Source organism: Polyangiaceae bacterium (assembly GCA_020633235.1).
Classification (GTDB): Bacteria; Myxococcota_A; Polyangia; order Polyangiales; family Polyangiaceae; genus JACKEA01.
The window spans coordinates 1-57,671 of sequence record JACKEA010000004.1; the positions used below are offsets into that span (position 1 = coordinate 1).

Genomic DNA, 57,671 nt, shown 5'->3' on the forward strand with positions numbered 1-57,671 from the left:
CAACGGGCTGCCTTGGCGACTTTTCTCTCTCTCGGATCTTGGCGCTTGGACGTAAGCTCGCGCCATGGTCCGGGTGCTCGTGGTGTTGCTGGTCCTCGCGGTCGCTCGGCTCGCGGTGGCTGCGCCGGTGATCGAGTCCGGACGCGAGAAGGAGGTCCTCGCGCTGTTCGCTCCCTACGAGCTGGGCGGCGAGGTGGTGTCGGGCTGGAAGCTGATGAACGTGCGCGTCGCACCCGACGCCATCGGTGTGGAGCTCGAAGGGCCGAACGGCAAGACCGCGTCGTTTCGGCTGGTGCACCCCGACACCGCGGTGCCCGCGGCGCCGCGCACCAGGAGCTTTGCGGTGATCCGCGAGTCTGCGGCGGATCAGGCGATCGCGCCGCTGGTGGTGGCGGTGCGCAGGAACGACGCGGGGGGTTTTTGGAAGGACGCCCCGGCCGCTGCGCCGCGGCCGTCCGTGCCGGAGCCCGACGACGCCGGCGGCGGGCTGTGGTTCACGCTGCTCATCACCGCCCTGGGACTTTCGGCCGTGTGGTTCATTGCGCGACGGAACCGCGGCGGACCGACAAAATCAAAGACCTGAAGGAACGGGCACGGACGACTCCTTGCGTCGAATACGTTCGACCAGGCCCTTCAACACGGCAGCTTGATCTTCGTCGTTAATGGCGTCCGGCGAGGGGCGTGGCTGCACCATGAACAGCGCGTACTGGCTCGTCTTGGCCGGCGGTACGCGACCGCCCGGTTTGCGTCGCTCGACCCAGACGCGGAAGCCAGCGTCGTTCTTCTCCACGTCGACCACGATGCGCGCGTCGTGCACGGGACTGATGGCGCGCACGCGGTAGCCGCCGACGGTGTCGCCCAGACGCAGGTCGTCGAAGAGGGCCGCTACGTCGGCGGGCGGAGGATCGGGCCACGGATTGGGAAAGCGTACGCTGGCGCGGGGCGGTGGAACGGCGTTCTTGCCAGCGTCGGAGGGCGAGCGCTTGGAGAAGACGACGACGCCGAGGGCGGCGGCGATCAACACCGCGCAGCCCACGCTCCAACCCTTGCGGCCGTCCACGTGGCAAACGTAGCGGACATCCGTCATTTTCGAAGCTCCGAGCTTTGGGAGCGAAGCTCCAGCGCGCGTGCTCTCGAGCGCCTGGTTTTGCGCAGGGGCTGCGCAATGCTCCTCGGGGCATCCCTGCAGCCCGCAAGGCGTGCGCAATTAACTAGTTATTACGTATAGTTACGCGCAGGCGTCGGGTGACAACCTCGCCTTTTCGGAGCTAAACGCGCGCTGTCCCGACCCTTCTCGGGCGCTCAGAAAAGGAGAGCCTCATGCAGCGCAGCGTTCGGTCGATCATCGCACTTCAAACGGCGATCGCCGCTTCGGCGATCGCGAGTCATGCATTGGCCACCAACGGAATGGACCCTGTCGCCTTCGGTGCGGCGCCTGCAGGTCGCGGAGGGGCGGACCTTGCGGTGGCGACCGATACCTCGGCGATGAACACGAACCCTGCCGGCATCACGCAGAACAAGATGCGCGCGGACGCGTCCATCAGCTTGCTGATGCCGAGCCTGACACTGAACGATCGCGCGGCGACGCCGCAGGGCACGATGGAGCTGAACACGGACAAGGCGGGGGAGTCGAAGTTGTTCCCGCTCATCAACGTGGGCTTCTCCACGCATGTCTTCGACGGCCTGTACGCCGGTCTCGCCTTCGTGACTCAGGGCGGCATGGGCGCGGAGTTCAAGGGACTGAACACCTTCTCCGACGCCGACCCCACGACCATGAGCCAACCCGTGCCCGGACAGTACGACACCTACAGCCAGATCATGTATCTGAAGCTGGTGCCCACGTTGGCGTGGCGTTTCGAGAACGTCGCCCAGGACGTCGACGTGTCCGTTGGCGCGGGATTCAACGTCGGCATGTCCAAGATGGAGTTCCGGCACGGGGGCTTCGCCTTCCCGGAGCAAGATGGCGACGGCATCTACGCGCCGCACTCGGTGGAGTTTTCCTCGGACTACGCCATGGGCTACGCCGTCCGGCTGGGCGTGCTCTTGCAGGTGGCGGACGCCGTGGGCTTTGGCGTCAGCTACCAGACCAAGGCCAAGCTGCCCTACGAGGGCACGGCCACGGTGGACAAGCAGCTGGACTACGACTCCAAGATGGATTTCGCGTGGCCGCAGGAAGTGGGCCTCGGCGTCTCGGCGCGGCCGATGAAGCCGCTGCTGTTGGCGGCGGACCTGCGCTGGATCGAGTGGAGCGACACCATGGACACCGTGACGTTGAAGGGCAACGCCACGGGACAGGCCCCGCCAGGGTACGAGAGCCTCACGCTGCCGTTCCAGATGCGCTGGCGCGATCAGGTCGTGGTGGCGGTGGGCGCGGAGTACAGCGTGATCGACGACGTTGCCGTGCGCCTCGGCTACAACTACGGCAAGAGCCCGGTGGAGCCCGACGGCATCAATCCGCTGTTCCCCGCGGTGAGCGAGCATCACTTCACCCTCGGCGCGGGCGCCCGCGTCGTGGCCGGCCTGGGCTTCGACGCGGCCGTGGAGTACTCGCCGAGGAACACGGTCTCGAGCAACGCGCAGAACCAGATGGCGCTGCAGCCCGGGACCACCACGCCGAGCGGCTACTCCTTCGACGTCGCCATGTCGCAGCTCACGCTGCACCTCGGCGCCCGCTACTTGTTCGACTGACGAGAAGGGACGCAGGGGCTCTCTCGCCGGGAGCCCCTGCGGGGTGGGTCAGCGCGGGGTGGGGATCGGCTTGGTGCCGACGGCCACGGTGCCGCCGTTGGCAATCCAGTGGAAGTTGTCGATCAGCGCGGTGGAATCCCACGCCTGGTCGCCAGTGTCCCAGATCGTGAAGCGGATGGTCACTTCCTGGCCCCCCGTGACCGGGGCCTGGCTCTCCAACCATACGGTGGCGCCGGCATCGTCCCAAGTGTCGAAGCCGGTGCCTTGGAGCTCCGCCGTGCCCGCGGGGCAGCCCTGACACACGTCGAAGAAGCCCACGTTCACGCTGACGGGGTTGTTCTGGCTATCGAAGCAGATGTTGCCGTTGATGGATCCCTGCGGAGCCGGATTCACCAGGGCGATGAACTGGTCGTTGAACGACGTGCACACCCACTCCGGATACTCGAAGGAGTAGAAGCGGAAGTTGAATGCGTAGCCGGTGGCGTTGGTGGGGGCTCGCAGCTTCACCTCCAAGCCGACGTCATCGTTGATGTCCGTATCACCCGTACAACTGGGTACGTCCTGCGGGAAGCCAGGCGGCGCGGTTCCTGCACCGTTGTTGTAGCAGGTGAGCGTTCCGCACGAGTCCGCCTGACCTGGCAGTCGCGCGTGACCGCTGGATAGCACCAACATGCGCTTGCCGGCCTGGGTGTTCACGTTTGGCCCCCAGGCATCCTCGATGCCCATGGCTGGGGTGGGCGTGCCATACGGCGTGCCATCCGCCCGCACCCAATTCGCGGAGATCACGCCCCAGCTCTTGTCTGCCTGCGTGGTCTGCTTGCACAGCTCGATGGACTTGGCGGCGTTCACCGGATCGGGATCGTTCAGCGCAATGCCGTCGTCACAGTCGACGGCTGCGGAATCTCCCGGCGTGCCGCTGCAGTCCTCGTCTCCCCACTTGGGCGCGCCGCCGTCGCCGCCATCGTCGTAGACGTCGATGGCGCCGGGGTTCACGTTGGCGTCGCAGTCGTTGCAATCCCCTTGATTGACGCTGAAGCCGTCCTGGTCCTTGTCCTCATCCGGACCGGAGTCACAGGTAGTGCCTCCACCCCCGCCGCCTTCTTTCCCCGGCCCGGCGTCGATGATCCCCGGCGTGCCGCCGGTGGCCGCTCCACCACCAGCATTGCCGGTGTTGCCGAAGCCGCCGAAATTGCCTGTTCCGCCGCTCGCCCCCGCTCCAGAGCCGCCGCTTCCGAGTCCGGCATTGCCACCGTCCGTGGAGCTGCAGGCCACCAACACCACGGCCCCCGCCACCAGAACCGAGCCCATTCCGAACAAGAAAGTCTTGCGCATCCCGCTATTGTAGCACGGCAGTCATCGAGGCTCGCAGCGCCACAAGCTGCTACCCGCTTCTTCCAGGAGCAGTCGGCACTCGGGCGGGAGCTTCTGCTGCGCGCCGCGTTGCCAGACGAACATGGGCGACGTCACCTCCGGAACGCGGCGAGCACCGACCAGCAAGCGCCGGGGGCCGTGGACGCAGAGCACACCGGGACAGTCGACCCTTGCAGTGGGCCCTGGAAAATTCCTTTCGAGGCGCCAGCTGGGCTCGGCAAGGGCCCAGTAGGGTGTGACGAAAACGGGCACCCGTGGTTCGTGTTGTAGGGCGGCGACGATGCGCGGCGTGGGGATGCCCGTCGAGATCTCGACCTCGCCGGGTGCCCCTGCAAAGTACGCCGGAAGCAGACCGAAGTGCGCCAGCAACAGGCCGCTTCCCGCGACGACGGAAAGCGGTGGGGGTGCACGGGTGAGCGCGACGGCAAAGCTGACCGCGACGAGGGGGATCACGTCGAGCACGTAGCGGGCGCGCACGGCGGTGAAGGTGGCGCCCAGCATGCAGAGCGCCAGCGCGCCGACGATCGCGGCGCTCCGCCGCGCGCCGTCGCGATCGCGCGATAGCCCCAACGCAAAGAGCAGCGCGAACGCGCCGATCAGGCGCGGGCCCGCGCCGGACAGCAGCGCCGCCGCGTCGCCCAGGGCCAGGAGTGCGCCGGACCCCGGGTGGTCGCCGCCGCCCACGCCGCGAAAGCGCCGCACGAAGGGCACCAGCGGGGAACAGAGCAGCGCGCCGCCCAGCGTGGACGTGAGGATGCCGACGGCGCGACGGGCATCGCGCCGGACCAACATGAAGACGACCAGGGAGTCGAGGGCAACGGGAACGGCCGCGATGTACTCGCTCCACACCGCGGCGGCGGCGCACGCGGTGGTCGCGAGCCACCAGCGCTCGGCGTCCGTGGCGAGGGCGCGGGTGAGCGCGGCGTGGAAGGCGAGAACGAACAGCGCCGCGAGGGCGTAGCCGCGAGCGAGCTGCGACATGTGCAGCGCGGCGGGCATCGCGGCGAGCAACCCCGCGGCGAAGACGGCGGGAAAGCGACCGTGCCGGCGGGCGACGCCAAAGGCCAGCGCGACGGTCGCCACGCCCGCGAGCGCGGAGACCCCGCGCGCGGCGACGAGATCCGTCGTGCCGTGGGACGCGAGCGCCATCAGCAGCGCGGGCAGCGGCGGGTGCAGCCGCGCGTCCGTCTCCCGCGCCCAGGTGGAAAGTCCCCGCAGCCCAAGGCTCACGGGCTCGTCGTTGTCGACCACCCGCGCTTCGAGAAAGAGCAGGCGAAGCACCAGCGCGACGCCGATGCTGACGAGCAAGAGCAGAGCGTCTTTGGGCTGCCAGCGCTCCGAGGGCTCGCTGCGGCGCGGACCGACAATCCAGCTGCGGGAGACGGCGAGCACCGCGGCGCCGGCCAGGCCGGCTCCCAGCGTCCAGTACGGAAACCCGCCCGGCGCCGGCACCCTCGCCTCAGCTCACGGCCTTGCGCAGCTTCTCCGCGTTGGTGATGAGCTCGCGCAGCGCTGCGTCCTGGCGGCGTGCGGCCTCTTCGATGCGGGCGGCGGCAGCCAGTGCCTGCTCGATGCCGCGGGACTGCTGGCGGTGGGCGGCGTTCAGCTGGTTGACCATGTGGCTGATGCTCTCGATCGCCTGCGTGATCTGCCGGCCGCCGCGTGCTTGCTCCTGACTGGAGCGTTCCACCTGCTGGCTGATGGCGCGCATCTTCTCGCTGCTCTTCATGATCAGCTCGGAGCCGCGGGCTTGCTGTGCGGTAGCGGCGGCGATCTGCTGCACCGTTTCGGCGATGCGGCCGATGGCGTCCGTGACCTGCTTGCTGCCCTTGGCCTGCTCCACCGTGGCGCGAGCGATGGCGCGCACCATGTTGGTGCTCTTCTGCGAGCTCTCCAGAATCTTCTTCAGGGCGCGCTCGGCCTCGTTGGAGACCTCCACGCCGCGATCCACGTTCTGAGCGCCGCGCTCCACGGCCTGGATCGCGTTGCGGCTCTCGGCCTGGATGGTCTTGATGAGATCGGCGATTTCCTTGGTGCTCGCGCCGGCGCGCTCGGCAAGATCCTTGATCTCGTCGGCGACGACGGCGAAGCCCTTGCCGTGCTCGCCGGCCTGGGCGGCGATGATGGCGGCGTTCAGCGCCAGCAGATTGGTCTGCTCGGCGACCTCGTCGATCACGTTCAAGATCTGGCCGATGGCATCGATACGTGAACCGAGGTTCGAGATGACCGCCACGGCCTCCTGGCTGCTCTCCTTGATGCGGTAGATCTCGCCGATGGTCTTGAGGATGGCTTCCGCGCCGCGTTCGGCGTCTTGGGCCACCTCCTCCGACAGGCGCGCGGTCTCGTTCGCGTTCGACTGCACCTGGTCGATGGACACGTCCATCTCGTTCATGCTCGAGCTGGTTTCCTCGGCAGTGAGCGAGAGGGCGTCGACGTTCTTGGCGACCTCCTTGATGGAGAAGGCCATTTCCTCGATGCTGGCGACGCTTTCGCGCACGCTCGAGGCCAGCTCCACGATGTTTTCCGCCACCTCGTCGTTGGTGGCGGTCATCTCCAGAATGGACGAGCTCGACTCTTCTGCGCTGGCGGCCAGCACTTCCACGTGCTGTGCGATCTCGCGCAAGGAGGAGGTCATCTCCTTGACCGTGCGCGCGGCTTCCTCGCTGGCGTCCAGCTGGGCGGCCACGCCGTCCGTCAGTCCGCGAAGGGACTCGTTCAAGGAACGCGCCGAGTCGTCCACGGCGGATCCCCGAATCTCGTCGCGCTCGCTGAGCTCCACCAGATTGGCTTGCAGCTCCGACATGTCGTCGAACACGCGAGCGAGCTCGGGTGTCGCCCCCGCCGGGGGCTCGGGGCGTTTGCCCTCCAGCACGCGTTTCAGGCCCGTGGAGACCTGCTCCAACCCGCCCGCGCTTTCGCCTCCGGCGGCACCGAAGAGCACGGCACCGATTCCAGCGATCGCCGTCACGATGATCGCGACGGCTTCGCCCTTCCCCAACAAGAACGCGAGCGCCGCGCCGCCGACCACGATGACGAGGGCGACGATCTGGCGTTGAGAGAGACTGGTCATGACTCGAGCTGTCGGCCCGCCCCGAGATGGAGGCTCGGCTTTCAGCTTCGAGAGCCTACTGGCCCTTTTGGGCCCCTCACAAGCCGGATCCGGGGCGCAGCGCGGGGCCGCGGGTCATTTCTTGTTCGGCGGCTTGATCTTCAGGCTTCCGGACGGCGTCTTGTTGCTGCCTTCAGCCGGCTTTTGTTCCGGGTTCTTGGGCTCGTCGTCCGGGTTGGGCACAGTCTTGTAGGGCGATACCAGCTCGGGCTTCGGCTTCGGCTTGCGAGTCTCCGTGCCCCGGTTTTCGGGCGTGGCCAGCTTCGGATCCGTCACCTTGGAGCCGGCGGGCGGCGGGGCGGGATCGGTCGTGGCGGTGCCCACCGGGACCGTGGTGGCGCTCGGGCCCGAAGGCCTGGTGTCCGTGGGCCGCGTCGTGGTCGTCGTGGCCGGCCGCGCTTCCGACGGGGTGCGAGGCGGCGTGGTGGCGGTCGTCGGGTCCGTCGTAGTGGGGGTCGTCGTTGCGGTGCTTCCCGGACCTGCCGCGGGCGGAGGGGGCGGCGGTGGCGTGGAGGGACCCTCGCCGTTGCGGGTAGTGACGACACAAGCCGACGCGCTGAGCGCGACGAACGACATGATGGTGAGCAGAGTACGCATGGCTACCTCATTAGACGGAGCACGAGCTCGAATCCTTCCTAAGAGGATTCGTCCAGCCGGCCGAATCCGACCCTAACACGATTCCGGATCGACTGTGCTTTCGAGCACTTAGCGCGAGCTCGGAACGGGGGCTTCGCTGAGCAACGTGGGACCCGAGACGGGCAACGCCACGCTGAATCGCGCGCCGCCGCCGGGCGCATCGGAGTAGCTGATCTCGCCGCCGTGCTCGATCACGATGCGTTGCACGATGGCGAGACCCAGGCCCGTGCCGTGGGGCTTCGTGGTGGCGTAGGGCTCGAACAGGCGGTCCCGCATTTCCGGCGCCACACCAGGTCCGTTGTCCGTCACCTGGATCTCGACGCGGTCGGCCCCCGTCGGCGTGAGGGTGACCCACACCTTCGGTTCGGTCCGCGAGCTGGCCGCATCAATCGCGTTCTGCACGAGATTGGTCAGCACCTGCACCATTTGGTCCTTGTCCGCGTTCACCGCGGGACACGGGCTCACGGACAGCTCCAGGCTTGCGCCGCTCGAGCCGTGCAGTCCCACCACCTTGCGCAGCGTTTCTTCCATGTCCATCGGCGCGGGGTCCGGTGGGGGAAGGCGGGCGAAGCGGGTGAACTCGCTCACGATGTTGCTGATGCGCGCGACCTCTTCCAGCACGGTGCGGGTGGCCTCGTCGAAATACTCGTCGAAGGCGGGGTCGTCGCGCGCCCGCAAGCGACGCAGCGTTTCCACGGCGGTGCGGATGGGGGCGAGCGGATTCTTGATCTCGTGCGCCACGCGGCGGGCGATTTCGCGCCGGGCGGCGATGCGTTCCGTTGCTGCCAGACGTTTGCGAAGCGCGACCAGGTCGGCGATCGACTTGTTGAAGGCTGCGGCGAACTCCTCGAGCTCCTTGCCGCCGCGGCCCACCACCGGTTTGGGATCCCCTGCCACGACTTCGCGAGCCTGCTTCGCCATACCGACGATGGGACGGGCGAGCCCGCGGGAAAGCAGCATGGCGACGGCGATGGCGGCGAGGAACGTCACGGCGCCGATGGCCCCGAGGGTCCAATCGAGGCGTTGGAGTGCCCGCGCCAGCGGCACCCGAGACTGAGCGGCGAACAGCGTGGTGCCGATTTCCGGCAAAGGCATGGCGGCGACCATGTCCGCGTCGTCCCCCGTGGGCTTCGATAGCGACAGGCGCACGCCCTGTGTCGCGGAGATGTCTTCCAGCGTGGGATCCAGGTGGCGCGCGGCGTACAGGCCCACCCACAGTTTGTCGTTCTGGGTGTCTCGCCGGACACACCAGGATTCCACCGCCAGGGGTGGTTCCGTGGTGCGGAGCCGCGCGGCGTCCGTCGCGCTCGTCATCCGTTGCGCCAACGTCGGGTCGCGCTTGCCCACGAGCTCCTCGGCGTGCCCCGCGCCCAGGATCTCGCCGCTGCTGGTCACCAACAGAAGCTCGTCCAAGCGCAGCGCCTTCATCAGCTCGGGTACGCGCAAGCTCAGGGACAAGCGTCGCGAGTCCAGATCGTGCGCCTTCAGTCCGACGATGGCGCTGTCGACCATCGGGTCGTGAGCGCATAGGGGGCTCACCGTTGCCGGCAGATCCCGGACCTGCTCACGGATGGCGCGCTGTACCCGCCGGATCGCCAGATTGCCCTGCTCTTGGAATCGCTGCTCCTCGGTGCTGCGCCACGCCTCCCGCACCGCCAAGCCGAGGGCGGCCGTGGTCGCGATGGTCAGGATGCCAATGGCCAGCAGCAGCCGCTGCGCGAGCGTCACCCGTGCATCCTATACCGCTGCTTGCGAGATGGGTCGTTGCCTTCTACGTTCTGGCCCCTCCCATGCGCGTTCCGACGACCTCACTGCTCGCTCTCGTGGCCCTGTCACTGGCCGCGTGTGGTGGTGCGCGGCAAGAGGACGCACAGTCGCCGCGGCATGCCACCGCAGCCAAATCCCAGAAAGCGGACGACGCCAATGGTGTGCCGAGCCTCGGCGCGCGGTTGGTGGCCGAGGTTCCCGCCGGGACGTTCGGTCCCTACCTGGGCCAACGCGGTGGACGAACCCTGTTGCTTTGGGCGCAGGGCAACGCGACTCGAAAGTGGCGCGCGCTGGCTTTGGAGCAAGGCCGCCCCGTGGGCGAACCGAAGGTGGTGGCGGATGCGCCCAGCGAGGTCGGCCTCGCCGCCGTGAAGCCGGCAGCGAAGGATCGCTTCGCTCTGATCAGCACCCACGAGGAAGGTGACCAACAAGCCATCGACGTCTTGGTGCTCACGCCAAAGACGCAGCCGGTGGCGCCCGCCGTGCGGGTGGACACGGTGAAGGGGCAGCTGCTCTGGATCGATCTGGTGGCCACGGTCGATGGCAACCTCGTGCTCTGGGCGGTGAAGAAGGACGGCGGCGCCGACCTGTTCGGGCGGGCGGTGGATCAGAGCGGGTCGCCGAACGGACAGACCACCCGCATCGTCAGCGGAGCGCGGGCATGGCAAGCGGCGCCGCTGGGAGAAGGCGCCGCCGTTGCGGTCGTGAAGACGTCTGCCGCTGCAGGCGGCGCGGTCGAGGTCACGCCCGTGAGCGCTGACGCGAAGCCGGGCAAGAGCGTCTTGGTGAGCGCGTCGCCCACCGCGGATCCCGACGTCGACATGGTGGCGGTAGGGCGTGGGCTGGTGCTCGCGTGGTCGGACCGCCGGGGCGTGGAGCCCCTCGTGTACCGCGCGGCACTGGACGAAAAGGGCGGAATCGTTCAGCCCGCCGGGCCCGCGACGCCTCCCCGCGGGGAGCAAGCGCTGCTGAGGCTCGTGCCTCCCGTGAAGTCCGGTGCGCCGGCTTACCTCGCGTGGGAACAGCTGGCGGAACGGGCCGGTGAAGGTCGCACGATTCAGCTCGCGGTCATCGATGGGCAAGGCAAGACCGACGGCGGCCGCGCGGCGCTGTCGATGGCGGCGGAGGACGGCACCATTCCCGAGCTTGCCGCGACGCCGCGAGGGCTCTCGGCGCTCACCCTCACCCCCGCGTGTCCTCGACAGGGCGAGTGCGATCGCTCCGCGCGTATCGCGACCTTCGTGGAGATGGACAGGGACTTGGCTCCGATCGCCACCGAGCCTGTGCGGCTCGCGGCACTGGGCGGTGCTGCCGCGCCGCTGTCTTGGGGGCTGTCCTGCGGCGGCGAGCATTGCCTCGCTCTGGCAGCATCGGACAGTGCGCCTGCGAAGGTCTTCGCCGTCACGCTTCGGGCGCGCTCCATGGTGTGGGAGCCCGCAGCGGAGCAGCGGCCGCCGGACAAGCCGCCCTTCGCGCGGAGCGTGAAGGGCATGTTCGCGCCGGAGGCACCGCTCGCGGACGTCGCCCTTGCGACGGTTGGCGGCAAACCCTTGGCGGCGTGGGTCACCTTCTTCGATCCCACCACGCCCTACGAGCGACTGAAGAAGCCGGCACCGGACGGTCGCTTCGACCCGCCGCGCGCTCTGCTGCAGACTCGCGCCCTGGACGCCAGCGGCGAGCCGACCACGATCTCGTTTCGCGCTCGCTCTCTCGGCGGCGTGGCGCTGGCTCCCAGCCAGGAGCTTCCGGGACAGGCCTTGTTGGCGTGGAGCGCGCTGGACGCAAAGAAGCCGGAGGTGTTCGCCACCATCGTGGACGCAGCCGGCAAGAAGCTGAACCAGAAGATGATCACGCGCACGCCCGGGGAGAAGAGCGACCTGGCTGCCGTCGCGGTGAGTGATGGTTGGGTGGTCGCGTGGGTGGACGAGCGCAGCGGCGACCCCGACGTGTATGCCACCAAGCTGAATAAGTACCTACAAGCCGCTGGACCCGATCAGCGCATCACGAACGCGAAGGGCGCGGCGACGGGGCTGACCCTGTTGCAGGCGGGGGATGGCGTGCTCGCGGCTTGGGCCGACGCTTCCGGCAGCACCACCGGCGGCGTGGCGGACATTCAGGTAGCAAAGCTCTCGGCCAAGACCGCCGCGGCCCTCGCAGCGCCGGTGGTCCTGAAGAAGACGGCGGCGCATTCGTTCTCGCCACATCTCGCCCGCACCGCCAAGGGAGCGGCCATTGCTTGGCTGGAGGGAGGCAGCGAGCCCACCCTCATGCTCGCAGCCCTCGACGCAGAGGGGCACGTCGCCTCCCCGCCAGCCACGGTGGCCATCGAAAGCGGCGCGCCCATGGCGGTGGCGTTGGATTGCGGAAGCGAGTGCCACGTGGCCGTGGTGCTGGACGCGAACGGTCGCGGCGTGGTCTCCGGTTTCTCGTGGACGCCTGGCGCAAAGGCCAGCGTTTCTCCCGCGCGCTTGTTCGGCCTCAGCGGTCACGCGACGCAAACGGTGCGTCCGGCACTGCTCGGCCCAGCGCTCTTGGTCGGCGACGAGAGCGGCACGGGCGGGCTCCTGCGCAGCGCCGAAATAACCTGGCGCTGAGCGCCGGACGCGTCTGCTACCTTTGGGCTGCGTTCGGATGGCAGCCGGCGACAAGAAAAGCTTCGAAGAGTCCATGACGCTGGTCGCGGACGACCCGACGCTGACCAGCGAGCGGCTGCGAGAGTCCGGGCCCACCTCGGAGCCCGCTTCCCTGGCTCCGCCTCTGGGCAAGCTGGCGGAGCGCTACGAGCTCCTGGCGCTGGTCGGGGCTGGCGCCATGGGCAGCGTGTACCGCGCCCGGGACGCGGAGCTCGACGAAGTCGTCGCGCTCAAGATGTTGAAGAGCGAGCTCGCGGGGACGCCCGGCGTGCTCGAACGGTTTCGCCGAGAAGTGAAGCTCGCGCGAAGGGTGGCCCACCCGAACGTCGCTCGCATGCACGACATCGGTGAGCACGACGGCCTCAAGTTCCTCACCATGGAGTTCATCGAGGGGCAGTCGCTGGCGGACCTGGCGGCGCAACGGGGCGCGTTGCCCGTGGAGGTCGCCCTCGAGCTCATGCGAGGCATCTGCTCCGGAGTGGCGGCGGCGCACGCGGCAGGGGTCGTGCACCGTGACCTGAAGCCGGACAACGTGATGATCGCTCCCGGGGGTCGCCCCGTGGTGACGGACTTCGGCATCGCACGGGCGGATCTGGCGTCAGCCGACGGTGGTACCCAGCACGGCTTGGTGATTGGGACGCCGGCGTACATGGCACCGGAGCAGGTGGAGGGTCGCGCCGACATCGACGCGCGCGCGGACGTGTACGCGCTCGGCGTGCTGCTGTTCGAGCTGCTCACCGGCGAGCTGCCGTTCACGGGGGATTCGGCGTACGTGGTGGCGGCGCGCCGGCTCAACGAGGAGCCGCCGGACCCGCGACGTTTCCGCACCGAGCTACCAGAGGCCCTGACCCAGGTGATTCGCAAGGCGATGGCTCGCCGGCGAGAGGACCGCTTCGAGTCCGTCGCGGCGTTCGCCGAAGGCTTGACCCGAGTCACCCCCACGCAGGTGCTGGGCGCGGCTCCCGCGCCGCTGCCCAAGGCCGAGCCGGCGGAGCGCACCGTGGCAGTGCTTCCGTTTCGCAACGCCGGAACGGCGGAGGACGCCTTCGTTGCCGAGGGGCTGAGCGAAGACCTGATCGACACGCTGAGCATGACGCGAGGTCTTCGCGTGAGGCCTCTGGGCATGGTGGAGCGACTGGCCGGCGCCGATCCGCTGTCGGCCGGTCGCGAGCTCGGGGTAGAGGTGGTGGTCAGCGGTTCCGTGCGACGACTGGGGGACGCGCTCAGGATCAGTGCGCGCGTGACGACCGTGGCGGACGGGTTTCAGCTGTGGGCCGAGCGTTTCGATCGTCCGGCTTCGGACGCATTGGTGGTCAGCGACGAAGTGGCGCAAGCCATCGCGCGGGCGCTCACCGTGGAGGCGGGCACCGCGCCTCAGCGCGCCGCGCCGACGGATCCCATGGCCGTGGAGCTCTATCTGCGGGGCCGTGCGGAAGCGCGCAAGGCGGGGCTCGAGCCCTACCGCCACGCGATTCGTCTGTTCCGCGAGGCCCACGAGCGCGCGCCCAGCGATCCCACGTTCCTCAGCGCCTACGCTCGTGCGTGCATCCGTGGCGCCTTCTACGGCAGCGGCGACGGCACGGATCTGGTCGCTCTGGCGCAGGAGCTCACCGAGCAGGCGCTGCGCCTGGCTCCGGACAACCCCGACACCCTGCTCCTGGCCGCCAACATCCGTTTCACCCAGGCGGATCTGATCGGGACGGTGCTGCCCCTCGGACGCGCGCTGTCCCTGTCGCCGGGCGTGGCGGAAGCGCACGAGCTGCTCGGTCGCATGCAGGTGGAAGTGGGGCCGGTGGATGCAGGCATCGCGGCGTTTCGGCGCGCCCACGAGCTCGACCCGATGCTCGACGCGGTGACGGTGGAGCTGGCGCGGACGCTCGGCCTGCTCGGACGCTGGGACGAGGCCGAACGCGCGCTGGATCAGCTGACCGCGGGCTCCGCCCTGCTTCGAGTGAGCACCTTGGCGCGCTTTGCCCTCTGGGGTCGCGATCTGCAGCCCGTGCTCGATCACGCCGAGCTCCTGCGCAGCGAGACCGTGCCGGGACCTGCGCAGTTCGCCCTGGCTACGCTGGAGGTGCTCGCGGGCGGAGTGGTTCCGGCGGAGATGAAGGCCGGCTTCGAGAACGCCGCGGGCCTACCTGGCCGTCCGGCGCGCTATCGCGTGCTCATCCATCAGCTGGGTGCCGAGCTGTGCGCCACGGCGAACGACACCGACGCGCTGTTTTGGTTGGAACGTGCCGCGGACAGCGGGCTGTCGGATCTTCTGTGGCTGGAGCGCGCGCCGTCGCTGCGCTCCATGCGGAAAGAGCCGCGCTACCGCGAGGTCTTCGCGCGCGTCGCCGATCGCGCCCTCGTCGTGCGGTCGGCGCTACAGAGCGTGCTGGGCTGACGTCCGCGACGGGCATCGCGCCGGACCAACAAAAAGAAAATGCCCCCCGACGGGCTGCCAGGGGGCACGGGAGAGCTCGCGACTCGCCACCGCACGGACGCACGCACGGCTCTTTCGATCTGTGGCGCAGTGCGGGGATGCGGGCGCCATGGATCTTCAGGCGGCTCGGGAGGAAGGGCCGTGATGCGCGGTACTTTTTTTTTGCGCACGATGACGGCCACGAGCTCGGCAATTTCAGCGTTCTCCGAACGGCACCTCCTTGTCGGTTCGCATGGTCAACCGCGACCCCTGGGGAGCTATTCCCCCCGCGTCATTTTTCTGAAGCGCCTGATTTTTGTCCCCGAGCGCACACCCCCCGAGCGCTGCCGGACGGACGGCGTGATAGACCAGACTCGTGGCAGTCCCGGAGCCATCGCACCCCTTTGCCGCGAGCCTCGCGCGGGTCTGCCGCGGGCGAAAAACAGGGGTTCTCACCGTCACGTTTGGTGAGGTGCAGACACGCATCTACCTGTTGAGTGGCGTGCCGGTGTTCGCATCCGAAGGAGTGTTGGGCGACGCCATCGGTCGTCTGCTCCTCGAGCAGGGGTTGCTCGACGATGCAAAGTACACGGAAGTGCTCCACTACATGATCGAGCACGAAGTCGGGCAATTTGCAGAGGTCGCCGCGCGCCTAGGCTACTTGAGCCAAACGGACGTGGACCAGGTGCTGCGCGAGCAGGTGCGCCGCAAGATCCTCCACTGCATGGATTGGGCAGAGCCGCGGAGCGAGATGGTCGAGTCCCAGGGCGCTCTCGACGACGTCCCTCACTACCCGGTGGATCCCGAGGGCATTCTTGTCGAGACGGCGCGGAAGCTCTGGGGTCCGCCGGAGACCGAGCGCATTTTGTCGGGATTGGGCTCGCGCTACCCCGCCTTGCGCGGCGAGGTGGACGACGTCGCGCGGAGCGCGGAGCTGAAGGCGGGGGAACGCCGTCTCGTCGAGCTCCTCGACGGCAGTCGCACCTTGGACGGCGTGATCACGGTGTGCCCACTGGACCAGTTGCACGCGCTGCAAATCGTCGCTGCGCTCGCGGCCCTGGACGAGATCGCATGGACCACCACGCCGGTGCATCGCGTTGCGGCCGAGACGGTGGTGGTCGTCGGAGCGAAGCCGGCGCCGCGGCGTTCGCGCTCGCGGCCGCGCTTGCCCATCGTGCGACGGCCGAGCCTCGCGCCTCCGCCCGCGGCGCCGACCAAGCTCACGGCGTCGGGGCCGGCACCGAATCCCGGCAAGGCCCGCCTGATCGCGGAGCTCGCTTTTCGTCGCGGCAAGTCTGCGTTCCGGTCCGGCCTGCTCGGCAAGGCCGGCACGGACATCCACCGCGCTGCGGAGCTCGACCCGGGTGTCGTCGAGTACCAGCTGTACTCGGCGTGGCTCGAGCACCTTGCGGCGAAGGGCGCGGCCTCCGACAAGCTCCAGGGACTGGTCAAGGCGGCGCTCGCGCAGGACAAGGGGCTCGCCTTCGCCCACTACGTGCAGGCGCACCTGTATCTGCTCGAAGACGACGAGGAAAGGGCGCTGCGTGCGTTTCGTATCGCGCACCGCCTCGACCCGAGCGACATAGACTCCGAGCGCCACGTGCGCGTGCTCTCGCGGCGGCGGTAATCATGGTCGATTCGCGGAGCATGTCCTTCGACGCAGCGATCCAAGCGCAGGGCGGGGGGTAATGGTCGCCTACCGCACGGGACGGCTCTTTGCCGCTGCTCGTTGACGCGCCATTCGACCGTCGAAATGCGCCAGCGGGGGGAGCGGAGGGGCGACGCGCGGTATTACTCTCGAACGGAGGCGAGCTTGAAGCGAGCAGTGTTGCTTTTGTTGGGTGCGGTGCTGGCTGTGCTGAGCTTTGGGGGCGGGGCGGGGGCCAAGCCGACGGGCGGGGCGGGGGCCCAGCCGAAGACTCCGGCCAGCGGCTGCCCTGCGGGGAAGATCAAGAGTCCAAAGGGGGTGTGCGTCACCGCACCGACGTGCGGGCCGAACCAAGATCTGATCTTGGGGAAGTGCTTTCCGAAGTGTCAGCCGGGGCAGACGCACAGCAATGACGGCAAGTGCGTGGGATGCCCGACGGGGTATCACGAGGACGGCGCGGGGAAGTGCGTGAAGTCGCCGACGTGCGGGCCGAACGAAGATCTGATTCTAGGGAAGTGCTTTCCGAAGTGTCAGCCGGGGCAGACGCACAGCAATGACGGCAAGTGCGTGGGGTGCCCGACGGGGTACTACCAGGACGGCGCGGGGAAGTGCGTGAAGTCGCCGACGTGCGGGCCGAACGAAGATCTGATTCTGGGGAAGTGCTTTGCGAAGTGCCCGGCCGGAAAGGTGCGGAACAACCAAGGCAAGTGTCAGTAGGACTGACTGGTCGAAACGGATAGCGCGAGCATTGCGCCTCCGCCCACCACGGCGCCAATGGCCAACCCGCAGCCCGCGCAATTGGCATCTCCCTGATCGTCGCGCTTCGTGAGCAAGGTTCCTATCAGGGCGCCGGTCGCGACGCCGAGCACTACCGCCACGATGACGCCTTCCGTGCGCCTGCCGTCCCGCTGCACCACTTCCACGCGCTCTACGCGGGAGTCGTGGATCCAGATGGGAGGTTCGCCCCCTTGTTGAACGACCAGCGTCTGGCCTCGGTGAAACGCGCGAAAAGGCGGTCGTAGTACGATCGCGTCGTCGTCGATGAGCACCCGGGCCTCCTTGAAGTCACCCTCGATGTCGACGTCTTCGTCATCCAACGTGTGCACCTTCACGGGGGCGTCCCCCTCGCGGTGACGGTCGAGTCGTGCCAGCTGACGAGGCGATACCTCGGCGACGCGATAGCACCCCGACGCGAAGAACAGCGGCAAAGTAAGGATCAGAAAGCACCCCCGCATTCCTTGATCGTAGCTGAGCGCACGGCGCGCGCCAGTAGCTCAGGTGTCGGGCTTCGACTGCTTCTCGTGAAGCTTCTTGTTCTCGCGCAGGATGGCCACGGCGAGCACCAGCCACAGCGCGACGAGGGCGATGTCCACACTGGCGAAGTGACGCACGCTCCAGGCGGAGAGCCCGGCGCCGAGGAACACGAGCAGCGCGGAGCTGACGTCCCCCATGCGCACGAAGAAGGTATCGATGGCCTGCTTCGCCTTGTACTTCATGGCTCGCGTGGTCGGCAGCCACAGCATGTTGCGAACGGTGTTGTTCACCGAATAGTCCGTGGAGTTCTCCGCGATCTTGCCGACGAACAGGATGGCCAAGACGGGCGCGATGACCACGGCCGTGGCGTCCCCGAGGGCGATGAAGGGCAACACGAAGAACGCCACCTTGAGACCGCCGTGCTTGATCAGGCGTGACACCACGAGCGTTTGCAGCACCACGGTGCAGATGCCCACGTACAGGTAGAAGCGGTTGAACGTTGTGGTGATGTACTCCTTGGAGCTCGCCTTCGCCAGATCTCCCGCGGCTACGAGGGCGCTGGTGTGTTCCTTCACCAGGCGCCCCAACATGTACTCGCCGTTGCTGTTCACGAACGTGAACACCACGCTGAAGGCAGCGATGAGAAGCAGATAGCGATTCTTGAACACCAGGCGAAAGGCGCCCTTCTCGATACCCTTCTTCTCCTGGGTGTCGTCTTCGTCCTGCTCGGTGGCGCCCTCCTTTCGGTGCGATTCCCGCGTGTGCACCACCTGAGTCAAGAACGCGGATGCTGCCAGCAGCGCGGCGCTGAAGAGCAGCATCTGGTAGACGCCCAGGTGCAGCACCTCGAGCAAGAAGGCCGCGATGGCGTTGCCGGCCAGGGCGCCCACCGTCTGGCCTACGCCCAACAGGGGGAACAGCCGTTTGCCTTGCTCTTCGTCGTACAGGTCGTTGGCGAAGCTCCAGAACTGCGCCACGACCATCATGTTGAAGATGCCGACCCACAGATAGAACAACAGGCCGAGACGCGATCGCACGGCCGGGATCGAGCTTCCGAGCCAAAACAACACCAAGTGGGAGGCAAAGAAGAGCGTGACACCGACCACCAGGCGATTGCGCGGCAGGCGATCGGCGAAGCGCGCGTAGGCCGGCACGGCGAAGAGCAACGTGATCGCGATCGCGCCACCCATGTACGACTTGTATTCCGGGCCCGAGGGCATCACCAAGATGAGGCCTTCTCGCACCGGCTTGATCGCCAGGTAGGCCGTCATCAGCAGGAACACGTTCAGCGTGAGGAGCAGCGCGGTGAGCGCCTCCTTGGGGCGAACATCGGTGACGACGCCCAGGGCGCGCGACAGGAGCGTGGGCTCTTGCTCCGTCATCCGGGCGCGTCGTGGTCAGCGGGGCGCTCGATGCCGGCGATGCGGTAGTCGTTGCCGCCCAGGTGATAGAGGTGAACGCGGAGCGGCCCTGGTGCGTGATCTCGCGAGCGCGCGCTGATGTCCAAGACGAGATACTCCGGGTGCTGCTTGCTGGCTCCCTTCACCGCCGGCAGCGCCACACACGCAAAGCGACCGCGCTCCTTCGTTGGCTGTGCCACTGTGGCCGGCGTCAGGGATTCCGACAACCATGCCCGGGAGGAGTAGCCGCGCGCGCTCGCGTCCGCCACGTGGGAAAGCACTGCGAGGTCCTCCACACACAGCTCGGCCTTCCCTTGCCGCACGCGAACCTTCGGCCACGAGAGCGGGCTCAAACGCGTGAGATAGCGGCGCAAGATCTTGTCGCGGCGACCGATCAGGATGCGCGTGAGCTCCGCCGTGAGCCCGGGTTCCATCTGCCCGGCCTCCACCATGGAGCGCACGTGAGCGTCGCTGAAGCGCGCCATGATCCGGGCCATCCAGGCTGCATCCCGCTCGCGCTTGCGCACGAAGGCGGGATTTGGATACCCGGGCCGATACACGTTTGGATCAAAGGATTTTACGTCGAAATAGCCGAACACGGGTCCGGAGGCGCCGAAGCGCGCCGTGTCCCAGGGCCGCTCGATGGTGCCCAGGGTGACGAGATCCTCGAGCACGTAGGGGAAGTCCAGATAGTAGGCGTGGCCAATGCGGCGCCCGAGCATCGGCGGCTCCCAGATGCTTCCGAAGCAATCGCCGAAGTCGATCACGTTGTGCCGTACGTAGCCGCGTCCGCCGTCCGCTATGAAGGTGGCGAGGGTGTTCTGCTCGCGAGAGTCGAAGTGATTGACCCAAGCGGCGAGCACCTCCATCCCCCGCAGCTCGCGGCGATCCTCGTGGGGGATCACGTCGTTCGGGTCGTCGCCGCGAGTGCCCTGGTACGTCCACGGCCCGATGGGCTTGCCCTCCACGAACAGAGAGAGGTTCGCGCGGTAGCGGCCGTCCGGTAGCCGCAGCGCCATCTTGAACACCTTGTCGAGGTGCTTGTCCGACAGCGGCTCTTTCTCGCCTTCGTCGTTCTCCGCCTTCGCGTCCGGGGCGTAGCGCAAGATGTCGCGCTTGAAGTACACGATGCGATTGCAGGGTACGAAATACCCAGCGGCGTGATAGATGCGCGAGCCGATCACGTCCGCCGCGCTGGCGCGGGAGCCCTGGACCACACCGTCGAACTTCACCAGGTAGCGGTTGTCGTCCGGTCCCTTGATCAAGAATCCGGGATTGGCGCCGTTGGGCTTGGCACCGGTGACCGTCCACGGCTCCGTGGTCGACGGCATCGGCGCGACGCAGGGGCCTCGGGCCACCTGCTCGGGGGACATGCCGTAGCGGCCGATGCGGTTCGAAAACCAGCTCGAGTCCGCCACCTCGTCCCAGGCGTTGACGTTCACCGCCGCTCCCGCGGGGTCCACGGCAAAGAAGCGAGAAATGGGGCGGAACACCAGCTGGTCGGCGCCGTCCCAGGCGAAGGGCGAGTAGTACTCTTCCGGCTTGTCCTCGAAGGGATGACGATCGGGATCCACCCACATCGCGTCTTTCAGCGGAAACTTCGCCGGCCCACCGCTGCAGCCCGCGAGCCCGAGCGCGACAGCCAAGAGCAGCGCTCTAGAAGCCACTGGTTGCTCCCAGCACGAAGCGTACGTTCTCCACTTCCGCGCCCTGGTCGAAGGTCTCCGTGCCGAACGCGAGCAGCGCTTCGAACACGTGGTCGCGGGAGCTCGAGGTCTTCAGCCCGATGCCGAAGGACTGTCGGAGGAGCTTCGCTTCGAAGCCATCCAAGTGCTCGCCGAACACGTTGCCCACGGAGTAGTGCATGGCGCCGTCGATCCACACCCAGATGGGCCATTGGTACTCGAGCTGGGCGACGGCAGAGCTCCTGCCCAATAGCCGACCTTCCAGGTAGCCGCGCATGGGGCGATCTCCACCCAGGGACACCAGCTCCGTGAAGGGAATGTCCGTGCCGCTGTCGATGGGGTCGGCGAAGTCTCCGATCAAGGACAGGCTCACCACGCGCTGCTCGCCGGTCAGATCCAAGTATCCGCCCAACGTGGCGCCGTACTTGAGCCAGTGATAGCGGCCCGGGGCCGTGGCGCTGGGCATGGGAGAATCACGCAGGCCGGTGGCATGCATGCCGCGCAGCTGGAGCTTCAATCCGCTTCCGGGCGGCGTGACCCAGTCGCTGCCTTCGGGTAGCTCGTCGGGCTTCTTCGGCTTGCGCGTGTCGAGCTCCGCCGTGATGCCGCTCTCCAGAATCGTGTAGCCGTCTGCCAAGCCCGGCGGCTCCGCCAAGCGGCCGCGCGCAATGTCCGTGGCGAGCGTCTCTTCTTCGCAGCAGCCTTCGGTAGCATCGAAGCTCACGTCCCGCGCGGTGACGAAGGTTTCCAGCTCGCTCGAGCGCCACAGATCCGCGTGGTACAGAAAGCCGGCGCGCAGGCTGGTGGCCTGGAAGCGCGCGGGGGTGCTGCTGGTCTCCGGACCGATGCCGTAGAACACCCAATCCGAACGTCGTTCGAGCTCGGCGCGCATCGTCAAGTCCTGGTGCAGGCCGAAGTGGGTGCGGTTCTTCACGTTGAACAAGATCCAGTCCGGTCCCCAGGTGGCCGCGTGGGAGCGGAGGTCATTGTCCTTGGCGATGAAGTCGTCCCAGAAGAAGTACACGCCCACGCTCGGGCGGAACCCGAAGTCGATCAGTCCGGTGGGCACGATGCCGATGTTGTCGTTGGGGCCAAAGGTGAAGAAGTCGAACACCTTGGGGACGACCTTCTCCTTCTCGATCACGGTGACCAACGCTCCGAGCGGGCGCCGCACCACGAACTCGCTCACCACGTATGCGGGCGACAGCAGCACCCGTGGCACCCACAGCAGCACGTCCCCCGCCGTCGTTTCGTCCGGCCGTCCATCGTAGTCCGGCACCGGACGCTTTTCGTCCGACGCGATGGGCGCATCCAGTGGATGCCCCGGGTCACCCGTGATGCGCTTGCCGGAAGCATCCTCCCGCGGTTCGGCATCCGCTGCCCGGGTGGACAGACACGCCGCTCCGACCAAGAGCGCTGCGCACAGATGCCGATTCATGAACGCAGCTCAACGTAGTGCGCCTGTGGCTGGGGTGGCAAGCGTGGCCGCGTGCCTCGTTAGACCTGACGTAACAGCTCGTCCAAGAACCGTGATTGAGCCGCGTTGATCTTTTTCCGCGCCGTTTCGACATCAAAAAAATCAGCGCGGTCCACCTCGGGGAACGTGGCGCTTTTGCCACTCCGCGGGGGCCATTCCATCTCGAAGGTGTTGCTGGTGATGCCACCGGGATCGCAGTCGCCTTCGAAGGCCCAGGCGTGGACGACCTTGCCGCTCTTCTGGGTGACCTTGCCGAGGGGCAGGTAGGGTTGGTCCGGCGCGATGCCCGTCTCTTCGCGAAACTCGCGCTGGGCGGCGGCGAGCAGCTCTTCCCCCGCCTCGGGCAGGCCCTTCGGAATGGACCACGCGCCGTCGTCTTTGTTCTTCCACAACGGGCCGCCGGGGTGCACCAACAGCACCTGCAGGGCGCCGTGGTGTCGGCGGTACATGAGCAGCCCGGCGCTGAGCTTCACGGTGACTCTCCGAGCAAGGCTTCGGCTGCGGGGCGCACGACCTCGAGCCACGCGCGGCGGCGGACGGCGTGCAGCGCGCGGGCGTCCAGGCGGCCGTGGATCGCGAGGGCGTGGGCGTCGGGATCCGACGGGGGCTCTGCCTTGGCTCGGTCGGCGCTGCCGGCGCTGAAGGCGGCGAGCACCTTGGCACGCACTTCGGGGTCGCCGCGATCGAGCGCCCAGCGCACGAAGCTCCAGGCGAGCTCCGCGTGGACGGACTCGTCGCGGGCGATGATCTCGAGGGTGGCGCGAACGTTCTCGGGCTCGGCGCGCTCGAGGGCGGCGCTGGCTTCGAGGGCCCCGAGGGTCTCGCCGATGCAGCCTTCCGTGACCGTGGCGGCGGCGATGTCCGAAAGGGCCAAGCTGCCGAGCACGTCGCCCGACATCGGCAAAGGGCCGGGTGTCACCGGGGAGTCGCGGTACTGGTTGGCCAAGCGAAAACAGAGCTTGGCGTGCTCGATCTCGTCGAGGGCGGCGCGGTGTGCCCCCGCCACCAGCGCGGGCGGGGCTGCAACGGCCAAGAGCTGCAGCGCGAAACGCGAGAACGACGCGATGGACGCGTGCTCCAGCAGCGCATCCTGACTCCAGAGCTCGGCGAGCCGGCGCCGCAGCGCGGGCGAGGTCATGCCCAGTCGTTGCCGACGACGAGTGGCGCGAGGCGCATTTCGCCCGCCACCAACAGCGGGCGACCCGTGCAACCCATGGTGGAATAGGTGTAGCAGCAGGCGCCCTGAGTATCGGAATAGGGGGCGGCGGAATCGTGGTCGTAGGGGCCACCGAAGGTTCCGCAACCACAGCTGCCGGAACCGAGACCCGTGATGCCGAGATCTTCGTAGGCGATCTGCGAGGCGTCGGGACAGGCGCCGCCGGGCACGTCCACGCAGCGGACGTTTTCGCAGCACGGACCCGTGAGCCCGCCGTCCCAGCTCCCGGTGCAGGCTGGGAAGCCTCCATCGGGGACGGTCAACGTGGGGTAGCTGACGTGGGCGTCCCCTCCGGAGTCCGTCTGCACGCCGGAGTCTTGCTTCGGGCTCGCACCGCTGTCGGTGTCGCCGCCGCAGCCAGCCGCGAGCATCACGGCGCCGGGAGCCGCAATGCGCAGCAGACGTGTACGGAGATCGGCAAACGAGTGTTGGGTCATGAAGGAATCCTGTGTGCCAAGGTGGGTCAATTTCAGCAGATCGAAATGCCAGGAGCAAGCGGCGTGCCTGTCCTATGCTTGCGCTCATGAAGCGGTTTGCATTCGTGTTGTTGGTCGTTGGGCTGGGCGCGTGCGCTGGGGGACAAGCGCCGGCCGCCAGCTCCACCCCGGAAAAACCGTGCGCGGCGGAAGGTCACGTCTCGGGCGCCCGCGCCAAATCCATGGTGAAGGATGGCGCCGTGCTGCTCGACGTGCGCACCCCGGAGGAATGGGGACAGGAGCACATCCCTGGGGCGGTGAACATTCCGGTGGACGACATCGACGGTCGCGCCAGCGAGCTCTCGAAGGACAAACCGGTGGTGACCTACTGCAAGTCTGGAATGCGCGCGCATCGCGCCGCCGAGGCCCTTCGGGCCAAGGGCTTCACCGTGTACGAGCTCGGCGGTATTGGCGACTGGGACACGACCGACTGTTGAGCTCGCACTGCACCAGTTGCGAGAACGTGGATCCGCTCGAGATACTCCCCGCAGATGAGTGAGCTGGACGAGTACCTCGCGCGTATCGAGTACGGCGGCTCGACCGCGCCTTCGTCCGAGGTGTTGGACGCCTTGTGCCAAGCGCACGTGACGCACGTCCCCTTCGAGAACCTGGACGTGCTCTTGGGCGTGCCGATCTCGCTCGCGCCCGCTGCGCTGATGGACAAGCTCGTGCGCCGTCGGCGTGGCGGGTACTGCTTCGAGCACGTGATCTTGTTCCGCGAGATGCTCACGGCGCTCGGCTTCACCTCGGAGCTGTTGCTCGGCCGCGTGTACGCCAGCCCGGCGCTCACCGTGCCACCTCGAACTCACGCCCTGGTCCGAGTGCAGCTGACGAGCGGCGTGGTGATCGCGGATCCGGGCTTTGGTGGCCATGGTCCGCGCGGCAGTTTGCCGTTGGTCTCGGGCGCGTCAGTGCAATGCGGCGTCGAGCAGCACCGCTTGGAGCGGGATGGCGATCGCTGGTTGCTCCACGGCGACATGGGCCAGGGAGAACGGCTATTGCACGCCTTCACCGAGGAGCGGCAGCACCCGATCGATCTGGAAGTGGCCAATCACTTCACGGCGACACATCCCGCGTCCAAGTTCAAGAACACGCTGATGCTCCAGCTCGTCTTGCCCGACGGCAGAGTCAGCCTACATGGCAATAGATTGTCGGTGCGGCGCGGAACCAAGCTGGAGCAGAGCGACGTCGAGACACGTCGAGATCTCGCTCGCATACTGCGCGACGACTTCACCCTCGACGTACCTCGAGTTTCGTCCTTGCGAGTCCCGGCAGTGCCCGGCTGGACGTGAACGTCAGCCCGCGCGAGGTCCGACCAAGCCGAAGTCAGCGCCCTGGGGATCTCGGCATTTCACCGAAAACTCACCGCCCGGGATCTCCTGCAGCTCCCCGAGCAGCTTGCCGCCGCCGGCCTGCACCGCCTTGGCGGCCCGGTCGATGTCATCGACGCCGATGTAGTAGCCCCAGGCCGAGCACGGGGCGCCGGGCGTCTTCTGCATGACGGCGCCGATCATGCCGTCGCCATGGTGGAGGAACAGGTAGTCACCCATCGGGCCCATGGGCATCGACCCTTCCTGTCTCCAACCCAGCAGCTCCGCATACAGCGCGGCGGCCGCCTTCGGGTCCGCGGTCGAAAGCTCGTTCCAGCGCACGTGCTCCGCTTCGGTGTAGGAAAAGACGTCACTCTTGGCGTTGGGGTCGCTGGCGGGCGGAGTGGGCGTCATCAGGTAGAGCACGGCGCCCTGCGGATCGGAAACCATCGCCATTCGTCCGACACCGTCCATGTCGCGAGCGGGGAGGTGCACCTTGCCGCCGGCTCCAACCATGTGTTCGACGGCAGCGTCGACGCTCGGAACGTGCACGTAGCCAAACCAGCCCGGCTGGGCCCCGTGGTCGGCCATGTCCTTGCTCAGCGTCAGCACCCCACCGGCAAACTTGCCGTCGCTGCGCTTGATCATTCGGTAGTCGATGGGCAGGGTGCTCGCCGCCTGAGCGTCGATGTTCCAGCCCACCACCGAATCGTAGAAAGCCTTCGCGCTCTTCGCGTCCGAGGTCATCAGCTCGTACCAGATGAATGCGCCTTGATCGTCTGTTGCCATGCTCCAATTCCCTTTCGGACTTGCAGTGTATGAACGTGTAAGTTACAAATAGCAACTGCTAAATTACAAAAAGTAACTATGGCAACGAGACAACGGCATGGGCGCTGGTATGGGGACGCCTGCGGCACCGCTTTTGCGATGGAATTGGTGGGTGAGCGTTGGTCCCTGCTGATCGTGCGGGAGCTCTTGTTGGGCGCCTGTCGCTTCTCCGATCTGCGCGCGGTGCTCGGGACGATCAGTGCCAAGACCCTCACTGAGCGGCTCGAGTCCTTGATCGACGCCGGTGTGGTCCTGCGTCGCGTCTTGCCCGCGCCGAGCAGGGCGCAGGTCTACGAGCTGACGCGCTGGGGCTATGCGGCCGAGCCCATGATTCAAGAGGCAGGTCGTTGGGCCGCGCAATCGAGCGGCCATGATCCAACACTGCCGCTCTCGCCCGTCGCGTTCATGATCTCGCTGCGCACCATGGTCGACAAGCGCGCAGTGGGAAAGCTGAAGGCGAAGACGATCGGCTTCGAGATAGGTCGAGATTCGTTCATCGCCGAACCGGCGGTCGCCGCGCTTCCGATCCGTCGTCGCACCGAAACGGACCGCGCCGACGCGACTCTTTTCGCACCCTCTGCCGGTCCCCTAGCGGCACTCTTCTACCGCAAGCTGTCGTCAAACGACGCAGGTGTTCGGATTGAAGGTGATCGCGCCGTGGCGCAGCGTTTCGTGGATTTGTTCGCACTGCCGCCCAAGTTGGCTTGAGCTGGTAGTGCAAAGCTTCGTCAGCACGGAAAAGTGACGTCGAATCACCTTGCTCGGCGCATTTGCGCAGCTAGAGTTCTGCTCACTCGATAGCGCTCCGCCTGGACGGCCAACCTACTTGCCGTCGGTGAGAGCCGAATCAGGGCGGCTACCGCGGGAGTGCGCATGAACCGACGTGTGTCCGAAACAGTGATCGGCCTGATGGCTCTTGCCGTCGTGGGTTGCGAAAATGGCGACAAACCCCAGGCAGCTTGCAGCGAAGTGGCGAGCCCGCTCACGGCGTCTGCGAAGCTGTTCTTGACGGTCCCCATGATTGGCAAGCTCCAGGCGCGCGCAGCCGCCAAGGATCCCGCTTGGATTGCGCTGAAAAAACAGTGCGACGCTCACGTGGCCGGGCAGGTCTACGCGCCCAACGGCAACGCCTACCCCAACGGCGGCAGCATCGGCCAGGGCTACCAGGGCGATGGCTATCTGGAGGCCATCCGCACTCTGGGCCTCTGCTACCGCACGACAAAAGGCGTCGACGACGCTGCCGCCGCCAAGTACGCGGCCACCGGCACCAAGGTGCTGGAAGTGATGAGCGCTCCGGTGGGGTCCGGCGGCGCAAAGCCGTCCACCGACAGCGGCTACGGCATTCGCAACTACGGCGTCGGTATGGCCGTCGGCTACGATTGGCTGGGGCCGGACCTGACCACCTCCACCAAGCTGCAGCTGATCACGGCACTGAACTCGTGGATTGATTGGTACGATCAGAGTGGCTTCACCAACGACGAGCCGATTGCGAACTACTTCGTCGGGTATTTCTTGGCCAAGGCCTACACGGCCGTGGCCACGGACGACCTGAACGACAAGGCGCCGGCGTACTGGACGGACGTCGAATCGCACTTGTGGGGACAGCTCGTGAAGCCGAAGTACGCCTCCTACATGAAAGGTGGCGGATGGCCGGAGGGCTGGCAGTACGGGCCTCGGGCGGTACGCGGAATGGCGGAAGTGCTGTGGGGCATGAAGACCGCCAAGGGGGTGACGTGGTTTTCCGAGCTGCCACAGGCCCGCGAGCAGAGCGAATACTTGCGCTACTTCGTGTGGCCAGGACTCGAGCGGATGGACGACCAGGGCACGGTGCGGTCCGGATCCGCGCTCGCGCCTTCCGCGGCGCTGTACACGGCGTTGGCCACCATCATGGAAGAGCTGGGGGAGCCGGACGCGAGCTTGGCGCGGGGGTTTGCTGCCGACGTGCTGGCGACCGGAAAGGACGACCGAGCCGCCTGGCAGCGGTTCTTGTACTGGGACGCGTCGCTGCCCACCTCCGGGTACGAGACGCAGCAGCTGTCGTACCTCGCGGAAGGGCCGGGGCACGCGGCAATGCGCTCCAGCTGGGACAAGGGCGCCGACTGGGCGGCCCTGAGCGCCGGGCGCTACATCGACGCGCCAGACTCCGGGGAGCAGATGTTCAATGCAGGGGGCGTGAGCGTGGTGCACGGCGGAAAGCCGGTGCTGGTCAACGCCACGGGGTGGATCCCCCACACAGCAGGCACGGCGGGTGAGGACTTCGTCTACAAGGACAGCTGGGGTGGAGGTGGTCGCCGGCTCTACAACACCTTCTTCGTGGATGATCCCAAGAGTCCGTACTCACCGGGACAGAACACCAAGAGCCCGGCGTCTTCCAGCGCGCAACTGGAGAAGTACGAAGACGGAGGAGCCTGGGTGCGCGTGGTCGCCTCCGGTCTCGAAGATCAATACGGGGCGAGCGGCAGCCATCCCGTGGTGTCCTTCAGCCGCGAGCTGCTCTACATGCGGCCGAGCACCATCGTGTTGTTCGACCGCACCACGGTGGCGTCGGCGTCCGCAGATCGCTGGATGGCGTTCCACACCGCGGAAGCGCCCACGCAGGTGAGCGACACCCGCTTTGACGTCGCCGGCGGCAGTCTCCAGCTGCTGCTGCCGACGGGCCTGACGGTGCAGAATGTTTCGCTGCCCGGCGGCACCACCCGGCTGGAAGCTCACGCCTCGGGGTCTGCAGCTCAGGAGTGGCTCAGCGTGGTGAGCGCGGCGGCGCCCCTTTCCGACCAGACGCGCCTGACGAATGCGGACGGCAACGTGCTCTCGGGCGCGGCGCGCGGCGTGGAGATCCACTCCGCGCCGGAACAGATCGTGCTGTTCACGGACGGGGCGAAACAGCTCGAATACCTGACGCGGGCCGCGGAAGCGGACCACGTGTTGGCGAACGTCGCTGCCGGCAGCTACGACATCGCGACGAGCGTCCAGGGTAACGACTGGAAGGTCGTCGTCAGCGCGGGAAGTGCCATCGCCGCTTCGGCCGGTGGTGTGCTGGCGTTTCACGTGTCGTCGAGCGGCGGCGTCTCGCCCCTTACGACGCCGAGTGAGCCGACGGGCAGCGGTGGCGCGACGGGCAGCGGTGGCGCGACGGGCAGCGGTGGCGCTGGCGGCTCCACGCAATTGCCGCCCTGTAACTGATTCTTGGACGATCGCGCGCATCCGGTGGCATGAACCTGGCTACCCTGTCCCCGTTGGACCGGAGCCATGGCGAACGCCTCGGAAGCCGTTCTCGAAGCACGTAGCCTCACGAAAGTTTATCGCATGGGGGAGGTGGACGTGCATGCCCTGCGCGGCGTGGACTTCCAGCTCTTCCAGAGCGAGTTCCTGGTCTTGCTCGGCCCCTCGGGGAGCGGCAAGTCCACGCTGCTCAACATCTTGGGCGGGCTGGATACGCCCAGCTCCGGGAGCGTTCATTATCGCGATCACGACCTGGGCGACGCCAGCGAGTCGGAGCTCACGCGCTACCGTCGCGACCACGTCGGGTTCGTATTCCAGTTCTACAATCTGATTCCGAGCCTGACCGCCAAGGAGAACGTGGCGCTGGTCACGGACATCTCGAGAGATCCGATGGACCCCGCGGAAGCGCTGGCCCTCGTCGGCCTCGGAGACCGCGTGGATCACTTCCCGGCTCAGCTCTCCGGCGGTGAGCAGCAGCGTGTGGCCATCGCCCGGGCCATCGCCAAGCAGCCGGAGGTGCTGCTCTGCGACGAGCCCACTGGAGCCCTCGACTTTCGCACCGGCGTGCAAGTGCTGGAAGTGATCGATCGCGTGAATCGCGAGCTCGGTACCACGACCGCGGTCATCACCCACAACGTGCCGGTGGCGGCGATCGCGGATCGCGTCGTTACCCTGGCGGACGGCCGCGTGGCGAGTGAGGAACGCAACGAAACCAAGCTCGCGCCCCAGGACGTGAGATGGTGAAGGCCGTCAACGTCAAGCTGGTCCGCGACCTCGCGCGGCTGGTGGGTCAGGTGGTCACCATCGCGCTGGTAGTGGCCTGCGGCATCGCCAGCTACGTCACGATGCAGAGCGCTTTCGATTCGCTCATCACGTCCCGGGACCGGTACTACGAGCAGTACCGCTTTGGCGACGTGTTTGCCCACCTGGAGCGCGCGCCGCTCTCGCTGGAGAAGCGCCTGGAAGACGTGCCCGGTGTGGCGCAGGCGGAAGCGCGGGTGGTGGAGGCCGTGATGGTCCCCATGCCGAACATGCCGCGCCCGGCCAGTGGCACCCTCGTCAGCTTGCCGCCCGACGGGCAGCCGGCGCTGGACGCCGTGTACCTCTCGAAGGGACGAATGCTCGATCCCAAGCGCAGCGACGAAGTGCTCTTGCTCACGGCCTTCGCCGATGCTCACCACATCGTCCCCGGGGATCGCGTTCCCGTCGTCATCAACGGCACGCTGCGGGACCTGCGCGTCGTGGGATTGGCAATGTCGCCGGAGTTCGTGTTCACGCTGCCACCCGGCGCCATGACCTACGACCCCAAGCAGATCGCCGTGCTGTGGATGGTGCGAGATGCCGCCTCTGCGGCGTTTCGGATGGAGGGAGCCTTCAACGACGTCGTGCTACGCATGCAGCCGGGGGCGTCGGAGCGGAACGTGCTCGAGCAGGTGGACCGAGTGCTGGAGCCCTACGGCGGCGTCGGGGCGGTGCCGCGCTCGAAGCAGCCCTCGCACTTCATGCTGATGGGCGAGCTCAGTCAGCTCGAGAGCATGGCCACCGTCGTGCCGATGATCTTCTTGTTCGTTGCAGCGTTCCTGCTCAACGTGGTGCTCTCCCGCCTCATTCATCTGCAGCGCCCGCAGATCGCCACCCTCAAGGCGGTGGGGTACGCGGACTTCGAAGTGGGGCTCCACTACCTGAAGCTCGTGAGCTTGGTGGTGCTCATCGGCGCGCTCATCGGCCTGGCGCTGGGCTCCTATCTGGGGCGCGCGCTGACCGACCTGTACACCGGGGAGTACTTCCGCTTCCCGCACCCGGAGTTTCGCCTCGAGCTGCGCGCCGTGGTGGTGAGCATCAGCATCAGCCTATTCGCGGCCGTGGTCGGTGCGCTGTCCACGGTGCGCGCGGTGACGGCGTTGCCCCCCGCGGAAGCCATGCGCCCGCCGGCGCCCGCCAGCTACAAGCGCTCGCTCCTGGAGCGCCTGGGCTTGTTCGAGCTGGTGGGCCCCTCCACGCGCATGGTGCTCCGTGAGGTGCAACGCCGCCCGCTGCGCCTGGCGCTCTCCTCCTTGGGGATCTCCATGGCGCTCGGGATCGTGGTGGTGGCCGGCTACTGGTACGACGCGATGGACTACATGCTGGACGTCCAGTTTCACGGCGCGATGCGAGAGGACGTCACGGTCACCTTCATCAAGCCGCTACCCCAGCGGGCGGTGCGGGAGCTCGAGCATCTGCCGGGGGTGACCTTGGCGGAGGGGCTGCGCAGCGTTCCCGTGAGGTTCCGCTTCGGTCATCGCTATCGAGATGCGGTGATCAACGCGTACCCGGAGCACCTCGAGCTCCGGCGCTTGGTGAATCAGGAGGGCCGTCGGGTCGCGATCCCGGAGCATGGCATCGTGCTCACCAGGACCTTGGCGGAAGTGCTGAAGGTGAAGCCCGGCGAGCGGGTGGAGGTGGAGTTCCGCGAAGGGGAGCGCAAGCAGGCCTTGATTCCGGTGGTGGGGACCGTGGACGAAGCCTTCGGCCTGCAAGGCCACATGCGCGCGTCGGCGCTGCACGCCATCATGGACGAAGAACCCACGGTGAACCAAGGGCTGTTGCGCGCGGACGTGGAACAGCGAGACGCGATCTACTCGCGCCTGAAGAACATGCCTTGGGTAGCTGCCGTGGCTTCGCCCAGGGATTTTCGCGGCCAGTTCGAAGCGCAGAGCGGCAACATCATCCGTGTGTACACCATGATCCTCGCGCTCTTCGCCAGCATCATCGCCATAGGCGTCGTGTACAACAACGCTCGCGTGGCGCTCTCTCAGCGCAATCGGGATCTGGCGAGCCTTCGGGTGCTGGGCTTCACGCGGGGGGAGATTGCCGCCATCCTCTTCGGCGAGCTGTCCATCCAAGTGTTGCTCGCCATCCCCGTCGGGGGCGTGGTCGGCTACTGGATGGTCACGGGCATCGCTTCCACGGTGGACCCCGAAACCTATCGGCTCCCCGTGTTCATCTCGCCGCGCACCTACGCCTACGCCGCCGCCGTCACGGTGTTCTCCGCGGTGGTGAGCGCGCTACTGGTGCGCCGCAAGCTCGACCGGTTGGACCTGATCGGAGTGCTCAAGACCAGGGAGTGAGAAGTGACCCGCAACGACGACAACAAGGCAAAGCGTGCGACGAAGCGCAACCTGTCCCGGTGGATCAAGCGCGTGCTCCTGGCGCTGGTGGGGCTCGGGCTGTTGGCGCTGATCGTGGTTGCTTGGTTGCCGAAGCCCGTGGTCGTGGAAACCGCAGTGTCCGAAAAGGGCAAGCTGGTCGTGACGGTCGACGAAGACGGACGCTCGCGAGTGAAGGACCGCTACGTCATCTCGGCGCCGCTCACGGGCAACGTGGCGCGCATCGAGCTTCGCCCGGGGGACACCGTGCAGCAAGGACAGGTGCTCGCGCGTCTGGTGCCACTCACGGCGCCCCTGCTGGACGCCCGTAGCAAGAAGGAGGCGCAGGCGCGAGTGGCGGCGTCCGAGGCGGCGCGCCGGCAAGCCAAGGCTCAGATCGAGCGAGCGGAAGCTGCGCTGGAGTACTCGAAGAAGCAGGCGAAACAGACGCGGGAGCTGGTCGCGAAGGGCGTGGTGGCGGAGACCGAATCCGACCGTGCGAACTTGGAAGAGCGTTCGCGGCAGGCGGAGCTCACCAGCGCGCAGTTCGGCGCCAAGGTCGCGGCGCACGAGCTATCCATGGCGCAGGCGGCGCTGGGCGCGTTCAGCGCACCGGGCAAGGGTGGGGATCAGATGAACGTGCCGAGCCCGGTGGCGGGACGTGTGCTCAAGGTGATCCAGGAGAGCGAAGGCGTGGTCCAAGCCGGCGCCCCGCTGGTGGAGGTGGGAGACCCAGCGGCCCTCGAGATCGTGGTGGACGTGCTCACCAGCGACGCCGTGCGCATCCAGTCCGGCGCTCACGTGCTGCTCGAGCGCTGGGGAGGCGACACGCTCCACGGCCGCGTGCGCTTGGTGGAGCCCTCCGCCTTCACTCGCGTCTCCGCCCTGGGCGTGGAAGAGCAGCGCGTCAACGCGGTGATCGACCTGGACGAGCCCTACGCGAAGTGGAAAGCGTTGATGGACGGCTACCGCGTGGAGGCCAAGATCATCGTGTGGCAGGGCGCGGACGTGGTGAAGCTCCCGTCGAGCGCCTTGTTCCGCCGCGGGGAGGGCTGGGCCGTGTTCGTGGTGCGCGGCGACCAGGCCGCGGTGGCCCCGGTGAAGACCGGTCACGACAACGGTCTCGAGGTGGAGATCCTGGAAGGGATCTCCCCGGGAGATCGCGTCATCGTTCATCCCAGCGACCGCGTGGCGGACGGGGTGCGCGTGGCCTATCGTTAGCTGGGCTGGTAGGTGCAGAGCGGATCTTCCGCCAAGGGATTGCCCGTGGCAGCGAAGGCGCGCCCCCGGGAGCCGCCACACACGTCCTTCAGGTCACACGAGCCGCAGCGACCAGAGAAGGACTTGGTGTCGCGAAGCTTGGTGAACAGATCCGAGTGGCGATAGAGCTCCAGGGGATTCTCTTCGCGGACCGTGCCCGCGCTCAGCGGCAGGAAGCCCGAGGGCATCACGTCGCCCTTGTAGGAGATGAACATGATGCCGTTGCCGTCTCGAATGCCCGCGCCCGGGACTTTCATGTCGCCAGAGCCGTTCTTCTTCTTCAGCAGGTAGCGGCGGAACTGTGGTGCTTCCGTGGTGGCGATCACGAAGGGAGACTTGGGCCCCATCTCGATCAGCCAATCGAATAGCTCTTCGGCCTGCGCGGGCTCGATCTGCGGCAGCAGGGAGCCGCGCCCGGTGGTCACCAAGAAGAACAGACTCCAGCGCTTGGCCTTCATGCGGGCCACCACGGAGTGGATGGCGGGCAGGTCGGCGAGGGTGTTGGCGGTGACCAGCGTGTTCACCTGCAACGGGATCTTGGAGTCCGCGATGATGTCCGCAGCCTCCAGCGTGCGCTCGAACACGCCGGGGATCCCCCGCAGGGAGTCGTGCCGTTCGGGGTCGGACCCGTCCAGACTGAGGGACATGGCGCCGACGCCATGGTCCGCGAGCTTCTCCACGGCCTCTCGCGTGAGCTTGGGGGTGACGCTGGGCGCCACGTCCACGTGTAGCTTCAGGCTCTTGGCGTAGTCGAGGATGTCGAAGAAGTCGGGTCGCTCCAGCGGGTCCCCGCCGGTGAGCACGACGACGGGCGTGGGCTTGGCGTCCGCCAGGGAGCGCAGCACGCCAAAGGCCTCTTCGGTCGAGAGCTCCTCGGGGGCTCGGGTCTTTTGTGCTTCTGCCCGACAGTGCCGGCAGGCGAGGCCACAGGCCCGAGTGAGCTCCCAGTACACGCGGCGTGGCGCCTGGGAGTACAGAAAGCCCGGCTCGGGACCGAAGGCGGCGTGGGGATGCTGACCAGGATGCATGGTGTCCGGCCTCTTTCAGACTCAGTAGAGGAAGCGCTGGATGTCGTAGCGCGCAATGGCGCCGGTGATACCGGCCGCACGGAGCCCGTCCTTCAGCGCTGCGAGCTCGGTGGAGAGCTGCTCGTCACTCGGGCGTCCCAGGTCGTCGAGCGCCTTGGCAAAGGCAGAAGACTCCTCGACCACGATGGGGGACAGGTACACGGTGTCCTCCTTGCCGAGCTCCATCGCCCGCACAGCGGTCACGGTGGAGGCAACGTGCTCAGCCGAGCGCTTCACGCCGCCGGCGCCGACCAACAGCACCACGCAGCGACGAATGCTGGCGGCGCCGACCTGCTTGGAGAACTGCACGTACTCGTCCACGCTGGCCGGCTTGTTGAGCATCTGGTGCAGCTCTTCATTGCCGGTCTCGAGTCCCATGGTGATGGACTTGAGGCCTCGACGACGCAGACGCTCGAGCTCCTTCACGGTGCGCGGTGCTCGCGCAGGGTTGGCGAAGGCGGCGAACTCCCAGCCGTGGCGGTTGCCGAGCTCCTCACGGGCAATCTGCAGCACCCGCTCCAGGCGGTCCGCCTTGCCGCACAGGCCGTTGGCCTGGCCCAGGAACACGCGCCGACGGTGGCGCAAGGTGCGGCCGTGCAGCGCGGCCACTTGCTGGACGTGACGACGGAAAGCGTCCGGTCGACGCACCGTGAAGCGCTCCTCCTGGTAGAAGTTGCAGAACGAGCAGCGGTTCCAGGCGCAACCGGTGCTGGGCTGCACCACCACGGCGTCCGTCTGGTCCGGAGGCAGGATCGGGATCGGGCGGTACACGTCGGTGTACTCCCGGGCGTGCTCGGCGTGTCGCTCGGGCGTCCACGAGAGCGCTTCCCGGAGCTGTAGGCGAATGCGTCGCGGCGTGGCGCTGGGCAGCTCGCTCCAGAACTTCTGCACGATGGTGTAGGCGCTCTCGATGGCGCGCTGTGCTTCTGCGCCCTCCAAGATGTCGATGATGGGGAGATGGCGCCGTCCGTTCTTGCGCAGCACGATGCGACGCACTCGACCGTCCAGCCCTCGCTGGTAGGACGTCTCGCCGATCCACGCCCGATGGAAGCGCCCGTCTGCGTCGAGGTACACGCGCTCACTGTCGCCGAACAGACCCAGCCGGTCTGCGCGGGAGATGATCACGCGGCCCTTCGGCAGCTCGAACCGCAGCGCACGACCCGAGCGCCGCGCGGTCTGACCGGCATGGCGGGGCGGCAGAGCGGTGCCGTCGAAGCCGTTCTTCTTCTCTTGGACGGGATAGTCGCCGGCGAGGTTCGCGAGACGACCGGGGTTGCGCACGATGAAGCCGTCTCGGGTCGTCTCCACGAAATGCTCGTCACCCCAGCGCGTCATCACGCGGATGGCCGTTTCGAAGGAGGTGGCCGCGAGGTCCGCGAGCTCCTGGCGGGACAAGGGCAGCTCCACCAACATGGCGCCGTCGTCCACCGGGCGGCCGTAGTCCCGCAGCAGTCGGGACAGCAACATGGCGAGGCGGGATTCCACCGTGCCCGAGCTCAGAACGTCGATCTTGTCGTACACGCGGGACGTGTCCGCCCAGGCGGCGTCCGCCAGCGCGTTCCACGGGTCCTCGGAAGCGAGCAGGTTTCGGGTGTACACGGCGCCGGGCACCGCGAGCACTCGAGCGGAATCCGAAGCCACCACCGCGTCCACCAAGTGCGTCGAGCCGGAGAGCGCGTCCAACCCGCCGAGGGTCGAGCCAGGGCCGAAGAAGCCGCGAATGCAGGTCCTGCGCGCCAGCTGCCTTACCAACTTGATTGTCCCAGAGAGGATCACGAAGACGTGATCGGGCTTGGAGCCGGCATTCCACAGCGCGGCGCCGCGCGACAGGGTCAGCGGGGTTCCGAGAGGCAGGAGCTTGCTGAGGGAATCGGTGAGCTCGGTCGGACGTGCAGGAGCCTGGGACGACGTGGTTTCGAGCATGAATCAACCCCGGGGTGCGACCAGCAGCGCTGGTCAGGTCGTGGTTTCGGTGGCCAATATCGGGGGAACCAGAGGTCCATCCTGATTTCCGCCAAGTTCGGACCGGCATCTGCAAGTCCCGGGCCCACGAGTTTTGCGCAGATGACGCATGTCTTGAGGGCACAAGAGCGAAAGCATCGCGTGCACCCCCTCCCGAGCCGGCAAGGTTTGCGGTCATTGACCCGATCCGGCTCACCGGCTTGACCCCGCCCGCCCGCGGGGGATACCCCGCGAGCATGAAGACGGCAGTGGTGACCGGGGGAACGGGCGCGTTGGGGCGGGCAGTGGTGGAAGCGTTCGCACGCGCTGGCTACCAGGTGCACTTGTCCACAGCCCGCGATGCCAGCGGCCATTCGGGGCCGGGTACCGCTCACCAAGTGGATCTGAGAGACGCTACGGCCACCCGCGACTGGCTTCGCATGCTGGGTCCCGTTCACGCCGCCGCGCTGTGTGCCGGTGGTTTTGCGATGCAGTCCTTGGCAGACCTGTCGCCGGAGCTCTACGACGCGCAGCTCGACATCAACCTGCGCACTGCCGCCTACACCGTCGCCGGCCTCGTCCCCGTGCTCGCCGACCCGAGCGCCATCGTGCTGGTCGGTTCGCAGGCGTACGCCGGCGCAGCGGGCAAGGCCCTCTACGCCGCGAGCAAAGCCGGCGTCGTCAGCTTGGCGCGAAGCGCAGCGGAGGAGCTGCGCCCGAAGGGCGTTCGCGTGAACGCGGTGCTGCCGGACATCATCGACTCCCCCGCCAACCGCACAGCCATGCCCGGCGCGAGCTTCGACAGCTGGGCCAAGCCGGAAGAGATCGCGGACGTGATCCTGTACCTGTGCTCCGACGCCGCGCGCGTCGTGAGCGGGAACGCTCTCGCGGTCGGGCGCTGACGCTCGGTGCAGCATGCCTCGACGCGGCGTTTCGCGTCGTTTGTTGCGCTCTGGCGTTCCTGACAAGCATCGGATCGACGCTTGCAGCTCCTCTCGACAGAGAAAGGAGTTCCCATGCAAACCATCCAACGCAACGAGCTCAAGAAGATGATCGAACGCGGCGCGGAGTTCGACCTCGTGGAAGTGCTCGCCCCAAAGGCCTACGAGCACGCGCATTTGCCGGGGGCCATCAACATCCCCTTCGATGATCAGTTCGAGCACAAGATCCAGCTGGCCATCGACAACAAATCCCGCACGGTCGTCGTGTACTGCACGGATCTGGACTGCGATGCGTCACCCAAGGCGGGGCAGGCCATGGAGCAACTGGGCTACACACACGTGTACGACTACCAGGCAGGCAAGGCGGACTGGATGCGCGCCGGATTGGACGTCGTTCACTCCAACTCCTAGTCTGCCCATGTTGGTCCGGCGCGATACCCGTCGCGCTCAGCTCGCGTGATACGCTGCGGGCCGATGCGGAAACGGACGCTCCTCGCCGTCGCGGCATTCACCGTTCTCGGTTGCGAGCGGTCCGGCCCCGCGCGTGGCCCGACACAGGGTCCGCCCACGTCGCTGCCGCCCGCGCAAACCACGTCGCCGCCGCCCGCGCCAACGGCACCGAACGCCTCGACGCCACCGCAAGGGTACGAAGTCTGTTTCTCGCCGGAGGTCTCGCGCCGCGGCGGTGATGCTCCGGCGGTCCCCGGCGCTTCCACGGAAGAGGCCCTGGGCGACGCCAACGGCTGCGCCCCATGGCGCCACGTTTCCGACAATTGCTGTTGCTCCGCCACGGCGGGTCCGCGCTTCGACGGCAGCCGCTGCTGCTACGTCATCTCCCCCTGTGGCTGCTGTTGAGACGCGTCACTGGATCGGCAACAGCTCGGCGTACACGAAGTCTTTGGAGTAGCCGGTCTTGTAACCGCAGGCCGTCTCGATTTCGCTGGCCGTGACCGATGCGGCCGCGCCGTTGACGAAGCTGAAGGACGAAAACGAAGTGGCCGCCGGCAGCACGCACGGCTCCCCCGTGAGATCCTGGTTCGGGTACAGCGTGGCTGGCTGCAGCAGAACGTGGATGCCGATGGCGTTCACGTCCGTGGCGCAATCCGAGGTGAAGTCGGTGTCCTTCACCAAGCCAGTGGCAGAATCTCCAGAGACCCTCCCAGCGCGGTTGGACGAAACGAAGTAGTAGCCCTGCCACTTGTCGAAGGACGCCGTCATCAAGACCTTGGTCCCCGCCGGCGCCGTGATGGCGTCCTTGCTGCTCCACACGCCGGACTGTTCGGCCGTGAGCACCTTCTGCGCCGTCAACAGGGTTCCCGTGCAGTACGCGGAGTAGGCCTCGAGGCCCGGGCCGTTGCCGGGCGAGCCTGCCTCTGAATCCGAGCTGGAGCAGCCAGCGAGAGCCAGACACAGCGCGCCGCACGTGGTGAGCGTCCAGTTCATGCGCTGCTCAGGGTACCATGCGTCAGAGGGAAGCCTTCCCTCGCTGGGGCACGGGCTGAAACTAGCCCACCAGCGCGCGGTCGCTTTGGAGCAGCACCCGGTGAGTGGTGGCAGTGAGTGATCGGGCGCGCCCCGAGGGATTCGAACCCCCGACCGTCGGATCCGAAGTCCGATGCTCTATCCAGCTGAGCTAGAGGCGCGACGCTCCCGCCCGAGGCGAGAGCATCGGGGACATACGAGGGCCCGCGCGAACGGTCAAGCCCGACCTTCACGGCGAGAGAAACGCAGGGATGTCCGTGTTGTTCGCGTCGTACACGGCCCCGCCGACGGTCACGTGAAGGATCTTCATCGTGCGGGTGTCCACGAAGAAGGCGAGGGGCAGGCTTTGCACCGAGGCGAAGTGCGAGAACGACGGATCCAGCATGGTGACGTGCTGCGGCTGATGGGAGGAGACCCACTGCAGCAGGTCCGCTTCCGTCGCTGCGACGCCGGGCTCGTAGCCCTCGCCCAGGACGGTGATGAACGCCACCCGCTGCGACTTCCAATAGGCGTAGTCGCTCGCTGCTTCCGCCTGTGCGCATGGAGCGCACCAAGCGGCGCCCAACGTGATGACGAGCAGCGCGGGTTTGCTGGGGTCGTTCTGGACGTTCAAGAAGTCCGAGGCGTGCAGTGTCTCCACGGTGGCTCCCCACGAGAAGAGACCCGGCAGCGCGAGATCCTCGAGCGTGTTGCCGACGTCCACGCCGTAAGGGCCGGGCGGGTAGCTCCCCGTGCCTGCCGTGCACTTCCCCGCCGCACAGGTCCCGCCGCAGCAATCCCCGAACACGGTGCAGTCGCCACCTTCCGGCACGCACGCGACGCCGCCGCAGTGGCCCTGGTCGCACATGTTCGAGCAGCACTCCGCGAATCCCGCGCACGGCTGGCCGTCCTGTTTGCACTGGCCCGCGTCCGGCGCGCTGCCACCGCTGGCGCCGGTTCCGGATGTTGCTCCGGTTCCCGTCCCGCCGCTGCCGCCGCCGCCCTCCAAGCCCGCGTCGGCGAAGCCGCCGCCGCCGCTCCCCGACGAGCAAGCGAACGTGACCAAGAGCACCAAGGTCGCGCCACCGCGTGCCAGCGAAAGCTTCATCCCGCGACGCTAGCGCGCGGGGACGCCGTTGGCATCCTGAGGATCGTCGAGCCTCCGGATCCCGAACGGTCGGCGGGTGCCGACCGTTCGAGTCCGGGCGACGTTCCAGTTACTTCTTGGTGTTCTTCGCGGTCTTCGCGGGCTTGGCGTCGGTCTTGGGAGCCGCCTTCGCCGTGCTGTCGTCGCTGGTGGTGGGCGCCTTGGACTCGCCGCCACCTTCATCCGCACCACCACCCTCGTCGGCAGGTGCTGCCTTGTCGTCGGTAGCGGGAGCTTCCGGCGTGGCCGGAGCTTCGGGGGCGGCGGGCGTCTCCGGAGTGGCAGCCTTCTCCGTGGGCGCTTCGGGGGTTTCGGGGGCCGGCGCGCTACCGCCACATCCGACTGCAAGCAACGCGACGGCGGGCAACAACTTCATGAAGTGAGACATTCGAACTCCTGGTTTTGATTTGCCAGGCTCGCCGGAGGAGGAATTGCTCGCGGCCGCGACCCAGCTGTGCGGCTCGTGGCCGCAGTGGGCCGCGCCTGAAGCAGACGGCGTGCCTCGGGTCGCGACTTCGAATTCCACGAGGAATCGCCGGGCGACCCCGTGCCCGCAGGTGCTGAATGCAGACCGCGACGGTCGTCAGCGTCTTCTTTTGCGACGTGGAGGGCGGCGTTTCGGGCCGTGGAAGGCAGCGACGCACCCCACGGGGTGAGTGCCGAAACCCTGTGGTCGGATTGCGCCAAAGTGGTTCAACCACTACAGCGAGACGTTCGCCACGAGGTTCCGCGGCGAACCAACAAGCATATGAATTCATTGATTTTGTTGGTGTGACCGCGGAACCGAGCCCGGTTCGGCACCATCCCTGCTGAAGGGGTCGGCCATGAGCAAACTGGCTTCGACTTGGATGGGCAGCGGGGTGTTGGCGGCGGCGATGAGCGTGGCGCTGGGAGCGCGAGGGCAAACGCCGGCGGTTGAGGACGTACCCACGGCGGCGTTGCCGCCCGTCGAAGCGACGGCCGAACCGCCGGCAAGCCCTACGGCGCCGGACGAGGCGCAAGCGCAGGCGGCGGTGCCCACCGGCGCGGTCGCGTGCGTGGTCGAGCCGAACGGCATCGACGCCGCGTCCGCCGCGACTGCCGGCCGCTTGGTGTGCGAGCAGCTGCGCGCACGCCACAGCCAGAGTCAAGCAGGCGGCGCGGGCTTCCGCGTGCGCCTCGATCGCCTCGGTCGTAGCGTGCTGGTCACCGTCAGCTACGAGGCGCCCTTGGGACATCCGGTTCGATCGCGTCGCATGACCCTCGCGAGCCTGGAGGAGATCACCGTCGCGGCACCGCGGCTCGCGACAGCGGTGGTGCTCGACCAGCCGCTGGAGGACACGCAGCACGTCGACAACCTGGTGGGCGAGGAAACGCGCGAATACAAGAAGAAGCCGGGCGAGTTCTTGTGGGGCATCGGCCTATTGGGCGCGTCCGTGCCGACCGGCGACTTGTACATGGCCCCGGGCTTCGAGTTGACGGGGTTCTACGAGACTCCACGCTTTGGCTTCGGCTTCTCGGGACGCTTCGGCGGCGCGGACCGCGACGACTCGGAATACTCCTTCGCCAGCTTGTCCCTCGGCGCGCGGTACTTCATGAGCGAGGGCGACTTCTCTCCGTTCGTGGGTGGCGGGGTCGAGCTGCTGTACCTCAACGTGAACCAGGCCGATGGCGGGGGTCTCGGCGCCTACGGCGAGGTCGGCGTCGAGATGCTGCGCTTGCACGGGTCGCGTTTCACGGCGAGCCTGCGCGTGGAGGCGCCGTTCTTCGGGCTCGAAGGCACGCGCTACGATGGCTACGGTCCCACGCCCGACCCCATCCAACGCTACGACGTGCCGATCACCTTGGGGCTCGGCTATGCGTGGTGACGAAGACCGAGTGTGGCGGCGCCGTCGCGCTCCGCAGGGTGCGGGATTCGGCGCGCGTCCCGCTGCCGAGCGACGGCGTTGGCGGAGCGGTGCTACGGCGCGTTGGCGAGGACGGCGGAGCCGCGATCGCGACAAACGTCACGGGCCCGTGAGCGAGCCGCCACGAAGCGCTTGACGTGGGCGACCACCATGTTAATAGCCGCCTTCCCGAACCGCGTTTGGCGCGGGAAGCGGGCCATTAGCTCAATTGGTAGAGCAGCGGACTCTTAATCCGTTGGCTGAAGGTTCGAGTCCTTCATGGCCCACTGCAAGTCTCAGATCGTCGCTAGGTGACCACATAGCGGCGCGGTGGCGCCGGACTCGACCTCATGGGCGGCGTGAGACGGTCCTCGGCCCGCAGTGCGGAACGTGGCGGCGGTTGTGCCGCCGGTGCGAGTCCTTCATGGCCCACTGCAAGTCTCAGATCGTCGCTAGGTGACCACATAGCGGCGCGAGGGCGCCGGACTCGACCTCATGAGCGGCGTGAGACGGTCCTGGGCTCGGAGGCCGCACTGGCGCTCGTGTAGCTGATGCGCTTGCCGGGAAGCTCGTTGAACCACGCGATCGAGCACGTCCCCGAGCTCCTGGCCATCGGTGAGCACGCCCGCACCAAGTCTCGACGTCGGTCTTGCGCTTGCGGGCGGCGATGAACAGTCGCTGCAAGCCGTCGAGAGCCTCCGCGCTTGCCGGCTGTGAGAGGAGCGCTGCCGCCTCGTTCACGGAACGGAAACGGTGCTCGACTTCTTGCCCTTGCTGCTCGCTCCGGTCTTCTTGGCAGTGCCGCTCTTCTTCTTGGCCATGCGGCACCGATGATGGCCGAGGCGTGACGGGTTCGCGCCGCACCAACAAAAAACGGCACGGGACGGACGGCGGCGCTGTTGGAGGAGCTCGTACCGCCGTCCGCCCGTGCCGAAACCATCACGACTGCGGCGACGGATCGACGATGCGGCCGACGAACAGGCTCGCGTTCGTCGCGCGATCGCGGATCACGAACAGGAACGGCCGCGTCGCTTCGAACGTCTTGTAGTCGGGGACGGCGGTAGCCCCCATGGTCACCGCAGTGGCGGCGGCCGCCTCGGTGCCGGCTTCGTTCACCTTGACGAAGGCTTCGTGGATCACGTCCTGGATCTGCAGGTCGTGATTGCCCGTCATGCCGGAGAAGTCCGCGTTACCGGTGAACGCCGTGGGCATGCCCATGGCCGCGAGCGGCGTGGAGAGCCCTTCGCGGGAGCGAACCTCGAAGCGCGGTAGCGTGAGGCTCACTTCGTGGCTGGAGAGGGACTGCTCGATCTCGGCGAGCTTCTGGGCGCTGAGCGACTGCTCGAACTGCTCGAAAGTGCCTGCGGCGGGCAAGATCACGAGCATGCTGACCTCATTGCCGTCGTAGTCGATGTCCACGGCCTGGTAGCCGGCGCCTTCGGTGTAGCCGTAGCTGTGGCCCTGATGCATCAGCGGCACGGTCACGCTGCCGCCGGCGAGGGTGGCAAAGGCGCCGTCCTGGGTGGCCTCTTCCTCGAAGGCGTTGTCCCAGGAAGCGTTGAAGTACACGGCGTTGGTGAGCACCAAGCGCGTGGCGCCGTTGACCGAGCCCTCCGCCAGGAGCTCTGGGATGCGGTCTTCGGTCTGATCGGCGACCCAACCGTTGATCGTCTTGCGGCAACCCTCCGAGTCGCTGATGAAGTCCATCAGATTGATGCCGGCGCCGTAGCTCTCGGCCAGCGTGTCGAGGTAGGTCGGCAAGAAGCTGTAATCGCGCTGCGCCCAGGCCGCGTTGGCCACCGTGAGGCGGAAGGGCTGACCATCCACGCCCTTGGCGTTCTTGCCGCGAGTCGCGAGCGCTTGATCCAGCGTGTTGAAAGCCCCGTTCAGGGTGGCGTCGTCCTGATTGAAGTGGAGTGCCTTTGCCATCTCCGTCTTGGTGCTTCCCGCAGCACCCGCGTAGGTCATGGCGAGAGCGATCGAGATGGAGTGCGGCGAGTAGAAGAAGTTCTTCTCCGGTGCGATCGTGCGCATGAGCTCGAAGCCGAAGTCGGTGTTGTTCTGCGTCAGCTCCGCCACGTCCGAGGGCGCTGCAGTTGCCGGCAAACGCGCCTTGCCCGACTTGGCGACCTCGAGGTTGTCGTGACTGCCCGGTGCCGGATCGTCACTGCCGCTGCATCCCGAAAGAAGTGCCCCAGCGATCAACGCGGGAGCCGCCCAGTGCATCGAGTAAGTTCGCATGAGCCGGCCAAAAGCACGCTGCGTGCCACGAGAAATCCCGGGCAAGGATGCGGGTTCTGGCGGGCTCGCGGCACAGCCTGGCTCACGTCCGCGCACGGGGTGTCGGTTCTCTCGGGGAGGGTGATAGCGTGTCGCCCGCATGCCGAGCGCGTCCGTTCCGCCGCCGGCGGAAACCATGCCCCGCGAGCGCAGCATCGACCCGGATGCTTGGCTGACGGTGACGTGCTGGGCGGTGATCGTGCTCTCGGCTGCGCAGGTGCTGCTGTTCTCCTTCGGGCGGGACCAGAGCATCTACGCGGTGGTGGCGGACGGCATCCTGCACGGGAAGATGCCGTACCGAGACGTCTGGGACTTCAAGCCGCCCGGCATCTATCTCGTCTACGCCCTGGCCCAGGCGGCGTTCGGCAAGACCATGCTGGCGTCGCGGCTGCTCGAGGTCATTGGCCTCGTGGCGATGGTGTTCGGCTTCCGAGCGCTGGCCGGATCCTTCTTCGGCTCGCGCCGCGTCGGCGTGATCGGCGGCGCACTGGCTGCGCTGATCCACGCGCAGCTCGAGTTCTGGCACACGGGTCAGCCGGAGACCTACGGCGCGTACCTCACGGTGGCCGCCTTGGTGCTCACCGTGGGCGACGTGGGGCAGAAGCGGCGCGTGCTCAGCTGGACGCTCGTGGGTATGCTGTTCGGCGCGGCCTTCCTGCTCAAGCCGCCCCTGGGCGGCGGCGCCATCGTGTGCGCCGCCTACCTCGCACGCGGGGAGTATCGCCGCACCGGCGAGCGACTGAGCGCGCTGTGGCCCTTTGTCGTCGTCGGCCTCGCGAGCTTCGTGCCCATCGCCCTGGTGGCGCTCTGGTTTCGAGCTCGGGGCGCCTGGGATGCCCTGTACTGGACCATGTTCGAGTTCACTCCGGGGTACACCAAGCTCGGCTGGAGCGGGCGGGGCGCGGCGGAGATGTTCTACTGGGCGCTGGAAGAAGTGTTCTTTCGTTTCTCGGCCCTTGCCGCCGCCGGCGTGATCGCCGCCATCGTGATCCGCCCGATGCACAGCCGCGAGCGGGAAGGCATCTTCCTGCTGCTGGGCGTGATCTCCGTGCACCTCGCGGGCATCGCGATGCAAGGCAAGTTCTTTCAGTATCACTACGCCGCCACGTTGCCGCTGGTCGCGTTCATCGCGGGTCTGGGCCTCTACAAGCTGTGGCGGCGGGTGCTCGCCGGCGGGGCCGGCGGCATTTTGGCATACGCCTCGTTCATCGTGGTCGCCGCCAGCATGCGCATTGCCGTGCGCGATCTCGGTTCCTTCTGGGATCGGTCCATCTTGCGCACGGGGTACTTGCTGCACCTATCCGGCATCCACTCGCGAGAGCTCCTGGATCGCGAGCTCTACAAGGTGGCGGACTACAACCTCGACGCCGACCGCGAAGTGGCGCTGGACGTTGCTCGCCGCACTCGACCGGGGGCGCGCATTTTCGTGTGGGGCTTCGAGCCGGGCATCTATTGGATGTCGGACCGAGAGCCGGCTTCCCGCTTCATCTACGACGTCGCTCAACGCGTGCAGTGGGAGCGCGAGCGTGCTCGCCGCGAGCTGATGGACGATCTGAGCGCGAATCCGCCCGAGGCCATCGTGGTGGAGCACGGAGATCGCTTCAGCTTCGTCACCGGTGACGACTACGACTCTGCCGAGGCGCTCTCCACGTTCCCGGAGCTCGACGACCTCATCAAGGACCAGTTCGAGATGGTCACGACCATCGAGGATTTCGACGTCTACGTGCGGCGTCCAGCGGATTGACAGCCCGCGCCGGCTCGGGTCCTCTTACCGCAACATGCAACCTCCGCCCTACGGACCTCCGCCCGGTGGCTATGGACAGCCGCCGGGTGGCTATGGACAGCCGCCCGGAGGCTACGCCCCCCCTGGCGGTGGCTTTGCCCCGCCTCCCGCCGGCAGCTACGGCGCTCCCGGCGTTCGTCCGCCCGGCGGTCACGAATGGGCCAAGCAGCAGGTGATGGGTCCGGCCATCGCGTTGATGGTCGTCTCCGGTCTCGCCTTCCTCTGGTACCTGTTCGCCACGGTGATGGTGCTGTTCGCCGGAGGCCTCAGCGTGCTGGGTGCCGGCTCCGGCGGCGACGCGATGGGCGGCATCCTCGGTGGCGTGATCGGCGCGGCGATGTACGGCGTGTGGATGATCATCGCCGGCGTCGCGTTCTTCGGCGCTCTCAAGATGAAGGACCTCAAGAGCTACCCGTTCGCGATGACATCGGCGATCTTGGCGCTCCTTCCGTGCACCTTCTACATCTGCTGCATCCTGGGCCTGCCCTTTGGCATCTGGGCGCTCATCGTGCTGATGAAGCCGGAAGTGAAGGCCGAGTTCCGTTAGATTGTTGGTCCGGCGCGGTCACGGAGCGCCGCGCCGGTCCGCCACGACGAGTCGAATGTGCTTCATGATGCGCGTCGCCTCGGCGACGTCCACGGAGATGGCCCGCCCGAGCTCCGGCAAGCCCTGATCGCGCGTCACTTCGAAGCCGTGCTTCTCGAGCAGCCGGCGCATGCCCTCCGGCGTGTGGACCGAACGGATCGGCTCCCCCAGACGGCGCACCATGGGGCGCACCAGCCACAGCAAGAGGCCCGGGCTGTGATAGACGACGGCGATACGGCTGCCCACGGCAGAGCGTCGCTTCACCACGGAGAGCGTGGCGTCGATGGCCGCGGCGTCCAAGTACATCACTACGCCCTCCCAGAGCCAGGTGGTCGGCAAGCTCGGGTCGTGGCCCGCGGCCGCCAGGGACTGCTCGAGATCGTCCTTGGCGAAGTCGACGGAAACGAAGCGGACGTCCCGCGCCGCACGGCTGAGTCCGAAAACTCGGGCGCGCTTGTCGCGCTGGGAGTCCGGGTGATCCACTTCGAACACGGTTGCGGGCGCGAGCTCCGCCATGCGCCACGCCCGGCCATCGAGCCCGGCGCCCAAGATCACGAGCTGCGGCGCGGCGGCCTGACGGATGGCGTCGTCGAGGGCGATGGTCCGCGCGGTCATCATCCGCGCTTGCCGCCTGAGGTGCTCCCACCGGAAGCGCGCGCGGACGCCTTTGGGAGGAACCGTCGGCTCGAAGCGTTCGACTTGCTTTTGTGCGTCGTCCGGCAGCAGCGGCAGCGCCGTCGGATCCGTGAGCGGCAGCGTCGAAGAGCGATGCGCGATGGCGCGGCCCATCGCCACCATCACGGCCGTCTGGCTCGCGTGTCCGGGCTTCATCGGGCTGCAGAATACGTCAGACCGCCATGGAAGTTCCGCTCCGAGGCCGAAAGCCGACCGCATGCTATCTTGCGTGGGTGAACGTCGCCCGCCGACTCCACGGCTATACCTACCAGGACTACCTGACTCTCGAGGCGGACAGCAACGTCCGGCATGAGTACCTGGAGGGGGAGATCTATGCGACGGCCGGAGGCACGCTGGAGCACGCGCTGCTTTGCAGCGGCGTTATCACGGAGCTCGGCGTGCAGCTTCGAGGTGGCCCCTGCCGAATCGCCACCTCGGACCTGCGGGTCCGCGTGCTCGAGACGGGCAAGGCGACGTATCCGGACGCGACCGTCATTTGCGGTGATGCGGAGCTCGATCCGGAGGACGTTCAAGGGCAGACCGTCATCAACCCTATCGCCCTCGTCGAGGTAACGAGCAAGAGCACGGAGGACTACGACCGCGGGGACAAGTTCGAGCTCCACTACCGTCGTGTCCCGACACTCCAGGAGTACGTGCTCGTGTCCCATCGGGAGCGAACGATCGAGATTCGTCGGCGCACGCCAGACGACGAATGGATCCGGACGATCGCCGGGTCGGGCGAAAGCGTGTGTCTCGAGTCGTTGAGTGCCACGCTCGACGTGGACGCTTTGTATGACGCGGCGCTCGGTTCCGGGCGGCCTCCGTAAGGTTGCGTCGCGGAAACCTTGCCTGCCAGCGCAGCGCGCCAGGCGCCGCGTCCCCGCATTGGCAAGAGACCGGCCATCCCGCTCTCGGGCGAGACGATCTTCTTCTTGCCTGGGAGGATTCTCATCGATCATGAAAAGCTCGCCTCCGCGCCCGCCCCCGCTATCTGGGCGCCGAGCCTGGAGCCACGGAGCCGCGATACTCGTGTCGCGACGGGATTCGCGCCGCACCAACATCCCCCGGCAGGAGGAGGTTACGGCTCTTCCGCGAGCTCGTAGGCGGCGCGGGCGAGCTCCGTCACGCGCTCCGCGGTGAACCGCTCCGGCGACAGCCGCGGACCGCGCAGGGCCACGCCCGGATAGTCGAGGACGTACTCGAAGCCCAGCTCGCGCAGGCGCGCTGCGGCGGGCGACGCGGCCGCGCGGGACAGCGTCTGCGGCGAGCGCTGCCGCGGGCGCGCGAGCAGCACGAAGGGGCGCAGGAAGCGGTCCGTGATGCCCGTCCAGGCCAGCACCAGCACGGGGCGGTCGTGGTACACGGCGAACACCGACCAGCGGCTTCCGAACAGCGCTGCCTTTCCCTTGGGAACGGCGACGAGCTCCGGCGGCGCCTGCCCGATCCAGTAGCTGTCGAGCCACTCGAAGAGGCCTTCCACGCCGGCTCGGAAGTCGCCGCGCAGGTCGCGCGCCAGATCCAACATTTGCTGCTCGGCGCTGCGGGTGATGGTGCGCAGGGTGTAGGCCACGAGCAATGCCGGCGTGAGCACCGCGCAGCACGCGCCCCACGAAAGCAGCGCGACCATCAGTGCCGTGTTGCGGCGAGAGCCGAGCTCCGCCTTCACGCGTGCTCGCTCGGAGCGGGCGGCCTCGAGGGCGGCGAGCTGGCTTCGCTCCAGGGCGATTTCGATCAGGCGATCCCCTTGCCGCGCCGAGGCGACGACGACCGTGCGGCAGTGCCCACAGGTGACGCTCTGCTCCCCCGGGGCGAAGGCTAGCGGCGCGCCGCAGGAGCCACACACCGCGGGTACGGTGCGGTCGCTCTGGAACCAATCCTTGGACGCGGTGCGTCCGGTTCGGGCCCGGTGTCGCTGATACAAGCGAAACACCGCGTAGGCGTTGAGGGCGAACACCACCACCACGCCGACCATCACCACCGTGCGCACCAGCACGCCGAAGATCGCGATGGGGTCACCGCTCTCGGCAGTTGCGGCACCTCGCGTCGCAAAACCGAGCACCAGGTTCGCGCCCACGGCGACGACGATGAGGCCGATGACCACCAGCGCCACGACGCCGTGCAGGCGTTGCATGCTCGCGCGCTGGCGTTCGGCAAGAGCGCGGTCGTGGTGCATGCGCTCTTGGGCCTGCGCTTCCCAGTGGGCCCGCACCACCGCCCAGGCCCGCTGCCGGAGCTCCGGCGGAACCTCGCGCCATGCGTGGCACATGCCGCAGAAGGCATGCCCCGCCGTGGGATCGACCGGAAGCGGTGCGCCGCAGCCCGAGCACGGCAGGGTGAGTGCTTCGTGGACGCGGCTCATCTGAGGACGTAGCCGTCGACGCAGGTGAGCCGTTGATTGTCGTTGGCCGTGGTCAACGTCAGCTCCACGCGATGCTTGCCGGGCCCGAGCTTCGAAGTATCCACCACCGTGACATACTCGTACGGAAGGTTCTTCAAGTGAAGACGTCCGGAGTCCTTTGCGTCGAGCCGCACGCGAACGTCCACCGCCGCACGACCCCAAACCACGGCGCTGTCTTCCAGCCCACCCACGATGGCCAGGGCTCGGCCGAGCTCGACGTCGTTCCACGCCACCGTGAGCTCACCACCGGCCGCCGGGTGTGCGTACAGCATGGGGCGCAGCGCGCCTTCGATGCGACAGTTCTTGGGCACCACCTGCACGAAGGTGATGCTCGGAGACGCGAACGCGGTGCCGTTCTTCGGCAGCGCTTCCGGCGGCGCGCCCGGTGAAGCCGCCAAGGTGACGCCGAACGGCTCTGCCGACAGCCTTCTTTCGAGCTTCAGCTGGTTTGCCGTGGCAACGCGGAACCTCCCGAAACGGACGTCATCTCGCGGCACACCGGCGGCGAGCAGCTCTGCCACGGCACTCTCGTCCCGCGCGTGGCGCAACACGACCGTCGCGCGATCGAAACCGAAGATGCCGGCGAAGCCCAGCCGCGGGTCGAACAGCGAGGTACCCACCCGCGCAGCGGTGCGCGGCAGCAGCAAGCTGCCCCGCACGAAGGCCAGGCGATAGCTCGACAGATCCACGTACGCCTGACCCGGCGCCAGCGTCTGTTCCAAGTGGGCGCGCGCGTCGGCTTCGCCGACCTTGCTCGTCGCCGCGCGCAGCGACCACAAGAGCCAGAGCCCCGCGAAAGCGGCTGCGCCAAGCACGACGCCGCCGGCGATGAAGCGTCGCCGCCCGGGCGGCGCTGTCTGGGGCAACGCGTGGGGCCCTGCCGGCGCGCCGCCCGCCGCGGCAAAGGCGGCGAACAGCGCGGCGCCCAGGTAGAAGCTGTCCCAGATGATGCCGTTGAACATCACGAACACCACGTAGGCCGTCCCGAGCGGCGCGATCATCTTGCGAGGACCACGGACACGGGTGGCCACCAGTGCCATGAGAACGACGATGGCCGCTTGTGCGCGGGGCATCCACTCCGTGGCGTGGGCCTTGTAGAGCGGTCCGGAGAAGCCGTACTTCTCCCAGAACCACGACTGATGCACCGGGCCGTACTCCACCAGCCAGTGGAAGGTGCCGAACCAGAAGGTGTCCGGATCCCTTGCCACGAAGGGCACCAGGAGCACGGCAGCCACTGCGCCGGTCAGCGCCAGGCGCGGCACCGCCGCGCGCCAACCGACGTCGCGGATCAACGCGATGGTGACGAAGGGCACCAGCACCAACGCGAAGTGGCGCGTAGCGAGGGCCACCCCCAGCGCCGCCATCGCCAGCCACCAGCGTCGCCGGAGCAGCGCGGCGAGTACGACCGCGAGGACGCCCCACCAGGCGTGGGGCTCTGCGTAGATGCCGTTCCACATCAGGCTCGGCGAGAAGAACCACGCGGCGGCGAAGCCCGCCGCGATGCCGCGTCCCCAGGAGCGCTGGGGCTCGTCCGCGCGTCCCGCGGCCCACCACAGGCCGACGGCCACGGCGACGTCCGCGACGATGCCCCACACCCGAAAGTCGAGTCCCGCCAAGCGGGGCACGCCCCAGCCGAGCCACATGCCGGGCAGGTAGGTGAGGGGCACCACGCTGCCCCGCTGCATCTGGTGGAACGCGTAGGGATTGTGCCCCGAGAAAAAGGCGTCCTGCGCGCTCTTCACCAAGGGCAACATGTCCCGCACGCCGGGGTCGATCTGCCAGGTGGAGAGCCCGATCCAGCGCAGCGTGACCCCTGCCGCCACGATCACCGCGAAACGGGCGAGGGGCGGCACCTTGGGTACCACCATCAACGAGCCCAGCACGACGGCCAGCACCACGAGCACGGTCCCGAGCCAGGGCTTGTCGTAGGGCAACACGAAGAGCCCTTGGTTTCGGTACTTCTGCGCCAAGAGCGCGAGGAACACGAGGGCGATGCCGAGACCCACGCGTTCGTGGTCGCGAGCGTCGCGTCGCCCGCGGATCAGCCGCGGCCCGAGCGCGAGGGGCCACGCCGCGAGCAGCGGCAAGAGCAGGTACCCCTCGCGCTCGCGGAGAAAGAGCGGCAGCTCCGTGATCGGGATCTTCTTGGGCTCCAAGATGCGCAGCACGCCGACGCCGACGGCCAGGGCGCCCGCGAGCAAGCACACGGCGCCCAAGGCGATGGCCGTGATGCGCGCCCAGCGCGGTGGCGGTGCCGCGGCGGCGCGAGGTTCCGCGGGTGAAAGCCAAAAAATGCCCAAGAACAGCAGCAGGAGTCCCAACGTGGAACGAACCGCGTCGCCGAAGGTGGTGCCCACCAGCTCCAGCACGACGATCAGCGGCAAGAGCCAGGCGAACGCTTCGGCCAGGAAGCGTCGGGGATGCGCGCCGAGCCGGCGAAGGTTCACTTCGCGGGCCCGTAGACCTCGATCTCGCACAAAGCGATCCCGTGGCCGGCGACGTTACGCACGCGCACGAAGCGCGCCACCTGGCCATCCCCGCGGTACACCCAGCGCTGTCCTTCGCCACCGCGACCGGTGAACCGGCGCACTTCCTGGAAGCTCTCGCCGTCGGACGACAGCTCCACCGCCAAGGGCGTCGTGGTGTAGGCGTAGTTGTCCTTGCGGTTCGTGACCACCACGCGATCGATGCGATGCGGCGCGAGGAGATCCACACGGAACCAGCCGTCTTCCTGACCCGTGGCGGAGCCCCAGGGACTCTCGTCCTGTCCGTTCACCAGCGCTTCGGCGGTGGCGCTGCCGGGCCAATAGCTGGAGGCCAGGGTGGGCTTGCCCAGGGCCACGTTCTTGGGGGCCAGGAGCCACGCGAAGAGACCCACGATGGCGGCGATGATCAGCAATGCCAATGTCGCGATGCGAAGGATGCGCGAGCGGCGTACCTGCTTCGGCGAGCGGGGCTCCACGCCCTGGAGCAGCAGCACCAATGCGCGGTCGATGCGATCGAGACGCTGCCGGGCGACCACGGGCGGAACCGCATCGAGCAACAATGCGTCCGTCTGCTCGGCCAGATCCTGCGCTTCGTCCAAGGGCTCGCCATCCGCGAAGGCGCTCGGCGGCGTGCGCGGCAGCGCGCCCTGCTCCGCAAGCTCGCGCACGCGCGGCCACGCGGCGGCGTCCGCAAAGGACTCCCCCGCGGCCAAGGCCACGGCGCGAGCAGTGAGCACACCGGCCTCGCGATACAGCGTGCCCGCGGCCGCCACGTTGCTCGCGTTGCGCAGGTCGCGCGCGGCGCGCATGCGCCGCACGGCGGCGTGCCACAGCTGATGCACGCCTTCGCTCTGCTCTGGGCGATAGCTCTTGGCGCGGGCCTCCGCCTCTTTGAGGACCACGGCCTCCAGCGCCCGCTTGGGAAGCGCCGCCAGCTTTTGCAGGACGAGAGCCATGCCGGCTCGGGACTATGGTCCGACAGCCGTCAGGGGCGCAAGCGCCCTGGTTCCAGCTTGGAAACGTAGACGCGAAACGCGTGGCGCTGGACGGCGTCGTAGGACGGGCCGGCGAGGGCGACGTACAGCGCGAGCAAGCCCAGCACGGAAAGACTGGTGAACGGAAGCGCGACGCGAGCGAACCACGGGCGCGGTGGTCCGCGGCGGAACATCACGAACAGGAGGGCCGCGCCGATCACGACCACCAGGGGGACGAGGCTCCAGAGCCCCGTGAGCCGCGGCTCCGCCAGGTTGGGCGCCACCAGGTGCGAGCGGCCGAGCTCGAACACCACGTCCAGGAGCGGATTCTTGGCGTCGTTCGGCGGCTCCGGGAAGAAGGCGTGGACCAGCTGGTGATAGAGGATCGCCGTCAGCACGGCGCCGCGCAGAAACGCGTCCGCCCAGAAACGTCCGCCCAGGAGCTGCGCGCCGTGGGCGACCAAGACGCACATCCATCCCATCGCCGGCACCAGCAGCCGCGGACCGAAGCCCCAACCCGCCACCCACATGTTCGAGCTGGAGATGAACAGCACGAAGTACAGCGAGGTGAGCCCGACCAGCAGCGCCAGGCGGCGCCTTTCCTTTCGCCACAGCGCGACCACCCCGGGCACGGCGAACAAGAACATCGGCGAGGTGGTGATCAGACCGCGGTGCAGGCTCAGGATGCCGCCGTTGAAGGCGGACCACCGGGGTACGGTAACGCCACCGATGCCCTGGTCGTGAATGCTGGCCAAGGCCTTGTTGGTGAGGTGCTGGTAGGAGAGCGCGAAGGGGCTGCCGAAGCAGGTGTCGTTGTAGAAGCCGAGGAGCAGCAGGAACGGCAGCGCGCCGAGAGCGAAGGCGAGCGCGCCGAGGGGCCGGCGCCCGAGGGGTCCCAGCACCACGTACAGCGCCAGGAACGCCGCGGGGATGCCGGCTTGGTACTCCGTGAGCCCGGCCACACCGGCGCAGGCGCCGGCGGCGAAGGCGAGCAGCATGGGGCCGGCGCGCGATCGCGGGATGCCGTCCTCGGCGCGCAGCACCAAGGCGAGCGCGGCGATCAGCGCGACGGCGACGATCTGATGGCCGTAGAACGCGGTGCTGTAGTGAAAGGCGGAGCTGCCGAGCATCCAGCCCAGGCTCACGAGATCCACCCACGGGTCGAGGACGCCCGAGCGTCGCAACAGCGCTCGCAGCGCAAAGAAGCCGAGGAGCCCCAGGGGGATCATCAACCCCCGGCGCATCAGCAAGATCAGCGACTCGATGCTCTGTGCGGGTTGGAAATGCTTGGCGACGAGATACACCCCTGCCGCCAGGAAGCTCGAGCCGGGCGCCTTGTCCGAATAGAGACCCCCGTCGTGGCTGGCGGTGTCCAAGATGCGACCGAAGCGGGCGTAGCTCGTGTCTATGGTGAAGCTGTGCTCCTCCACCATGGCTACCGCGAGGTACACCCGGGAGCGCTCGTTCGGAACGCTCACCGCGGAATACATGGTGGAGTAGCTGAGCGCGAGCAGACACAGAAGCCCGAGCGCCAGAGAGCGTGGCCAGCGTCGAAAGCTCGGCCGCACCGCCCTCAGAGCTCTCCTTTGAGGGCCGCCATTCTGAGCTTCCACACCATGACCACCGCCTCCGCGAAGATACGGCGGCTCATCTTGCTCTCGCCCGCGCGTCGATCCACGAACACGATGGGTACTTCTTCCACGTGCATGCCTTTGCGCAGCGCGCGGAAGGTGGTTTCGATCTGAAACGAGTAGCCGTTGGAGTGTACGCTCGAAAGATCGATGGCTTCCAGCGCGCGCCGTGAATAGCCCTTGTAGCCGCTGGTGAGGTCCCGCACGTTCACGCCCAAGATGGTGCGAGCGTAGAGCGAGCCGCCCTTGCTCAGCACGTGCCGTCCGACGCCCCAGCCTTCCACGCCGCCACCACTCACGTTGCGCGAGCCTATCACCACGTCCGCGCCGCGGTCGAAGGCGGCGAAGAACGCCGGCAGGTAGTTCGGGTCGTGAGACAGATCCGTGTCCATCTCGATGAACCGCTCGAAGCCCTCCGCGAGGCCTTGGGCGAAGCCTTCCACGTAGGCCGTGCCCAAGCCGAGCTTGCCGGCACGATGCATCACGGAGATACGCGGGTCCTCCGCCGCGAGCTCGTCGGCGACGTCCCCGGTGCCATCTGGAGACGCGTCGTCCACCACCAGGATCCGCGCGCCCGGCGCTACCTCCAGCGTCGCGCGCAAGAAGAGCGGCAGATTGTAGCGTTCGTTGTAGGTGGGCGTGACGATGAGCGCGCCGCTCCCCAGGGCATGCGCGCTCGCGGATTGGCCGTTTTCAGGGCTCGGGGGCATCGGCGCGCGGAAGATAGCGCACGTTTCGCTGGCCAGCTCGAACCATTCTCGATCTAAGTTAGCGCGCCGGCCCGAGGCCGGAGGAGGACCGAGGATGACGACCGCCGAGGCGACAGCGCACGCATATCCGCACAAGCACCCGAAAGGCCTGTGGGTGCTGTTCATCACGGAGATGTGGGAGCGCTTCAGCTACTACGGCATGCGCGCTCTGTTGGTGCTGTACCTGGTCTCCAAGATCGACGGCAAGAACCCCGGCCTCGGTTGGTCGGAGCAGAGCGCGGGCGAGCTCTACGGTCTGTACACCGCCCTCGTGTACCTCACGCCGGTGGCCGGTGGCTGGATCGCCGACAAGTTTCTCGGCACACACCGCTCCATGCTCACCGGCGGGTGGATCATCGCGCTCGGTCACTTCACCCTGGCCATCAGTGAGATCTTCGGGGTCGGTCGCACCGCCGAGGCCACCTTCATGCTGGGCCTCGTGTTCATCATCATCGGTACCGGCTTCTTCAAGCCGTGCGTGTCCGTGATGGTAGGGCAGCTCTACGGCGAGAACGATCCGCGGCGCGATTCGGCTTTCACCATCTTCTACATGGGCATCAACGTCGGTGCCTTCATGAGCGGTCTCATCGCCGGCACCCTGGGCGAGAAGGTGGGCTGGCACTGGGGCTTCGGCTCCGCCGGCGTGGGCATGGTGGTCGGCCTCATCGTCTACCAGTTCCTGCGCCCCAAGTACCTGCAGGGCATTGGTCTCTCGCCGAAGGAGGCAGCCACCTCCAAGGAGCTCGGCAAGAACGAGCCGGAGGAGCTGGTGTGCAAGAAGTGCCACCTGCTCTTGGGCGACTTGGCGGAAGGCGAGCCGTGTCCGGACTGCGGCTCCAAAGAGCGCGACATGAAGAAGGCCTCGGAGGTCGCGGATCGCCCGCTCTCCAAGGTGAACTGGGAACGCATCGGCGTGATCCTGATCCTCGCCGTGTTCGTGATCTTCTTCTGGGCTGCCTTCGAGCAGGCCGGCTCCAGCATGAACCTGTTCGCCAAGGAGAATACCAACCGCTTCGTGGGGAGCTTCGAGTTTCCGGCCACCTGGTACCAGTCCGTGAACCCGATGGTGATCGTGCTGTTCGCGCCGGTGTTCGCCTGGCTGTGGACCTGGCTCGAAGAGCGCGGCATGCACCCCCGCACGCCCACCAAGTTCGGCATCGGGCTCATCCTGCTCGGCATCGGCTACGTGTTCATGGTCATCGCCGGTCTCAAGGTGGCGGACGGCTCCAAGGCGGGGCCGCAGTGGCTGCTCTTGGCCTACACCTTCCACACCTTTGGCGAGCTGTGCCTGTCTCCGGTGGGGCTCAGCATGGTGACCAAGCTCTCTCCGGTGAAGATTCGTTCGCTGATGATGGGCATCTGGTTCACGTCCAACGCCGTGTCCAATCTCATCGCCGGCTTCTTGTTCGCCTACTCGTCCAAGATCGAGAAGGGCGCGTACTTCGTGCTCCTCGGTGGCAAGGCGGACTTCTTCCTGGTGCTGGTCATAGCCCCGGTGTGCGCCGGTCTCATCGTGCTCATGCTGTCACCCAAGTTGAAACGCATGATGCACGGCTTGCACTGAAGCCTCGTTCCCCGGCGCCATCAGTCTTCTATTGTTGGTCCGCCGCGGGAGCTCGCGGCGCGCCGTCAGAGCGAGAGCGCGGGGCGGCAGAAGCAGGGCCCGTCGGGGTTCAACGGGGCGCGCTTGGCGACGTGCAGGTTGATGGCTTCGATCTCGTCTTGCCAGCAGTTGTGGCAGCCGCGGCCCATGACGGCGGCGTCCGCCGGGGGCTCCCAGGGCGCGTTGTCGGCGGGGGCGCCCTGGTAGCTCAGGTGCTCGCCGTCGGCGACGGCTTCCACGTCGCCGATCACGATGCCCAAGGCGTTGGGCTCCGTGATCGGCGCGTCCAGAGCGAAGCTCGGCTCGTCGAAGGGGGCGCACAGCCAGCGGCGCGCGCCGCCTTCGCGGGCGACGTACTCCCACTCGGCCTCGCTCGGGAGCCGCAGACCGAGGGCGCGCGTCGCAGCGATGGCGCCGCTGCCATAGGTGTAGGCCGGTGTGTCCGGCTTGCCGCCCTCGCGGCCCGCGCCTTTGGCGAGCGCGTCGAACTGCGCGACGGTAAGCGGACGGAGACCGAACAAAAAGGGCGCGAGGGTCACGGTCCGCAGCGGGCGCGCGTAGGGATCGAGCAC

45 protein-coding genes and 2 tRNA genes (1 of these 47 running past the window's edge) are annotated in these 57,671 nt (G+C 67.5%); 21 read left to right on the top strand and 26 right to left on the bottom strand.

The window, feature by feature from the left end; genetic code table 11:
• Positions 1-64 precede the first annotated feature (64 nt).
• The gene (locus tag H6717_21350) at positions 65-583 is read left to right on the top strand and encodes a hypothetical protein (GenBank protein MCB9579591.1); all 519 of its coding nucleotides are present in this window, start codon (positions 65-67) and stop codon (positions 581-583) included.
• On the opposite strand, the gene H6717_21355 is transcribed toward H6717_21350, so the two are convergent.
• Positions 572-1,087, bottom strand: a complete 516-nt coding sequence (locus tag H6717_21355; GenBank protein MCB9579592.1) for a hypothetical protein — start codon at positions 1,085-1,087, stop codon at positions 572-574. The genes H6717_21350 and H6717_21355 overlap by 12 nt on opposite strands.
• A 233-nt stretch (positions 1,088-1,320) precedes the next feature.
• On the opposite strand from H6717_21355, the gene H6717_21360 reads away from it, so the two are divergent.
• Positions 1,321-2,688 carry an outer membrane protein transport protein gene (locus H6717_21360; protein MCB9579593.1) on the top strand — a complete coding sequence of 456 codons (1,368 nt, stop codon included), beginning with the start codon at positions 1,321-1,323 and terminating at the stop codon, positions 2,686-2,688.
• A gap of 48 nt (positions 2,689-2,736) precedes the next feature.
• Here H6717_21360 and H6717_21365 read toward each other — a convergent pair whose 3' ends face one another.
• From H6717_21365 to H6717_21385, 5 genes are all read right to left on the bottom strand, one after another.
• Positions 2,737-4,020 carry a choice-of-anchor L domain-containing protein gene (locus H6717_21365; protein MCB9579594.1) on the bottom strand — a complete coding sequence of 428 codons (1,284 nt, stop codon included), beginning with the start codon at positions 4,018-4,020 and terminating at the stop codon, positions 2,737-2,739.
• A gap of 21 nt (positions 4,021-4,041) precedes the next feature.
• The gene (locus tag H6717_21370; GenBank protein MCB9579595.1) at positions 4,042-5,511 is read right to left on the bottom strand and encodes a glycosyltransferase family 39 protein; all 1,470 of its coding nucleotides are present in this window, start codon (positions 5,509-5,511) and stop codon (positions 4,042-4,044) included.
• 7 nt (positions 5,512-5,518) lie between these two features.
• Positions 5,519-7,129 (bottom strand): chemotaxis protein, encoded by a 1,611-nt coding sequence (locus H6717_21375; protein MCB9579596.1) that lies wholly within the window; start codon positions 7,127-7,129, stop codon positions 5,519-5,521.
• A 114-nt stretch (positions 7,130-7,243) separates the two neighbouring features.
• The gene (locus tag H6717_21380) at positions 7,244-7,765 is read right to left on the bottom strand and encodes a hypothetical protein (GenBank protein MCB9579597.1); all 522 of its coding nucleotides are present in this window, start codon (positions 7,763-7,765) and stop codon (positions 7,244-7,246) included.
• Positions 7,766-7,873: 108 nt separating this feature from the next.
• Positions 7,874-9,532 carry a GHKL domain-containing protein gene (locus tag H6717_21385; protein MCB9579598.1) on the bottom strand — a complete coding sequence of 553 codons (1,659 nt, stop codon included), beginning with the start codon at positions 9,530-9,532 and terminating at the stop codon, positions 7,874-7,876.
• A 62-nt stretch (positions 9,533-9,594) separates the two neighbouring features.
• On the opposite strand from H6717_21385, the gene H6717_21390 reads away from it, so the two are divergent.
• From H6717_21390 to H6717_21405, 4 genes are all read left to right on the top strand, one after another.
• The gene (locus tag H6717_21390; GenBank protein MCB9579599.1) at positions 9,595-12,165 is read left to right on the top strand and encodes a hypothetical protein; all 2,571 of its coding nucleotides are present in this window, start codon (positions 9,595-9,597) and stop codon (positions 12,163-12,165) included.
• Positions 12,166-12,202: 37 nt separating this feature from the next.
• The gene (locus H6717_21395) at positions 12,203-14,593 is read left to right on the top strand and encodes a protein kinase (protein MCB9579600.1); all 2,391 of its coding nucleotides are present in this window, start codon (positions 12,203-12,205) and stop codon (positions 14,591-14,593) included.
• A gap of 490 nt (positions 14,594-15,083) precedes the next feature.
• Positions 15,084-16,238: a hypothetical protein gene (locus tag H6717_21400; GenBank protein MCB9579601.1), complete on the top strand. Its 1,155-nt coding sequence runs from the start codon at positions 15,084-15,086 to the stop codon at positions 16,236-16,238.
• 186 nt (positions 16,239-16,424) lie between these two features.
• Positions 16,425-16,976 carry a hypothetical protein gene (locus H6717_21405; protein ID MCB9579602.1) on the top strand — a complete coding sequence of 184 codons (552 nt, stop codon included), beginning with the start codon at positions 16,425-16,427 and terminating at the stop codon, positions 16,974-16,976.
• Here the strand turns inward: H6717_21405 and H6717_21410 are convergent.
• From H6717_21410 to H6717_21430, 5 genes are read right to left on the bottom strand one after another with little or no spacing between them, the layout of a single operon-like run.
• Positions 16,970-17,494, bottom strand: coding sequence for a hypothetical protein (locus H6717_21410; GenBank protein MCB9579603.1), 525 nt, complete (start codon positions 17,492-17,494; stop codon positions 16,970-16,972). The genes H6717_21405 and H6717_21410 overlap by 7 nt on opposite strands.
• 39 nt (positions 17,495-17,533) lie before the next feature.
• Positions 17,534-18,895 (bottom strand): MFS transporter, encoded by a 1,362-nt coding sequence (locus H6717_21415; protein MCB9579604.1) that lies wholly within the window; start codon positions 18,893-18,895, stop codon positions 17,534-17,536.
• Positions 18,892-20,580, bottom strand: a complete 1,689-nt coding sequence (locus H6717_21420) for a hypothetical protein (protein MCB9579605.1) — start codon at positions 20,578-20,580, stop codon at positions 18,892-18,894. Before H6717_21420 ends, H6717_21415 begins: the two co-directional genes overlap by 4 nt.
• On the bottom strand, positions 20,570-22,036 hold the full coding sequence (locus H6717_21425) for a BamA/TamA family outer membrane protein (GenBank protein ID MCB9579606.1): 1,467 nt from the start codon (positions 22,034-22,036) through the stop codon (positions 20,570-20,572). Before H6717_21425 ends, H6717_21420 begins: the two co-directional genes overlap by 11 nt.
• A 59-nt stretch (positions 22,037-22,095) precedes the next feature.
• Positions 22,096-23,541: an NUDIX domain-containing protein gene (locus tag H6717_21430; protein MCB9579607.1), complete on the bottom strand. Its 1,446-nt coding sequence runs from the start codon at positions 23,539-23,541 to the stop codon at positions 22,096-22,098.
• A gap of 408 nt (positions 23,542-23,949) precedes the next feature.
• Between H6717_21430 and H6717_21435 the strand changes: the two genes are divergently transcribed.
• Together H6717_21435 and H6717_21440 are read left to right on the top strand one after the other, a co-directional pair.
• Positions 23,950-24,204 (top strand): rhodanese-like domain-containing protein, encoded by a 255-nt coding sequence (locus H6717_21435; protein MCB9579608.1) that lies wholly within the window; start codon positions 23,950-23,952, stop codon positions 24,202-24,204.
• A 54-nt stretch (positions 24,205-24,258) separates the two neighbouring features.
• The gene (locus H6717_21440; protein MCB9579609.1) at positions 24,259-25,059 is read left to right on the top strand and encodes an arylamine N-acetyltransferase; all 801 of its coding nucleotides are present in this window, start codon (positions 24,259-24,261) and stop codon (positions 25,057-25,059) included.
• 3 nt (positions 25,060-25,062) lie between these two features.
• Here the strand turns inward: H6717_21440 and H6717_21445 are convergent, their stop codons facing one another.
• Positions 25,063-25,866 (bottom strand): VOC family protein, encoded by an 804-nt coding sequence (locus H6717_21445; protein MCB9579610.1) that lies wholly within the window; start codon positions 25,864-25,866, stop codon positions 25,063-25,065.
• Positions 25,867-26,004: 138 nt separating this feature from the next.
• On the opposite strand from H6717_21445, the gene H6717_21450 reads away from it, so the two are divergent.
• The 5 genes from H6717_21450 to H6717_21470 all read left to right on the top strand — a co-directional run bounded on the left by H6717_21450 (position 26,005) and on the right by H6717_21470 (position 33,473).
• Complete coding sequence (locus H6717_21450) at positions 26,005-26,613, top strand: helix-turn-helix transcriptional regulator (protein MCB9579611.1); 609 nt, start codon at positions 26,005-26,007, stop codon at positions 26,611-26,613.
• 165 nt (positions 26,614-26,778) lie between these two features.
• On the top strand, positions 26,779-29,088 hold the full coding sequence (locus tag H6717_21455; GenBank protein ID MCB9579612.1) for a hypothetical protein: 2,310 nt from the start codon (positions 26,779-26,781) through the stop codon (positions 29,086-29,088).
• A 66-nt stretch (positions 29,089-29,154) separates the two neighbouring features.
• Positions 29,155-29,871 (top strand): ABC transporter ATP-binding protein, encoded by a 717-nt coding sequence (locus tag H6717_21460; GenBank protein ID MCB9579613.1) that lies wholly within the window; start codon positions 29,155-29,157, stop codon positions 29,869-29,871.
• A complete protein-coding gene (locus tag H6717_21465; protein MCB9579614.1) occupies positions 29,865-32,234 on the top strand; it encodes an FtsX-like permease family protein in 2,370 nt (789 codons plus the stop codon). The genes H6717_21460 and H6717_21465 overlap by 7 nt, the downstream gene beginning before the upstream one ends.
• A 3-nt stretch (positions 32,235-32,237) precedes the next feature.
• A complete protein-coding gene (locus H6717_21470; protein MCB9579615.1) occupies positions 32,238-33,473 on the top strand; it encodes an HlyD family efflux transporter periplasmic adaptor subunit in 1,236 nt (411 codons plus the stop codon).
• Here the strand turns inward: H6717_21470 and H6717_21475 are convergent.
• Positions 33,470-34,540, bottom strand: a complete 1,071-nt coding sequence (locus H6717_21475) for a radical SAM protein (protein MCB9579616.1) — start codon at positions 34,538-34,540, stop codon at positions 33,470-33,472. The genes H6717_21470 and H6717_21475 overlap by 4 nt on opposite strands.
• Before the next feature lie 21 nt (positions 34,541-34,561).
• On the bottom strand, positions 34,562-36,502 hold the full coding sequence (locus H6717_21480) for a radical SAM protein (protein ID MCB9579617.1): 1,941 nt from the start codon (positions 36,500-36,502) through the stop codon (positions 34,562-34,564).
• Positions 36,503-36,777: 275 nt separating this feature from the next.
• On the opposite strand from H6717_21480, the gene H6717_21485 reads away from it, so the two are divergent.
• Positions 36,778-37,422 carry an SDR family oxidoreductase gene (locus tag H6717_21485; GenBank protein MCB9579618.1) on the top strand — a complete coding sequence of 215 codons (645 nt, stop codon included), beginning with the start codon at positions 36,778-36,780 and terminating at the stop codon, positions 37,420-37,422.
• Positions 37,423-37,536: 114 nt separating this feature from the next.
• Positions 37,537-37,872 carry a rhodanese-like domain-containing protein gene (locus H6717_21490; GenBank protein MCB9579619.1) on the top strand — a complete coding sequence of 112 codons (336 nt, stop codon included), beginning with the start codon at positions 37,537-37,539 and terminating at the stop codon, positions 37,870-37,872.
• A gap of 450 nt (positions 37,873-38,322) precedes the next feature.
• On the opposite strand, the gene H6717_21495 is transcribed toward H6717_21490, so the two are convergent.
• The 4 genes from H6717_21495 to H6717_21510 form a co-directional block, all read right to left on the bottom strand.
• On the bottom strand, positions 38,323-38,904 hold the full coding sequence (locus H6717_21495) for a hypothetical protein (protein ID MCB9579620.1): 582 nt from the start codon (positions 38,902-38,904) through the stop codon (positions 38,323-38,325).
• Positions 38,905-39,030: 126 nt separating this feature from the next.
• Positions 39,031-39,104: transfer RNA gene (locus H6717_21500), tRNA-Arg, on the bottom strand.
• Positions 39,105-39,172: 68 nt separating this feature from the next.
• Positions 39,173-40,030 (bottom strand): hypothetical protein, encoded by an 858-nt coding sequence (locus H6717_21505; GenBank protein ID MCB9579621.1) that lies wholly within the window; start codon positions 40,028-40,030, stop codon positions 39,173-39,175.
• Positions 40,031-40,139: 109 nt separating this feature from the next.
• Entirely contained in the window at positions 40,140-40,445 is a 306-nt protein-coding gene (locus H6717_21510; GenBank protein MCB9579622.1) for a hypothetical protein, read from the bottom strand.
• 448 nt (positions 40,446-40,893) lie between these two features.
• Here H6717_21510 and H6717_21515 point away from each other — a divergent pair, with 448 nt between their 5' ends.
• Both H6717_21515 and H6717_21520 read left to right on the top strand, forming a co-directional pair.
• The gene (locus H6717_21515) at positions 40,894-41,916 is read left to right on the top strand and encodes a hypothetical protein (protein ID MCB9579623.1); all 1,023 of its coding nucleotides are present in this window, start codon (positions 40,894-40,896) and stop codon (positions 41,914-41,916) included.
• A gap of 232 nt (positions 41,917-42,148) precedes the next feature.
• Positions 42,149-42,221: transfer RNA gene (locus H6717_21520), tRNA-Lys, on the top strand.
• A gap of 652 nt (positions 42,222-42,873) precedes the next feature.
• Here H6717_21520 and H6717_21525 read toward each other — a convergent pair.
• Complete coding sequence (locus H6717_21525; GenBank protein ID MCB9579624.1) at positions 42,874-44,175, bottom strand: serpin family protein; 1,302 nt, start codon at positions 44,173-44,175, stop codon at positions 42,874-42,876.
• A 139-nt stretch (positions 44,176-44,314) separates the two neighbouring features.
• Here H6717_21525 and H6717_21530 point away from each other — a divergent pair, with 139 nt between their 5' ends.
• Both H6717_21530 and H6717_21535 read left to right on the top strand, forming a co-directional pair.
• On the top strand, positions 44,315-45,958 hold the full coding sequence (locus tag H6717_21530; GenBank protein ID MCB9579625.1) for a glycosyltransferase family 39 protein: 1,644 nt from the start codon (positions 44,315-44,317) through the stop codon (positions 45,956-45,958).
• 34 nt (positions 45,959-45,992) lie between these two features.
• On the top strand, positions 45,993-46,544 hold the full coding sequence (locus H6717_21535) for a hypothetical protein (GenBank protein MCB9579626.1): 552 nt from the start codon (positions 45,993-45,995) through the stop codon (positions 46,542-46,544).
• Between the two features lie 18 nt (positions 46,545-46,562).
• Here H6717_21535 and H6717_21540 read toward each other — a convergent pair whose 3' ends face one another.
• A complete protein-coding gene (locus H6717_21540) occupies positions 46,563-47,381 on the bottom strand; it encodes a class I SAM-dependent methyltransferase (GenBank protein MCB9579627.1) in 819 nt (272 codons plus the stop codon).
• A 59-nt stretch (positions 47,382-47,440) separates the two neighbouring features.
• Between H6717_21540 and H6717_21545 the strand changes: the two genes are divergently transcribed.
• A complete protein-coding gene (locus H6717_21545) occupies positions 47,441-48,085 on the top strand; it encodes a Uma2 family endonuclease (protein ID MCB9579628.1) in 645 nt (214 codons plus the stop codon).
• Between the two features lie 251 nt (positions 48,086-48,336).
• Here H6717_21545 and H6717_21550 read toward each other — a convergent pair whose 3' ends face one another.
• From H6717_21550 to H6717_21570, 5 genes are read right to left on the bottom strand one after another with little or no spacing between them, the layout of a single operon-like run.
• A complete protein-coding gene (locus H6717_21550) occupies positions 48,337-49,617 on the bottom strand; it encodes a hypothetical protein (GenBank protein MCB9579629.1) in 1,281 nt (426 codons plus the stop codon).
• Positions 49,614-52,103 carry a hypothetical protein gene (locus H6717_21555; GenBank protein ID MCB9579630.1) on the bottom strand — a complete coding sequence of 830 codons (2,490 nt, stop codon included), beginning with the start codon at positions 52,101-52,103 and terminating at the stop codon, positions 49,614-49,616. Before H6717_21555 ends, H6717_21550 begins: the two co-directional genes overlap by 4 nt.
• Positions 52,100-53,098 carry a discoidin domain-containing protein gene (locus H6717_21560; GenBank protein MCB9579631.1) on the bottom strand — a complete coding sequence of 333 codons (999 nt, stop codon included), beginning with the start codon at positions 53,096-53,098 and terminating at the stop codon, positions 52,100-52,102. Before H6717_21560 ends, H6717_21555 begins: the two co-directional genes overlap by 4 nt.
• A gap of 29 nt (positions 53,099-53,127) precedes the next feature.
• Positions 53,128-54,684, bottom strand: a complete 1,557-nt coding sequence (locus H6717_21565; protein ID MCB9579632.1) for a hypothetical protein — start codon at positions 54,682-54,684, stop codon at positions 53,128-53,130.
• 5 nt (positions 54,685-54,689) lie between these two features.
• On the bottom strand, positions 54,690-55,457 hold the full coding sequence (locus tag H6717_21570; GenBank protein MCB9579633.1) for a polyprenol monophosphomannose synthase: 768 nt from the start codon (positions 55,455-55,457) through the stop codon (positions 54,690-54,692).
• A gap of 94 nt (positions 55,458-55,551) precedes the next feature.
• On the opposite strand from H6717_21570, the gene H6717_21575 reads away from it, so the two are divergent.
• Positions 55,552-57,060: a peptide MFS transporter gene (locus H6717_21575; GenBank protein MCB9579634.1), complete on the top strand. Its 1,509-nt coding sequence runs from the start codon at positions 55,552-55,554 to the stop codon at positions 57,058-57,060.
• 65 nt (positions 57,061-57,125) lie between these two features.
• On the opposite strand, the gene H6717_21580 is transcribed toward H6717_21575, so the two are convergent.
• Positions 57,126-57,671 carry the 3' portion of an SUMF1/EgtB/PvdO family nonheme iron enzyme gene (locus H6717_21580; protein MCB9579635.1) on the bottom strand. Its footprint extends 273 nt past the window's final position, so only the last 546 of its 819 coding nucleotides appear in the window; its start codon lies off the right edge, out of view; the stop codon is at positions 57,126-57,128.

Bases quoted from the DNA above. Each gene is read 5' to 3' on its own strand.
- H6717_21535 (MCB9579626.1), top strand. From the start codon at position 45,993: ATGCAACCTCCGCCCTACGGACCTCCGCCCGGTGGCTATGGACAGCCG.
- H6717_21445 (MCB9579610.1), bottom strand. From the start codon at position 25,866: ATGGCAACAGACGATCAAGGCGCATTCATCTGGTACGAGCTGATGACC.
- H6717_21380 (MCB9579597.1), bottom strand. From the start codon at position 7,765: ATGCGTACTCTGCTCACCATCATGTCGTTCGTCGCGCTCAGCGCGTCG.
- H6717_21510 (MCB9579622.1), bottom strand. From the start codon at position 40,445: ATGAAGTTGTTGCCCGCCGTCGCGTTGCTTGCAGTCGGATGTGGCGGT.
- H6717_21395 (MCB9579600.1), top strand. From the start codon at position 12,203: ATGGCAGCCGGCGACAAGAAAAGCTTCGAAGAGTCCATGACGCTGGTC.
- H6717_21540 (MCB9579627.1), bottom strand. From the start codon at position 47,381: ATGGTGGCGATGGGCCGCGCCATCGCGCATCGCTCTTCGACGCTGCCG.
- H6717_21465 (MCB9579614.1), top strand. From the start codon at position 29,865: ATGGTGAAGGCCGTCAACGTCAAGCTGGTCCGCGACCTCGCGCGGCTG.
- H6717_21365 (MCB9579594.1), bottom strand. From the start codon at position 4,020: ATGCGCAAGACTTTCTTGTTCGGAATGGGCTCGGTTCTGGTGGCGGGG.
- H6717_21495 (MCB9579620.1), bottom strand. From the start codon at position 38,904: ATGAACTGGACGCTCACCACGTGCGGCGCGCTGTGTCTGGCTCTCGCT.
- H6717_21480 (MCB9579617.1), bottom strand. From the start codon at position 36,502: ATGCTCGAAACCACGTCGTCCCAGGCTCCTGCACGTCCGACCGAGCTC.
- H6717_21390 (MCB9579599.1), top strand. From the start codon at position 9,595: ATGCGCGTTCCGACGACCTCACTGCTCGCTCTCGTGGCCCTGTCACTG.
- H6717_21410 (MCB9579603.1), bottom strand. From the start codon at position 17,494: ATGCGGGGGTGCTTTCTGATCCTTACTTTGCCGCTGTTCTTCGCGTCG.
- H6717_21425 (MCB9579606.1), bottom strand. From the start codon at position 22,036: ATGAATCGGCATCTGTGCGCAGCGCTCTTGGTCGGAGCGGCGTGTCTG.
- H6717_21505 (MCB9579621.1), bottom strand. From the start codon at position 40,030: ATGAAGCTTTCGCTGGCACGCGGTGGCGCGACCTTGGTGCTCTTGGTC.
- H6717_21350 (MCB9579591.1), top strand. From the start codon at position 65: ATGGTCCGGGTGCTCGTGGTGTTGCTGGTCCTCGCGGTCGCTCGGCTC.
- H6717_21525 (MCB9579624.1), bottom strand. From the start codon at position 44,175: ATGCGAACTTACTCGATGCACTGGGCGGCTCCCGCGTTGATCGCTGGG.
- H6717_21450 (MCB9579611.1), top strand. From the start codon at position 26,005: ATGGAATTGGTGGGTGAGCGTTGGTCCCTGCTGATCGTGCGGGAGCTC.
- H6717_21550 (MCB9579629.1), bottom strand. From the start codon at position 49,617: ATGAGCCGCGTCCACGAAGCACTCACCCTGCCGTGCTCGGGCTGCGGC.
- H6717_21515 (MCB9579623.1), top strand. From the start codon at position 40,894: ATGAGCAAACTGGCTTCGACTTGGATGGGCAGCGGGGTGTTGGCGGCG.
- H6717_21435 (MCB9579608.1), top strand. From the start codon at position 23,950: ATGGTGAAGGATGGCGCCGTGCTGCTCGACGTGCGCACCCCGGAGGAA.
- H6717_21415 (MCB9579604.1), bottom strand. From the start codon at position 18,895: ATGACGGAGCAAGAGCCCACGCTCCTGTCGCGCGCCCTGGGCGTCGTC.
- H6717_21355 (MCB9579592.1), bottom strand. From the start codon at position 1,087: ATGACGGATGTCCGCTACGTTTGCCACGTGGACGGCCGCAAGGGTTGG.
- H6717_21545 (MCB9579628.1), top strand. From the start codon at position 47,441: ATGGAAGTTCCGCTCCGAGGCCGAAAGCCGACCGCATGCTATCTTGCG.
- H6717_21575 (MCB9579634.1), top strand. From the start codon at position 55,552: ATGACGACCGCCGAGGCGACAGCGCACGCATATCCGCACAAGCACCCG.
- H6717_21375 (MCB9579596.1), bottom strand. From the start codon at position 7,129: ATGACCAGTCTCTCTCAACGCCAGATCGTCGCCCTCGTCATCGTGGTC.
- H6717_21490 (MCB9579619.1), top strand. From the start codon at position 37,537: ATGCAAACCATCCAACGCAACGAGCTCAAGAAGATGATCGAACGCGGC.
- H6717_21440 (MCB9579609.1), top strand. From the start codon at position 24,259: ATGAGTGAGCTGGACGAGTACCTCGCGCGTATCGAGTACGGCGGCTCG.
- H6717_21530 (MCB9579625.1), top strand. From the start codon at position 44,315: ATGCCGAGCGCGTCCGTTCCGCCGCCGGCGGAAACCATGCCCCGCGAG.
- H6717_21360 (MCB9579593.1), top strand. From the start codon at position 1,321: ATGCAGCGCAGCGTTCGGTCGATCATCGCACTTCAAACGGCGATCGCC.
- H6717_21485 (MCB9579618.1), top strand. From the start codon at position 36,778: ATGAAGACGGCAGTGGTGACCGGGGGAACGGGCGCGTTGGGGCGGGCA.
- H6717_21570 (MCB9579633.1), bottom strand. From the start codon at position 55,457: ATGCCCCCGAGCCCTGAAAACGGCCAATCCGCGAGCGCGCATGCCCTG.
- H6717_21430 (MCB9579607.1), bottom strand. From the start codon at position 23,541: ATGGAGGCTTCCCAGCCTGCACCGGGAGCTGGGACGGCGGGCTCACGG.
- H6717_21460 (MCB9579613.1), top strand. From the start codon at position 29,155: ATGGCGAACGCCTCGGAAGCCGTTCTCGAAGCACGTAGCCTCACGAAA.
- H6717_21560 (MCB9579631.1), bottom strand. From the start codon at position 53,098: ATGGCTCTCGTCCTGCAAAAGCTGGCGGCGCTTCCCAAGCGGGCGCTG.
- H6717_21475 (MCB9579616.1), bottom strand. From the start codon at position 34,540: ATGCATCCTGGTCAGCATCCCCACGCCGCCTTCGGTCCCGAGCCGGGC.
- H6717_21455 (MCB9579612.1), top strand. From the start codon at position 26,779: ATGAACCGACGTGTGTCCGAAACAGTGATCGGCCTGATGGCTCTTGCC.